60 protein-coding genes, 1 tRNA gene and 2 pseudogenes (1 of these 63 running past the window's edge) are annotated in these 56,004 nt (G+C 66.5%); 38 read left to right on the top strand and 25 right to left on the bottom strand.

Going from position 1 to position 56,004, the window contains the following annotated elements; all coding sequences use genetic code 11:
* The first annotated feature begins 82 nt into the window (after positions 1-82).
* From QXH22_RS26560 to QXH22_RS26520, 9 genes are all read left to right on the top strand, one after another.
* Complete coding sequence (locus QXH22_RS26560) at positions 83-1,531, top strand: catalase (RefSeq protein WP_306277479.1); 1,449 nt, start codon at positions 83-85, stop codon at positions 1,529-1,531.
* A gap of 28 nt (positions 1,532-1,559) precedes the next feature.
* The gene (locus QXH22_RS26555; protein WP_306247019.1) at positions 1,560-1,988 is read left to right on the top strand and encodes an organic hydroperoxide resistance protein; all 429 of its coding nucleotides are present in this window, start codon (positions 1,560-1,562) and stop codon (positions 1,986-1,988) included.
* Between the two features lie 6 nt (positions 1,989-1,994).
* Positions 1,995-2,633 carry a sensor domain-containing protein gene (locus QXH22_RS26550; protein ID WP_306247021.1) on the top strand — a complete coding sequence of 213 codons (639 nt, stop codon included), beginning with the start codon at positions 1,995-1,997 and terminating at the stop codon, positions 2,631-2,633.
* A 129-nt stretch (positions 2,634-2,762) separates the two neighbouring features.
* The gene (gene egtA, locus QXH22_RS26545; RefSeq protein WP_306247023.1) at positions 2,763-4,058 is read left to right on the top strand and encodes an ergothioneine biosynthesis glutamate--cysteine ligase EgtA; all 1,296 of its coding nucleotides are present in this window, start codon (positions 2,763-2,765) and stop codon (positions 4,056-4,058) included.
* Positions 4,055-5,326 carry an ergothioneine biosynthesis protein EgtB gene (egtB, locus tag QXH22_RS26540; RefSeq protein WP_306277478.1) on the top strand — a complete coding sequence of 424 codons (1,272 nt, stop codon included), beginning with the start codon at positions 4,055-4,057 and terminating at the stop codon, positions 5,324-5,326. The genes egtA and egtB overlap by 4 nt, the downstream gene beginning before the upstream one ends.
* Positions 5,326-6,036 (top strand): ergothioneine biosynthesis protein EgtC, encoded by a 711-nt coding sequence (gene egtC / locus QXH22_RS26535; protein ID WP_306247026.1) that lies wholly within the window; start codon positions 5,326-5,328, stop codon positions 6,034-6,036. The genes egtB and egtC overlap by 1 nt, the downstream gene beginning before the upstream one ends.
* Entirely contained in the window at positions 6,033-6,998 is a 966-nt protein-coding gene (egtD, locus tag QXH22_RS26530) for an L-histidine N(alpha)-methyltransferase (RefSeq protein ID WP_306277477.1), read from the top strand. Before egtC ends, egtD begins: the two co-directional genes overlap by 4 nt.
* A complete protein-coding gene (egtE, locus tag QXH22_RS26525; protein WP_306247031.1) occupies positions 6,995-8,104 on the top strand; it encodes an ergothioneine biosynthesis PLP-dependent enzyme EgtE in 1,110 nt (369 codons plus the stop codon). Before egtD ends, egtE begins: the two co-directional genes overlap by 4 nt.
* A gap of 181 nt (positions 8,105-8,285) precedes the next feature.
* Positions 8,286-11,849 (top strand): PPE family protein, encoded by a 3,564-nt coding sequence (locus QXH22_RS26520; protein ID WP_306277476.1) that lies wholly within the window; start codon positions 8,286-8,288, stop codon positions 11,847-11,849.
* Here the strand turns inward: QXH22_RS26520 and QXH22_RS26515 are convergent.
* On the bottom strand, positions 11,843-12,532 hold the full coding sequence (locus QXH22_RS26515; protein ID WP_306277475.1) for a class I SAM-dependent methyltransferase: 690 nt from the start codon (positions 12,530-12,532) through the stop codon (positions 11,843-11,845). The two genes, QXH22_RS26520 and QXH22_RS26515, sit on opposite strands and share 7 nt — an antisense overlap.
* A 35-nt stretch (positions 12,533-12,567) precedes the next feature.
* Between QXH22_RS26515 and QXH22_RS26510 the strand changes: the two genes are divergently transcribed.
* Together QXH22_RS26510 and QXH22_RS26505 are read left to right on the top strand one after the other, a co-directional pair.
* Positions 12,568-13,020 (top strand): helix-turn-helix transcriptional regulator, encoded by a 453-nt coding sequence (locus QXH22_RS26510; protein WP_306247038.1) that lies wholly within the window; start codon positions 12,568-12,570, stop codon positions 13,018-13,020.
* A gap of 10 nt (positions 13,021-13,030) precedes the next feature.
* On the top strand, positions 13,031-13,450 hold the full coding sequence (locus QXH22_RS26505; RefSeq protein WP_306247040.1) for a VOC family protein: 420 nt from the start codon (positions 13,031-13,033) through the stop codon (positions 13,448-13,450).
* On the opposite strand, the gene QXH22_RS26500 is transcribed toward QXH22_RS26505, so the two are convergent.
* Positions 13,447-14,931 (bottom strand): glutamate-cysteine ligase family protein, encoded by a 1,485-nt coding sequence (locus tag QXH22_RS26500; protein WP_306277612.1) that lies wholly within the window; start codon positions 14,929-14,931, stop codon positions 13,447-13,449. The genes QXH22_RS26505 and QXH22_RS26500 overlap by 4 nt on opposite strands.
* A gap of 100 nt (positions 14,932-15,031) precedes the next feature.
* Here QXH22_RS26500 and glpK point away from each other — a divergent pair, with 100 nt between their 5' ends.
* Positions 15,032-16,558, top strand: coding sequence for a glycerol kinase GlpK (glpK, locus tag QXH22_RS26495; RefSeq protein WP_371934320.1), 1,527 nt, complete (start codon positions 15,032-15,034; stop codon positions 16,556-16,558).
* A gap of 22 nt (positions 16,559-16,580) precedes the next feature.
* Here the strand turns inward: glpK and QXH22_RS26490 are convergent, their stop codons facing one another.
* Positions 16,581-17,264 carry a PadR family transcriptional regulator gene (locus QXH22_RS26490; RefSeq protein ID WP_306277474.1) on the bottom strand — a complete coding sequence of 228 codons (684 nt, stop codon included), beginning with the start codon at positions 17,262-17,264 and terminating at the stop codon, positions 16,581-16,583.
* Between the two features lie 189 nt (positions 17,265-17,453).
* Here QXH22_RS26490 and QXH22_RS26485 point away from each other — a divergent pair, with 189 nt between their 5' ends.
* Positions 17,454-17,807, top strand: coding sequence for a hypothetical protein (locus QXH22_RS26485; protein ID WP_371934335.1), 354 nt, complete (start codon positions 17,454-17,456; stop codon positions 17,805-17,807).
* On the opposite strand, the gene QXH22_RS26480 is transcribed toward QXH22_RS26485, so the two are convergent.
* On the bottom strand, positions 17,804-18,781 hold the full coding sequence (locus QXH22_RS26480) for an RDD family protein (RefSeq protein ID WP_306277473.1): 978 nt from the start codon (positions 18,779-18,781) through the stop codon (positions 17,804-17,806). The two genes, QXH22_RS26485 and QXH22_RS26480, sit on opposite strands and share 4 nt — an antisense overlap.
* A gap of 35 nt (positions 18,782-18,816) precedes the next feature.
* On the opposite strand from QXH22_RS26480, the gene QXH22_RS26475 reads away from it, so the two are divergent.
* Entirely contained in the window at positions 18,817-19,809 is a 993-nt protein-coding gene (locus QXH22_RS26475; protein WP_306247047.1) for a stage II sporulation protein M, read from the top strand.
* Between the two features lie 83 nt (positions 19,810-19,892).
* On the opposite strand, the gene QXH22_RS26470 is transcribed toward QXH22_RS26475, so the two are convergent.
* From QXH22_RS26470 to QXH22_RS26450, 5 genes are read right to left on the bottom strand one after another with little or no spacing between them, the layout of a single operon-like run.
* Positions 19,893-21,215, bottom strand: coding sequence for a DUF58 domain-containing protein (locus QXH22_RS26470; protein ID WP_306247049.1), 1,323 nt, complete (start codon positions 21,213-21,215; stop codon positions 19,893-19,895).
* On the bottom strand, positions 21,215-22,168 hold the full coding sequence (locus tag QXH22_RS26465) for a MoxR family ATPase (protein WP_306247051.1): 954 nt from the start codon (positions 22,166-22,168) through the stop codon (positions 21,215-21,217). Before QXH22_RS26465 ends, QXH22_RS26470 begins: the two co-directional genes overlap by 1 nt.
* Positions 22,165-23,322: a DUF4350 domain-containing protein gene (locus tag QXH22_RS26460; protein ID WP_306277471.1), complete on the bottom strand. Its 1,158-nt coding sequence runs from the start codon at positions 23,320-23,322 to the stop codon at positions 22,165-22,167. Before QXH22_RS26460 ends, QXH22_RS26465 begins: the two co-directional genes overlap by 4 nt.
* Positions 23,304-23,954, bottom strand: coding sequence for a DUF4129 domain-containing protein (locus QXH22_RS26455; protein WP_306277470.1), 651 nt, complete (start codon positions 23,952-23,954; stop codon positions 23,304-23,306). Before QXH22_RS26455 ends, QXH22_RS26460 begins: the two co-directional genes overlap by 19 nt.
* Before the next feature lie 8 nt (positions 23,955-23,962).
* The gene (locus tag QXH22_RS26450) at positions 23,963-25,402 is read right to left on the bottom strand and encodes a hypothetical protein (RefSeq protein ID WP_371934334.1); all 1,440 of its coding nucleotides are present in this window, start codon (positions 25,400-25,402) and stop codon (positions 23,963-23,965) included.
* On the opposite strand from QXH22_RS26450, the gene QXH22_RS26445 reads away from it, so the two are divergent.
* The 8 genes and pseudogenes from QXH22_RS26445 to QXH22_RS26410 all read left to right on the top strand — a co-directional run bounded on the left by QXH22_RS26445 (position 25,401) and on the right by QXH22_RS26410 (position 32,449).
* A complete protein-coding gene (locus QXH22_RS26445) occupies positions 25,401-25,865 on the top strand; it encodes a GatB/YqeY domain-containing protein (RefSeq protein WP_306247059.1) in 465 nt (154 codons plus the stop codon). The two genes, QXH22_RS26450 and QXH22_RS26445, sit on opposite strands and share 2 nt — an antisense overlap.
* A gap of 146 nt (positions 25,866-26,011) precedes the next feature.
* Positions 26,012-27,507, top strand: a pseudogene (locus tag QXH22_RS26440) (HNH endonuclease signature motif containing protein).
* A 142-nt stretch (positions 27,508-27,649) separates the two neighbouring features.
* Positions 27,650-28,636 carry an LLM class F420-dependent oxidoreductase gene (locus tag QXH22_RS26435; protein ID WP_306277468.1) on the top strand — a complete coding sequence of 329 codons (987 nt, stop codon included), beginning with the start codon at positions 27,650-27,652 and terminating at the stop codon, positions 28,634-28,636.
* A 132-nt stretch (positions 28,637-28,768) separates the two neighbouring features.
* The gene (locus tag QXH22_RS26430) at positions 28,769-29,704 is read left to right on the top strand and encodes an SRPBCC family protein (protein ID WP_306277467.1); all 936 of its coding nucleotides are present in this window, start codon (positions 28,769-28,771) and stop codon (positions 29,702-29,704) included.
* Complete coding sequence (locus QXH22_RS26425; RefSeq protein WP_306247064.1) at positions 29,701-30,870, top strand: zinc-dependent alcohol dehydrogenase; 1,170 nt, start codon at positions 29,701-29,703, stop codon at positions 30,868-30,870. The genes QXH22_RS26430 and QXH22_RS26425 overlap by 4 nt, the downstream gene beginning before the upstream one ends.
* An 8-nt stretch (positions 30,871-30,878) precedes the next feature.
* Positions 30,879-31,440 (top strand): annotated as a pseudogene (locus tag QXH22_RS26420) (type 1 glutamine amidotransferase domain-containing protein).
* 104 nt (positions 31,441-31,544) lie between these two features.
* Entirely contained in the window at positions 31,545-32,237 is a 693-nt protein-coding gene (locus QXH22_RS26415) for a HemK2/MTQ2 family protein methyltransferase (RefSeq protein ID WP_306247068.1), read from the top strand.
* Positions 32,234-32,449, top strand: coding sequence for a CDGSH iron-sulfur domain-containing protein (locus QXH22_RS26410; protein WP_306247070.1), 216 nt, complete (start codon positions 32,234-32,236; stop codon positions 32,447-32,449). Before QXH22_RS26415 ends, QXH22_RS26410 begins: the two co-directional genes overlap by 4 nt.
* Positions 32,450-32,454: 5 nt before the next feature.
* Here QXH22_RS26410 and QXH22_RS26405 read toward each other — a convergent pair whose 3' ends face one another.
* The 6 genes from QXH22_RS26405 to QXH22_RS26380 are packed head-to-tail and all read right to left on the bottom strand — an operon-like array spanning position 32,455 to position 38,007.
* On the bottom strand, positions 32,455-33,471 hold the full coding sequence (locus tag QXH22_RS26405; RefSeq protein WP_306247072.1) for an iron-containing redox enzyme family protein: 1,017 nt from the start codon (positions 33,469-33,471) through the stop codon (positions 32,455-32,457).
* 17 nt (positions 33,472-33,488) lie between these two features.
* Positions 33,489-35,696 carry a SpoIIE family protein phosphatase gene (locus QXH22_RS26400; protein ID WP_306277466.1) on the bottom strand — a complete coding sequence of 736 codons (2,208 nt, stop codon included), beginning with the start codon at positions 35,694-35,696 and terminating at the stop codon, positions 33,489-33,491.
* Positions 35,693-36,292, bottom strand: a complete 600-nt coding sequence (locus QXH22_RS26395) for a SpoIIE family protein phosphatase (protein ID WP_306277611.1) — start codon at positions 36,290-36,292, stop codon at positions 35,693-35,695. Before QXH22_RS26395 ends, QXH22_RS26400 begins: the two co-directional genes overlap by 4 nt.
* Positions 36,293-36,323: 31 nt before the next feature.
* A complete protein-coding gene (locus QXH22_RS26390; protein ID WP_306247968.1) occupies positions 36,324-36,734 on the bottom strand; it encodes an anti-sigma regulatory factor in 411 nt (136 codons plus the stop codon).
* Positions 36,724-37,113, bottom strand: coding sequence for an STAS domain-containing protein (locus QXH22_RS26385; RefSeq protein WP_065132435.1), 390 nt, complete (start codon positions 37,111-37,113; stop codon positions 36,724-36,726). Before QXH22_RS26385 ends, QXH22_RS26390 begins: the two co-directional genes overlap by 11 nt.
* A 15-nt stretch (positions 37,114-37,128) precedes the next feature.
* The gene (locus tag QXH22_RS26380; protein ID WP_065048101.1) at positions 37,129-38,007 is read right to left on the bottom strand and encodes an STAS domain-containing protein; all 879 of its coding nucleotides are present in this window, start codon (positions 38,005-38,007) and stop codon (positions 37,129-37,131) included.
* 159 nt (positions 38,008-38,166) lie between these two features.
* Between QXH22_RS26380 and QXH22_RS26375 the strand changes: the two genes are divergently transcribed.
* The 4 genes from QXH22_RS26375 (at position 38,167) to QXH22_RS26360 (ending at position 41,188) form a co-directional block, all read left to right on the top strand.
* Complete coding sequence (locus tag QXH22_RS26375; protein WP_306247078.1) at positions 38,167-38,535, top strand: STAS domain-containing protein; 369 nt, start codon at positions 38,167-38,169, stop codon at positions 38,533-38,535.
* A 284-nt stretch (positions 38,536-38,819) separates the two neighbouring features.
* The gene (locus QXH22_RS26370) at positions 38,820-39,218 is read left to right on the top strand and encodes a heme-binding protein (RefSeq protein ID WP_306277465.1); all 399 of its coding nucleotides are present in this window, start codon (positions 38,820-38,822) and stop codon (positions 39,216-39,218) included.
* 176 nt (positions 39,219-39,394) lie between these two features.
* Positions 39,395-40,453, top strand: coding sequence for a DNA topoisomerase IB (locus QXH22_RS26365; protein WP_306277464.1), 1,059 nt, complete (start codon positions 39,395-39,397; stop codon positions 40,451-40,453).
* 141 nt (positions 40,454-40,594) lie between these two features.
* The gene (locus QXH22_RS26360; protein ID WP_306247084.1) at positions 40,595-41,188 is read left to right on the top strand and encodes a PAS and ANTAR domain-containing protein; all 594 of its coding nucleotides are present in this window, start codon (positions 40,595-40,597) and stop codon (positions 41,186-41,188) included.
* Positions 41,189-41,193: 5 nt separating this feature from the next.
* On the opposite strand, the gene QXH22_RS26355 is transcribed toward QXH22_RS26360, so the two are convergent.
* From QXH22_RS26355 to QXH22_RS26345, 3 genes are all read right to left on the bottom strand, one after another.
* Positions 41,194-42,189 carry a helix-turn-helix transcriptional regulator gene (locus QXH22_RS26355; RefSeq protein WP_306277463.1) on the bottom strand — a complete coding sequence of 332 codons (996 nt, stop codon included), beginning with the start codon at positions 42,187-42,189 and terminating at the stop codon, positions 41,194-41,196.
* Between the two features lie 12 nt (positions 42,190-42,201).
* Positions 42,202-43,380, bottom strand: coding sequence for a glycosyltransferase (locus QXH22_RS26350; RefSeq protein WP_306277462.1), 1,179 nt, complete (start codon positions 43,378-43,380; stop codon positions 42,202-42,204).
* 187 nt (positions 43,381-43,567) lie between these two features.
* On the bottom strand, positions 43,568-44,329 hold the full coding sequence (locus QXH22_RS26345) for an STAS domain-containing protein (RefSeq protein WP_306277461.1): 762 nt from the start codon (positions 44,327-44,329) through the stop codon (positions 43,568-43,570).
* Between the two features lie 361 nt (positions 44,330-44,690).
* On the opposite strand from QXH22_RS26345, the gene QXH22_RS26340 reads away from it, so the two are divergent.
* On the top strand, positions 44,691-44,948 hold the full coding sequence (locus QXH22_RS26340) for a Rho termination factor (RefSeq protein ID WP_306247091.1): 258 nt from the start codon (positions 44,691-44,693) through the stop codon (positions 44,946-44,948).
* Here the strand turns inward: QXH22_RS26340 and QXH22_RS26335 are convergent, their stop codons facing one another.
* Together QXH22_RS26335 and QXH22_RS26330 are read right to left on the bottom strand one after the other, a co-directional pair.
* Entirely contained in the window at positions 44,949-45,119 is a 171-nt protein-coding gene (locus QXH22_RS26335; RefSeq protein ID WP_306277460.1) for a hypothetical protein, read from the bottom strand.
* Between the two features lie 38 nt (positions 45,120-45,157).
* Positions 45,158-45,712, bottom strand: a complete 555-nt coding sequence (locus QXH22_RS26330; RefSeq protein WP_306277459.1) for a nucleotidyltransferase family protein — start codon at positions 45,710-45,712, stop codon at positions 45,158-45,160.
* A gap of 103 nt (positions 45,713-45,815) precedes the next feature.
* Here QXH22_RS26330 and QXH22_RS26325 point away from each other — a divergent pair, with 103 nt between their 5' ends.
* From QXH22_RS26325 to QXH22_RS26305, 5 genes are read left to right on the top strand one after another with little or no spacing between them, the layout of a single operon-like run.
* Entirely contained in the window at positions 45,816-46,532 is a 717-nt protein-coding gene (locus QXH22_RS26325) for a glycosyltransferase family 2 protein (protein ID WP_306277458.1), read from the top strand.
* Positions 46,529-47,476, top strand: coding sequence for an acyl-CoA dehydrogenase (locus tag QXH22_RS26320; protein WP_306247099.1), 948 nt, complete (start codon positions 46,529-46,531; stop codon positions 47,474-47,476). The genes QXH22_RS26325 and QXH22_RS26320 overlap by 4 nt, the downstream gene beginning before the upstream one ends.
* Positions 47,473-48,222, top strand: coding sequence for a PIG-L deacetylase family protein (locus tag QXH22_RS26315; protein WP_306277457.1), 750 nt, complete (start codon positions 47,473-47,475; stop codon positions 48,220-48,222). Before QXH22_RS26320 ends, QXH22_RS26315 begins: the two co-directional genes overlap by 4 nt.
* Positions 48,219-48,860 (top strand): SAM-dependent methyltransferase, encoded by a 642-nt coding sequence (locus tag QXH22_RS26310; RefSeq protein ID WP_306277456.1) that lies wholly within the window; start codon positions 48,219-48,221, stop codon positions 48,858-48,860. The genes QXH22_RS26315 and QXH22_RS26310 overlap by 4 nt, the downstream gene beginning before the upstream one ends.
* Complete coding sequence (locus QXH22_RS26305) at positions 48,851-49,612, top strand: endonuclease/exonuclease/phosphatase family protein (protein ID WP_306277455.1); 762 nt, start codon at positions 48,851-48,853, stop codon at positions 49,610-49,612. Before QXH22_RS26310 ends, QXH22_RS26305 begins: the two co-directional genes overlap by 10 nt.
* A gap of 34 nt (positions 49,613-49,646) precedes the next feature.
* Here QXH22_RS26305 and QXH22_RS26300 read toward each other — a convergent pair whose 3' ends face one another.
* Both QXH22_RS26300 and QXH22_RS26295 read right to left on the bottom strand, forming a co-directional pair.
* Positions 49,647-49,814: a hypothetical protein gene (locus QXH22_RS26300; RefSeq protein ID WP_306247108.1), complete on the bottom strand. Its 168-nt coding sequence runs from the start codon at positions 49,812-49,814 to the stop codon at positions 49,647-49,649.
* A 44-nt stretch (positions 49,815-49,858) separates the two neighbouring features.
* Positions 49,859-50,398, bottom strand: coding sequence for a cysteine hydrolase family protein (locus QXH22_RS26295; protein ID WP_306247110.1), 540 nt, complete (start codon positions 50,396-50,398; stop codon positions 49,859-49,861).
* 112 nt (positions 50,399-50,510) lie between these two features.
* Between QXH22_RS26295 and QXH22_RS26290 the strand changes: the two genes are divergently transcribed.
* The 6 genes from QXH22_RS26290 to QXH22_RS26265 all read left to right on the top strand — a co-directional run bounded on the left by QXH22_RS26290 (position 50,511) and on the right by QXH22_RS26265 (position 54,543).
* Entirely contained in the window at positions 50,511-50,858 is a 348-nt protein-coding gene (locus QXH22_RS26290; protein WP_306277454.1) for a hypothetical protein, read from the top strand.
* A 136-nt stretch (positions 50,859-50,994) separates the two neighbouring features.
* Positions 50,995-51,294, top strand: coding sequence for a DUF4193 domain-containing protein (locus tag QXH22_RS26285; RefSeq protein WP_306277453.1), 300 nt, complete (start codon positions 50,995-50,997; stop codon positions 51,292-51,294).
* Between the two features lie 28 nt (positions 51,295-51,322).
* On the top strand, positions 51,323-52,645 hold the full coding sequence (locus QXH22_RS26280; protein ID WP_371934319.1) for a cytochrome P450: 1,323 nt from the start codon (positions 51,323-51,325) through the stop codon (positions 52,643-52,645).
* Between the two features lie 33 nt (positions 52,646-52,678).
* Positions 52,679-52,927, top strand: coding sequence for a hypothetical protein (locus QXH22_RS26275; RefSeq protein WP_306277452.1), 249 nt, complete (start codon positions 52,679-52,681; stop codon positions 52,925-52,927).
* A 95-nt stretch (positions 52,928-53,022) separates the two neighbouring features.
* On the top strand, positions 53,023-53,178 hold the full coding sequence (locus QXH22_RS26270; protein ID WP_120794271.1) for a hypothetical protein: 156 nt from the start codon (positions 53,023-53,025) through the stop codon (positions 53,176-53,178).
* A 174-nt stretch (positions 53,179-53,352) separates the two neighbouring features.
* Complete coding sequence (locus QXH22_RS26265; protein WP_306277451.1) at positions 53,353-54,543, top strand: IS481 family transposase; 1,191 nt, start codon at positions 53,353-53,355, stop codon at positions 54,541-54,543.
* A gap of 43 nt (positions 54,544-54,586) precedes the next feature.
* On the opposite strand, the gene QXH22_RS26260 is transcribed toward QXH22_RS26265, so the two are convergent.
* The 3 genes from QXH22_RS26260 to QXH22_RS26250 all read right to left on the bottom strand — a co-directional run.
* Positions 54,587-54,660: transfer RNA gene (locus QXH22_RS26260), tRNA-Pro, on the bottom strand.
* Between the two features lie 61 nt (positions 54,661-54,721).
* A complete protein-coding gene (locus QXH22_RS26255; protein ID WP_306277450.1) occupies positions 54,722-55,825 on the bottom strand; it encodes a PLP-dependent cysteine synthase family protein in 1,104 nt (367 codons plus the stop codon).
* Positions 55,822-56,004: the 3' portion of a metallophosphoesterase gene (locus QXH22_RS26250; protein WP_306247122.1), read on the bottom strand. The gene runs 777 nt beyond the window's last position; 183 of the gene's 960 nt are visible here — the last part of the coding sequence; the start codon falls outside the window, past its right edge — the gene reads right to left on this strand; the stop codon is at positions 55,822-55,824. The genes QXH22_RS26255 and QXH22_RS26250 overlap by 4 nt, the downstream gene beginning before the upstream one ends.

Below are 56,004 nucleotides of genomic sequence, written 5' to 3'. Positions count from 1 at the left end.
CTCGGGGTATCAACGGGGAGAGAATCCCGAATTTCCCGTGTGCGCTTAATTTTCCGATTGTTCAGGTAGAGGAGATAGCGAAATGACGGAACGCTACACGACAACGGATGGCGGCAGCCCCGCCCCGAGCGACGAGCAGTCGTTGACCCTCGGTCCCGACGGCCCGATCCTGCTTCAGGACCACTACCTGATCGAGCAGATGGCGCAGTTCAACCGGGAACGCATCCCCGAGCGCCAACCGCATGCCAAGGGCGGCGGCGCCTTCGGCCACTTTGAGGTGACCCACGACGTCAGCCGCTATACCAGGGCGGCGGTGTTCCAGCCCGGCACCAAGACCGACACCCTGATCAGGTTCTCCACCGTGGCGGGGGAGCGGGGCAGCCCAGACACCTGGCGCGACCCACGCGGCTTCGCGCTGAAGTTCTACACGTCCGAAGGCAACTTCGACATGGTCGGCAACAACACGCCGGTCTTCTTCATCCGCGACCCCATGAAGTTCCAGCACTTCATCCGGTCCCAAAAGCGAATGCAGGCAACCAATCTGCGTGACCACACCATGCAGTGGGACTTCTGGACGCTGGTGCCCGAGTCGGCGCATCAGGTGACCTGGCTGATGGGAGATCGCGGCATCCCCAAGACCTGGCGTCACATGAACGGCTACAGCAGTCACACCTACAGCTGGATCAACGCGCAGGGCGAGACCTTCTGGGTGAAGTACCACTTCATCAGCGACCAGGGCATCGATTACCTGACTCAGGAGGACGCCGATCGACTCGCCGGTGAGGACGGTGACTATCACCAGCGCGACCTCTACGAAACCATCGAGAGTGGCGACTTCCCGAGTTGGACGCTCAAGATGCAGGTCATGCCGTTCGAAGAGGCAAAGACTTACCGCTACAACCCCTTTGACCTCACGAAGGTGTGGCCGCACGGCGATTACCCGCTGATCGACGTCGGCAAGCTGACCTTGAACCGCAACGTCACCGACTATCACACCGAGATCGAGCAGGCCGCCTTCGAGCCGAACAACATCGTTCCGGGGACCGGGCTGAGCCCGGATAAGATGCTGCTTGCCCGGGGCTTCTCCTACTCGGACGCGCACCGGGCCCGGCTCGGGACGAATTACAAACAGATTCCGGTCAATACGCCGAAGGTCGAGGTCAACAGCTACTCGAAAGACGGCGCTATGCGCGTCAAGAACGTCTCGGATCCGGTTTACGCGCCCAACTCATTCGGCGGCCCGCACGCCGATCCGGCACGCGCAGCCGAGGTGCGCTGGCAGGCCGACGGGGAGATGATCCGGGCCGCCTACACGCTGCGCCCCGACGACGACGACTGGGGCCAGGCCGGCACGCTGGTCCGCGAGGTGCTTGATGACGACGCACGGGATCGGTTGGCGCACAACATCATCGGTCATGTCTCCAAGGGAGTGAAGGAGCCGGTGCTGTCCCGGGTGTTCGAGTACTGGCGAAACGTCGACCCCGATCTCGGCAAGAAGGTCGAAGAGGGAGTCCGGGCGAACCTGGGCTGATGATGCCGGGGCTGGCATGATCGAGCCCATGAGCATCGAAGTCGTGTACACCACCGCAGCCACGGCGACGGGCGGCGGCCGCGATGGCCACGTGAAGTCAGACGACGGTCGCCTCGACCTGGACACCCGTCCCCCCAAGGCGATGGGCGGAAACGGCGAGGGCACCAACCCCGAGCAATTGTTCGCCGCCGGTTACGCGGCCTGCTTCCTGGGCGCGTTGCGGTTGGTCGCGGGCAAGGCAAAGGTCAAACTCGACGACGCCACCGACGTCACGGTCGACATCGGGTTCGGCAAGGACTCCGACGGCGGTTTCGGACTCACCGGCAAGATCGTCGGCTACCTGCCCGGGCTCGAGCAGAGCACGGCCGACGACCTGGTCCACCAGGCTCACCAGGTATGCCCGTACTCCAAGGCCACCAAGGGCAACATCGACGTCGCCGTCTCGGCCAAGGTCTAGCCCGGCATGCGCCTTGCCGTGGCGGCGCTGGGCGTGTATCTGGCCGTCGGGGGAGCGGCCACCGCAACGGCCCACCCGTCGGAGCCGGGAGTGGTGTCTTACGCCGTGCTCGGCAAGGGCTCGGTGGGCAACATCGTCGGCGCGCCGATGGGATGGGAAGCGGTCTTCACCGAACCTTTCCAGGCGTACGCGGTGGAACTGGCGGTATGCAACAACTGGGCGGAGATCGGGTTGCCCGAGGTGTACAACGACCCCGACCTGGCCGCCTTCAACGGAGCCACCGCCCAGACGTCGGCCAACGACCAGAATCACCTCGTCAAGCAGGCAGTCGGTGTCTTCGCCACCAACGACGCCGCCGACCGCGCCTACCACCGGGTCGTCGACCGCACAGTGGGCTGCTCGGGTCAGACGACGGCAATGCATCTGGACAACGGCACCACCCAGGTGTGGTCGTTCTCCGGCCCACCGGCCGGCGCTGCCGACGCGAATTGGACCAAGCAGGAAGCTGGAACCGATCGCCGCTGTTTCGTTCAAACCCGACTGCGTGAAAACGTGTTGCTTCAGGCCAAGGTCTGCCAGTCTGGCAACGCCGGGCCCGCGGTGAACGTGTTGGCCGGGGCGATGCAGAACGCGCTGGGTCAGTAGCCGGGGTGAGAATTGGGTACCCATCTCCCTCGTGCAGCTGAAAAGGTCGGGAATATGTCGGTGCTCTCTGGAAGATGAAGTGATGGTGGTCGAAAGCTTCGTATCCAGCTGCCCCGGAGGGACCGTGAAATGACGCGCATCGCCGCCGGCGCGGGCTCGCAGCTGGACGACCTCGACCTGGCCAATGCCGAGCTGACCAGTTCAGCCGCCGTCGCCCAGCACATCGCCGACGGGTGCCTGGTCGACGGACCACTGGGACGGGTCGGCCTCGAAATCGAGGCCCACTGCTTCGACCCGGCCGACCCCGGTCGGCGGCCGACCTGGGACGAGATCAGCCGCCTGCTGGAGTGGATCAGCCCGCTCCCCGGCGGCAGCGCGATCACCGTGGAGCCTGGTGGCGCCATCGAACTCTCCGGCCCACCCGCTGACGGCGTGCTGCCCGCGATCGAAGCCATGGCCCGTGACCAGGCGGTGCTGGGAGCTGCCGTGGCCGACGCCGGTCTCGGGCTGGTTTTTCTGGGGGCAGATCCGTTGCGCTCGCCCAGGCGGATCAACCCGGGCGCCCGTTACCGTGCCATGGAGCAGTTCTTCGCCGCCAGTCACAGCGGTGCGGCAGGCGCGGCCATGATGACCTCGACGGCCTCGATCCAGGTGAACCTCGACGCCGGACCGCAGGGCGGCTGGGCCGACCGGGTGCGGCTGGCCCACGCGCTGGGGCCGACGATGATCGCGATCGCGGCCAACTCCCCGATGCTGGCCGGTGAGTTCTCCGGCTGGCAGTCCACCCGGCAGTGGGTCTGGGGCCAGATGGACTCGGCACGCTGCGGACCGGTGCTGGGCGTCAGCGGTGACGATCCGGGCACCGACTGGGCCCGGTATGCGCTGAAGGCGCCGGTGATGATGGTGCACGCCCCGGACGCGGTGGCAGTCACGCACTACGTGCCGTTCACCGACTGGGTGGAGGGCCGGACGCTGCTCGGCGATCGCCGGCCCACCATCGCGGACCTCGAATACCACCTGACCACGCTGTTCCCGCCGGTACGGCCACGGCAGTGGCTGGAGATCCGCTATCTCGACAGTGTGCCCGACGCGGTCTGGCCGGCTCTGGTGTTCACACTCACCACCCTGCTCGACGATCCGGCCGCGGCCGATCTGGCCGCCGCGGCTGTCGAACCGGTCGCCACCGCCTGGGACACCGCCGCTCGGCTCGGGCTGCGGGACCGGCGGCTCTACGCGGCGGCCAATCGTTGTCTGTCCATCGCCGCCGAGCGCGTGCCGGCCGAGCTCGCCGACGCGATGCAGCAACTGATGCTCAACGTCGAAACCGGGCGATGTCCGGCCGACGACTTCTCCGACCGCGTCATCGAACATGGAATTGCCGCCACGGTCGCCGAAGCTGCGCGTGCGGTGCAAGGGGAGCAGTGACAGCACGAGAACAGCTGGCCTGCGACCTCGAGCGGGCGCGCACCAGAACGTTGTGGCTGGTCGACTTCGACGACGACGAACTGCGCCGTCAGTACAACCCGCTGATGAGCCCCCTGGTGTGGGACCTGGCGCACATCGGTCAGCAGGAAGAACTGTGGCTGCTGCGCGACGGCAACCCGGAGCGTCCGGGCATGCTGCCCCGCGAGATCGAAGGCCTCTACGACGCCTTCGTGCACTCCCGGGCGAGCCGGGTGGACCTGCCGCTGCTGTCTCCCGCGCAGGCGAGGTCGTTCTGCCGCACGGTCCGCGACGCGGCGCTGGACACGCTGGACCGGCTCCCCGAGGACGCGGAAGACTTCCAGTTCGGGCTGGTCATCAGCCACGAGAACCAGCATGGCGAGACCATGCTGCAGGCGCTGAACCTGCGTAGCGGGGCGCCGCTACTGCGCGAGACATCGGTGGTCCCCGCCGGCCGGCCCGAATTGGCCGGCACGTCGGTGCCGGTGCCCGGCGGGCCCTTCGTCCTCGGCGTCGACGCCGCCACCGAGCCCTACTCGTTGGACAACGAACGGCCCGCCCACACCGTGGACGTGCCGAGTTTCCGGATCGGACGGGTTCCGGTCACCAACGGCGAATGGCGCGATTTCATCGACGACGGGGGTTACGCACAGCCGCGGTGGTGGTCCGAACGCGGATGGCAGCACCGTCAGCAGGCAGGCCTGTCCGCTCCGCAGTTCTGGAATGCCGACACCCGCACCCGGTTCGGCTACCTCGAGGAAATTCCCGCCGACGAGCCGGTGCAGCATGTCTCCTACTTCGAGGCCGAGGCCTACGCGAACTGGGCCGGCGCCCGGCTGCCCACCGAAGTCGAGTGGGAGAAGGCATGTGCCTGGGATCCGGCGACCATGGCGCGTCGGCGCTACCCGTGGGGCGACCAGCCGCCCACGGCCGATCGCGCGAACCTGGGCGGCAGCGCGCTGCGCCCCGCACCCGTGGGCGCCTACCCGGCGGGAGCGTCAGCGTACGGCGCCGAACAGATGCTGGGCGACGTCTGGGAATGGACCAGTTCGCCGCTGCGCCCGTGGCCCGGCTTCGTGCCGATGATCTACGAGCGCTACTCCCAGCCATTCTTCGACGGCGATTATCGGGTGCTGCGCGGTGGCTCGTGGGCGGTCGAACAGTCCATCCTGCGTCCCAGCTTCCGCAATTGGGACCACCCCTACCGCCGGCAGATCTTCTCAGGCGTCCGGTTGGCCTGGGACGCCTGATGTGTCGGCATCTGGGATGGCTGGGCGCACCGGTCACCGTCTCCTCGCTGGTCCTCGAGCCGCCGCACGGTCTGCGTGTGCAGTCGTACGCGCCGCGCCGGCAGAAGCACGGCTTGATGAACGCCGACGGTTGGGGTGTGGGCTTTTTCGCGGATCTGCCGGACCCCACGCCGCGACGGTGGCGCAGCCCGGCACCGCTGTGGGGTGACACGTCGTTCGACTCCGTCGCTCCGGTGCTGCGCAGTCATTGCGTGGTGGCCGCGGTCCGGTCCGCGACCGTCGGCATGCCTCTCGAAGCGAGCGCCACGGCTCCCTTCACCGATGGGCAATGGTTGTTGTCGCACAACGGAGTTGTCGACCGCTCGGTGTTGCCGCTCTCGCCGACCGCCGAATCAGTATGCGACAGTGCGGTTCTGGCTGCCACCATCTTCGCCCGCGGCCTCGATGCCCTGGGTGACACCATCGCCGAAGTAGGCACCGCCGACCCGCTGGCCCGGCTGAACATCATGGCGGCCAACGGTTCTCGGCTGATAGCCACGGCATGGGGAGACACCCTGTCGATACTGCGCCGCGCCGACGGCGTGGTGCTGGCCAGCGAACCCTACGATGACGACCCGGACTGGGAAGACGTACCCGACCGGCATCTGGTGGAAGTCACCGGCGACGGCGTCGAGTTGACTGCGTTGAACCGCTCGAAAGGATCCCGATGACGCTCACGCTGTCCAACCATCTGGCCGAGGACTCGGCGCTGCACGCGTTGCGGCGCGACGTGTTCGTCGGTCTGCAGCAGCAGCCGAAGTCGTTGCCGCCCAAGTGGTTCTATGACGCGGCGGGCAGCGACCTGTTCGATCAGATCACCAGGCTGCCGGAGTACTACCCGACGCGCGCCGAAGCCGCGATCCTGCGTGCCCGTTCCGCCGAGATCGCCTCGGCCAGCGAGGCCGACACGCTGGTCGAACTGGGCAGCGGCACATCGGAGAAGACCCGGCTGTTACTCAGTGCGTTGCGCGACCGCGGGTCGCTGCGCAGCTTCGTCCCGTTCGACGTCGACGCGAGCGTGCTGTCGGCGGCCGCGCGCGCGATCCAGGACGAATACCCGGGCGTTGCCATCAACGCGGTCTGCGGCGACTTCGAGGAACACCTCGCCGAAATACCCGGCGGCGGAAGGCGCTTGTTCGTGTTCCTGGGCTCGACGATCGGCAACCTGACGCCGGAGCCGCGCGCCGATTTCCTGGCGGCGCTGTCCGCGGTGATGCAGCCCGGGGACAGTCTGCTGCTGGGCACCGACCTAGTGAAGGACGCCGGCCGGCTGGTGCGGGCCTACGACGACGCGGCAGGAGTGACGGCGCGCTTCAACCTCAATGTGCTCGCGGTGATCAACCGGCAGCTCGACGCGGATTTCGACGTCGACTCTTTCGAACACGTCGCCCGGTGGAACAGCGACGAGGAGCGCATCGAGATGTGGCTGCGCTCCACGCGCCGCCAACAGGTACGCGTCGATGCGCTGGATCTGACCGTCGACTTCGCCGCGGGCGAGGAGATGATCACCGAGGTTTCGTGCAAGTTCCGTCCGGACGCGGTGCGTGATGAGCTGACTGCCGCGGGATTGCGCCGGGTCCGGTGGTGGACCGACGACGCAGGTGACTTTGGTCTGTCACTGGCCGCCAAGTGAGTAACGGCCAGGCGCTGTCCGAGCAGTGGCGCGCCGCCCGGCCTCCCGCGGCGGGGTTGCACCTGGACAGCGCGGCGTGCTCGCGCCAGAGTCTGGCGGCACTCGACGCGGCGGCGCGTCATGCGCTGCACGAATCCGAGGTCGGCGGGTACGTCGCGGCGGAGGCGGCGTCGACGGTGCTGGACGCGGGGCGCGCCGCGGTCGCGAGGCTTTGCGGTCTGGTCGATCCGGAGGTGGTCTACACGACCGGTTCCCTGAATGCCCTGGAGCTGCTGTTGCGCAGTTGGCCCCGCGACCGCCGCACGTTGGCCTGTCTGCCCGGTGAGTACGGACCAAACCTGGCGGTGATGGAGGCCCACGGATTCGAGATACGCCAGCTCCCCACCCTCGACGATGGCCGGCTGGCCATCGACGACGCGGCATACCAGTTGGAGGAGAACCCGCCAGACCTGGTCCACCTGACGCCGGTGGCCAGCCACCGCGGCACGGTGCAGCCGTTGGCGATGACGGCCAGGTTGTGTCGCGAGTTGGGCGTGCCGTTGGTGGTGGACGCCGCGCAGGCGTTGGGCCAGGTCGACTGCGCGGTGGGAGCCGACGTCACGTACTCGTCGTCGCGGAAATGGTTGGCGGGACCGCGCGGGGTGGGGGTGCTGGCGATGCGGCCCGAGTTGATGGAGCGTTTGAGGCCACCGGTGCCCTTCGGCTTCGGAGAAGCGAATGTCGCTGCGCGGGTGGGATTTTCGGTGGCGGTGGGCGAGCATCTCGCGTGCGGTCCGGAGCTGGTGCGGTCCCGGCTCGCCGAACTGGGCGGCATCGCCCGCAGGCTGCTGACCGACGTCGCCGGCTGGGCGGTGGTCGAGGAAGTCGAGGAGCCAAGCGCGATAACGACTTTGGCGCCTACCGACGGTTCCGACCCGCAAGCGGTGCGAGAGTGGTTGCTGGCCGAGCGCCGGATCCTGACCACCTATGCCGGGGTGCAGCGCGCCCCGATGGAGCTGACGGCGCCGGTGCTGCGTATCTCCCCGCACCTTGACACCTCGACCGAAGACTTGGAAGCTTTCGTCGAGGCGCTGATCGAAGCGACGGCGGTTACCGCCGCGGGCTAGATTCAAACCGGAGACCTTGCTCCGCCTGTGCCGCAAAAATTCTCGTACGAAAATCGTGCATATTGCGCGTGTGTGGAGTAACTTCTGCTTCGAACGCCGACGGGTTGTTAAGGGTGGGCACCTGACACTTGCGCGATTCGCCGCGTTGGCGATCGATCCAGTGACGAAGGGTCCTCTTTCGATGAGTTTTGCTGTACTACCGCCTGAGATCAACTCGCTTCGGCTCTTCACGGGCGCAGGGCCGGGCCCGTTGCTTGAGGCGGCCACTGCCTGGGATGGTCTGGCGGCTGAGTTGAGTTCGGCCGCACAATCTTTCAGCTCAGTCACGGCCGGGTTGACCGGTCAGGCGTGGCAGGGACCGGCGGCCGCGGCGATGTCGACGGCGGCGCTGCCCTATGCCGGGTGGCTGAGTGCTGCGGCCGCGCAGGCCTCGGGTGCGGCGGCTCAGGCGAAGGCCGTTGTCAGCGTCTTCGAGTCGGCCGTGGCAGCGACCGTTCATCCAATAGCCGTATCGGCGAACCGTAATGGCTTCGTGCAGCTGGTGCTGTCGAACCTGTTCGGCCAGAACGCACCGGCTATCGCCGCCGCCGAGGCCGCGTACGAGGAGATGTGGGCCCAGGACGTGGCCGCGATGGTCGGCTACTACAGCGGTGCCTCTGCCGCAGCTGCTGCGCTCGCCCCGTTCACCGCGCCGCTGAAAGCCCTTGCCGGTCTGCCGGCTCAGCTGGCCGCCGGGTCTGCGGCTGCCGCCGGACTTCCGAGCGCCGCCGGGGAGACGCTGCAACTCACGCTTGGGTGGGCGAATGTCGGGGCAAGCAACTTCGGCTTCGGCAACGTCGGCAGTGGCAACATCGGCAGTGGCAACTTCGGCATCTCCAACCTGGGCGATGCGAACATCGGCAATTTCAGCATCGGCTTCGGCAACCTGGGAACGTCCAACATCGGTCTCGGGAACTTCGGCATCGGTAATAAGGGCCTTGCCAACAGCGGTAACTTCAACATTGGTTTCGGCAATACCGGCAATAACAACATCGGCATCGGGCTGACCGGCGACAACCAGTTCGGGATCAACCTGAATTCCGGCAGCGGCAACTTCGGGTTGTTCAACTCCGGCACCGGAAACATCGGCTTCTTTAACTCGGGCAACGGAAACTACGGACTCTTCAACTCGGGCAGCTTCAACACCGGCATCGGCAACTCGGGTACCGTCAACACCGGGTTATTCAACCCGGGCACCTTCAATACCGGAGCCTTCAACGCGGGATTCGCCAATACGGGCACCTATAACGTCGGCAGCTTCAACACGGGCGACGTCAACCCCGGTTCGTACAACACCGGCGGCTTCAACATCGGCAATACCAATACCGGTTATTCCAACTGGGGCAACTTCAACACCGGTGCCCTCAACACCGGCAACATGAACAACGGCATCGGCTGGACAGGTGACCAGCAGGGTGGCGTCGTCGTCGCCATCACCACCCCGGACATCCAGCTGCCACCCGTCGACATCTCGCAGATTCTGGTCGGCGCCTTCAACACCCCGCAGATCAGTATCCCGCCCATCACCATCCCGCCGTTCACGACACCGGCGAACATCACGATCCTCCCGTTCGACCTGCCGACGATCGACATCCCGCCGATCAGCATCGGGCCGTTCACGTCGCCCGCAGATGTCCTGGTTTCGGCGTTCAACCTGCCGCAGATCACCGTCCCGCCGATCAACATCGGTGGCTTCCTGTCACCGATCGCGTCGCTGAGCGCGTTTGAGACGCCGGCGATCGGTATCCCGCCGATCACCATTCCGGCGTACACGACGCCGTCGACCATCACGATCGGCAGCTTCGCCCTGCCGCAGATCGGCATCCCGGCGATCACCATTCCGGCGTACACGACGCCGGCGAATATCAATATCGGTAGTTTTGGTTTGCCGGAGATTGGCATTCCGGCGATCACTATTCCGGCGTACACGACGCCGGCGAATATCAATATCGGTAGTTTCTCACTGCCGCAGATCGGCATTCCGGCGATCACTATTCCGGCGTACACGACGCCGGCGAATATCAATATCGGTAGTTTCGGTCTGCCGGAGATTGGTATTCCGGCGATCACTATTCCGGCGTACACGACGCCGGCGAATATCAATATCGGTAGCTTTGGTCTGCCCCAGATCGGTATACCCGCGATAACGGTTCCGGCTTACCAGTCGCCAGCGCTTACGGTGGGAGGGTTTAACCTGCCGTCCGTCACTACGCCGCCTATAGCGGTACCACCGATAAATCTACCGCAGGTAATCATTCCGCCCTTCCAGACACCGACCGTAACTGTCACGGGCTGGAACCTGCCTTCGGTCACCGTTCCGCAGATCAATATCCCGCGTATACAGTTCCCGAACATCTCCGTCCCGGGCGGAAACCAGACGCTCATCACCCTGGACACGAGCTTCATTGCGGCCCCCACCTACCGAATTGACCTCGGTACCTTCAACATCAACGCGATTTCGCTGGGCTTCACTACGCAGGGCTACATCGAGCAATTCAGCTTCCCCAGCATCCAGATCGGTGCGATGACCCTGCCGACTCTCAACATCAGCAATGCAGGTGGCAACTACATCATTCCGTCGATCGGGCTGTCCGGTTTCAACATCCCGTCCATCACTTTCAACCCAGTGCAGTTCAGCGGCTTCACGCTGCCGCAGATCGGTTGGCCGCAGTTCTCGACGCCGGCCCTGACGATCCCGCCGATTCAGCTCGGGGACTTCGATCTGCCGCAGGTGGGTTGGCCGCAGTTCTCGACGCCGGCCCTGACGATCCCGTCGATAAATCTCGGCTCCTTCGATCTGCCGCAGGTGGGTTGGCCGCAGTTCTCGACGCCGGCCCTGACGATCCCGCCGATTCAGCTCGGGGACTTCGATCTGCCGCAGGTGGGTTGGCCGCAGTTCTCGACGCCGGCGTTGACCATTCCGTCGATAAATCTCGGCTCCTTCGATCTGCCGCAGGTCGGCTGGCCGGAATTCACCACCCCGCCGCTGACCATTCCGCCGATCGATCTCGGCGAGATCGTGCTGCCGCCGATCAGCTGGCCCGAGTTCTCCACTCCGGCGTTGACGATCCCGCCGATCTCCATTGGCGACTTCCTGCTGCCGCAACTCACGTCGGGGCCGTTCTCGCTGCCCGAGATCGGGATTCCGCCGATCGCGCTGGGGGCGTTCAACCTGCCCCAGGTCATTGCCTCCGCGTTCGACCTGCCGTCGATCGGGATTCCCAACATCGCCATCGGCGAGTTCATCCTGCCGCAGATCGACTTCCCGGGCTTCGTCACGCCGCCGCTGGTCATTCCGCCGCTGGGTATCGGCGCCTTCAACCTGCCGGAGATCTACATTCCGAGCATCCACCTGCCGAGCCAGAAGCTGTTCGAGTTCCAGATTCCGCCGACGCCGGGCTACGGCAACACCACCGACAACATCTTCACGACGTCGGGCTTCTTCAACACCGGTGGTGGCAACAGCTCGGGATTCTTCAACAACGGCAGCGGGGTGTCCGGCTTCTTCAGCGGAAACCCGTTGGGACTCATCGGCGCTTCGGGCTACAACGTGTTCGGCGAAGGGTCCTCGGGTCTTTCGGTCCTGGGCAGCGGCGTGTCAGGTCTCGGCAACATCGGTACGCTGCCGGCAAACGTCAGCAGCTTCGTGTCCGGCCTGCAGAGCATCGGGTCGAACCTGGCCGGGATCTTCTTGCAGAACTACTGATCCGCCTTGTGCGCCGTCAGCAGGTAAGCGGGCATCATCACGCGGCCCTTGTCGTCGACGGGATACGGAGGCGCTGGCATGTCCGCAACCTCGGGCATGTCCGGGACCTGGGGCATGTTCCCGTGGATCGCCGCGGGCCGGACGTCGTCGATCTCCCAGTATTCGCCGACGGCCGAACGTAGTTCCTGCTCGTCGACCTCGTTGGGCCGGTAGGGGGCGTCGGCCGGGAAGGCGCCCTTGGCGAATGCCAGGACGTAGTAGCTTGCACCCGGCGCCGCAGCACGGTGCACCGCTTGCAGATAGTTGGCGCGGTGCTCGACGGGCAGCGAGTGGAAAAGCGTGCTGTCGATGACGGTATTGAAGCGGCCGTCATACCCCGAGAATCGGGTGATGTCGTCCACCACGAAGGTGGCCGTGGTGAGCCCGCGCTGCTGTGCGGTGCTGGTCGCCTCGGCAATGGCCGTGGGCGAATTGTCGATTCCGACAACGGAGTAACCGGCGGCCGCCAGCGCGAGTGACAACTCAGCGACCCCGCATCCGGCGTCCAGCACCTCGCCGCGGACCTGGCCGGCGGCGACGAGTGCCGCCAGATCGGGTTGCGGTTCGCCGATATTCCAGGGCGGCGGCGCTTGGAAAACCTTTTCCTGATACGCGTCATCCCAGTCCATCACCTGATCCGTCATGGCTCCCAACGTACGCCCGCCGCATACTGGGACATATGTCGCAGCCGCCGCCGGCCCGCTACCTGCTCCGCGCGAAGGACTTCGCCGACGCCCGCTACGCCGAGCCGATCACGGTCGATGACATGGCCGCGGCCGCGGGTCTGTCGCGGGCCCACTTCAGCCGGATGTTCACCCGCACGTTCGGTGAATCGCCGCGCGCGTACCTGCAGACGCGCCGGCTGGAGCGAGCGGCGGCGTTGCTGCGCTACACCGAACGATCCGTCGCGGATATCGCCGTCATGGTCGGACTGCGCAGCGTCGGTTCGTTCACAACGAGTTTCGCCCGCGTGTACGGGATGCCGCCGGCCGCCTATCGGGCCGGCCTTCCACCAGCGTCGGTGCACGCGCGGGTACCGAGTTGCATCCTCGCCCGCGACACCCGCCCACCCGCCGACAGCCGCGTCAAGACAGCACACGGGGAGAAGACGGACAGCAGGGCCGGGCCGTAGCGTGGTGCCCATGCTCAAGATTGCCAGCGCCCACCTCTGGGTGCACGACCAGGAAGTCGCTCTGAAGTACTGGACCGAGAAGGTGGGTATGGAAGTGCGGCAGGATGTTTCACTGCCAGACCTCGGTTTCCGGTGGCTCACGGTCGGCCCTCCGGGCCAGGACGACGTGTCCATCGTGTTGATGGCGATTCCGGGGGAGCCGGTCATGGACGCGGTGACACAGCAGCAGGTTGCCGAAGTGATGGCGAAGGGTTTTGCCGGCACGGTGTTCCTCACCACCGAGGACTGCGCCGCCGCCTACGCCGAAATGCGTTCCCGTGGAGTGGAATTCACTGAAGAGCCACACGAGATGCCGTATGGCATCGACTGCGGATTCCGCGACCCGTCCGGCAACAGCGTGCGGTTGACTCAGCTGGCCGAAATCGGTTAGCCGCCCCGGACGGGCCAGGTATGCACGGGCTCATTGGCGTGCATGTGCTCGCAGTACCGCCGCAGCATCTCGGCCAGGGCCCGGGGCCGGGTCATGCCGGCATCCTCGAGTGCGGTGACCGTGGACACCTGCCAGCTGGCGCCGTTGCGTCCGGTCCTGGCCCGCCCCTCGATGACCCCGAGGAAGCGGTCGCGGACTTCGACGTCGACACCCCAGCGCTGCAGACCCTCGTGGGCCATCGGTAGCAGCTTGTCCAACAACAGTTTTCGCGTACTCACCTCGCCCACCCCCGGCCAGTGCAGTTGCGCCTCGATTCCTCGTTGAGCGGCCTCCAGGAAATTCCGGTGTGCCACCGGGAAACTCATCTGCGACCACACCGGCTGTTCGGCTTCGGACATAGTCCGCAGCATGCCGTAGTAAAAGGCCGAATTCGCAAGCATGTCAACGACACTGGGTCCCGCCGGTAGTACCCGGTTTTCCAGGCGTAACTGAGGTCGGCCCTCGTAGACGTCGTACACCGGCCGGTTCCACCGATACACCGTGCCGTTGTGCAGGCGCAGCTCCGCGAGCCGCGGTGTGCGTCCCGCCGTCAGCTCCGCGACCGGATCCTCATCGGACAGTTCCGGCGGCAGCGACGGGAAATAGCGGATGTTCTCCTTGAACAGGTCGACGGCCGAGGAGATCCACCGCTCGCCGAACCAGACCCGCGGCCGCACCCCCTGAGTCTTCAGTTCTTCGGGGCGGGTGTCGGTGGACTGGGCGAACAATTCGATGCGGGTTTCCGCCCAAAGGTGGTGGCCGAAGAAATACGGCGAGTTGGCGGCCAGCGCCAGTTGGGGGCCGGCCAGTGCCTGCGCCGCGTTCCAATTGGCGGCGAAGTCCTCCGGGGCCACCTGCAGGTGCAATTGCATGCTGGTGCAAGCGGATTCGGGTGCGATGGAAGCGGCCTGCCAGCTCAGCGGTTCGGGGCCGGCGATATTGATGGGGATATCCTCGCCGCGGGCCTCGAAGATCGACTCGTTAAGGGCCGCGTAGCGGTTCGACTCGCTCATCCAGCCTTCGGCGGACAGATGTTTGGGCATCAGGGTCGGCAGGATGCCGATCATCACGATGTGCGAACCGCTGCCATTGGCTTTGAGTTCGGCGTCGTTGAGGCTGGCCCGGACGTCTTTCTCCAGGTCCAGGGTGGCGTGTCCGGGTAATGGACGAGGTGGCACATTGAATTCGATGTTGTAGGCGCCCAATTCGGTCTGATAGGCGGGATCTGCGATGGCGTCCAGCACGAATCGGTTGGACATGGCCGGCTGATATTCGGCGTCGACGAGGTTGCACTCGATCTCCATGCCGGTGAGCGGGTGCTCCGAATCGAAGCTGGTACGCGACAGCATCGTCTCGAATACGTCGAGACACACCCGCACTTTGCGCCGGTATTCCCGCCGATGTGCGCGGTCATACGTGGTGCGCTTGACCTCTTCGCCCACCTGACCGATGGAACAGGTTTCCCGGGCCGCGCGCAACCCGGCCCGCCGCTGCGCGATCATGTACCTGCAGTGTCCAACGTCACCCTAGGAGAGGCCGGAGTTGGCCGAGTCGCCGGAATTCGTAGCAGCCATCGACCAGGGCACCACGAGTACCCGCTGCATGATCTTCGATCATGACGGTGCCGAGGTGGCTCGTCATCAACTCGAGCACGACCAGATCCTGCCCCGGGCCGGCTGGGTGGAACATAACCCGGTGGAGATCTGGGAGCGCACCGCGTCCGTGCTGATGTCCGTGCTCAACTCCAGCAATATATCCGCGAAAAGTATTGCGGCACTGGGCATCACCAACCAGCGCGAGACCACCCTGGTGTGGAACCGCAAAACCGGCCGGCCCTATTACAACGCGATCGTCTGGCAGGACACCCGGACCGATCGCATCGCGTCGGCGCTCGACCGGGATGGTCGCGGCGACGTGATACGGCGCAAGGCGGGTCTGCCGCCGGCGACCTACTTCTCCGGCGGCAAGTTGCAATGGATCCTCGAGAACGTCGACGGGGTTCGCGCCGCGGCGGAAAAGGGTGAGGCCCTGTTCGGCACCGCGGACACCTGGGTGCTGTGGAACCTGACCGGCGGACCGCGCGGCGGCGTGCACGTCACCGATGTGACCAACGCCAGCCGGACCATGCTGATGAACCTGGAGACGCTGGACTGGGACGACGAATTACTCTCGTTCTTCTCGATTCCCCGGGAGATGCTGCCCAAGATCGAGCCGTCGTCGCCGCTGGAACCCTACGGTGTCACGTCCGAAACCGGCCCCATCGGCGGCGAGGTGCCGATCACGGGTGTGCTGGGTGATCAGCATGCCGCGATGGTCGGGCAGGTGTGCCTGGACGCCGGAGAGGCCAAGAACACCTACGGCACCGGCAATTTCCTGCTGCTGAACACCGGCGAGACGATCGTGCGCTCTCAGAACGGGCTGCTCACCACCGTGTGTTACCAATTCGGGGACGCCAAACCGGTGTACGCGCTCGAGGGTTCGATCGCGGTGACGGGCTCGGCGGTGCAGTGGCTGCGCGATCAGCTGGGCATCATCAGTGGCGCCTCGCAGAGTGAGTCGCTGGCCCGGCAGGTCGCCGACAACGGCGGGGTGTATTTCGTGCCGGCGTTCTCCGGCTTGTTCGCGCCCTACTGGCGTTCCGACGCCCGCGGGGCCATCGTCGGGCTGTCCCGGTTCAACACCAACGCTCACCTGGCTCGCGCGACCTTGGAGGCGATCTGCTACCAGAGCCGCGACGTCGTCGACGCCATGGAGGCCGACTCCGGCGTCCGCCTCGAGATTCTGAAGGTCGACGGCGGAATCACCGGCAACGACCTGTGCATGCAGATCCAGGCCGACGTGCTGGGTGTGGACGTGGTGCGGCCCGTGGTGGCCGAGACCACCGCCCTGGGCGCCGCCTACGCCGCCGGCCTTGCGGTCGGCTTCTGGGAAGGTCCCGGCGAGCTGCGCGCCAATTGGCGTGAGGACAAGCGCTGGACGCCGAACTGGGACGACGAACAGCGGGCCGAAGGGTACGCAGGCTGGCGGAAGGCGGTGCAGCGGACCCTGGACTGGGTGGACGTGTCCTGATCCAGGGTCCGCTCGCGGGATCTCAGTCCTCGCCGAGGATGCCGTAGATCTCGCGGCGTGCATTGTTGAGCACGTCGACGATGCGTTGCTGCTGCTCAGCGCTCGCCGCATGGGCCGACTGGCCGACGGCGCCGAACAGCTGACGGGCGGCGGTCCGGAGATTGATGTGTCCCGGGTCTACGCCTTCGGCGATCTCGTCCCACGGCGGGGTCTCCACCTTCGCCGCTGCGGCGCGACCGTCTTCGGTCAGCTCGAACAGCTTCTTGCTGCCGTCGGTTTCGCTGGCCGTAATCAGGCCCTCGTCGTCGAGCAGTTGCAGCGTCGGGTACACCGAGCCGGGGCTCGGCTTCCAGATTCCGTTGCTGCGGTCGGCGATCTGCTGGATCATCTCGTAGCCGTGCATCGGCCGCTCGTTGAGCAGCGCCAGGATGGCGGCCCGCACGTCGCCGCGCCGGCCCCGCCCGCCCCGGCGTCCGCCGCGGCCACCGGGCCCGAACCCGAAGCCTGGGCCGAAGCCGGCCCCGAATCCCGGTCCGAAGCCCGGTCCGAAGCCCGGTCCGAAGCCCATCGGGCCGTCGTGGCTGCCGGCCTGCTCGCGCATGTTCTCGAAGAATTCCCGGCGGGCTTGCCGCCGGGCGCCCGGGCCGAAGCCGAATCCGGGCCGTGGGCCGAACGGCCCGGTAGGGGGAGTGAAAAGGGTGTTCATCGTTGTAGTCCTTCTGGTCTAGTGGGGCGTCGCTCACCGACGCTCCGGTGTATCACTACGTATCACGATATATCGCTAAGTATCGGAAGGCAACCGCCTGGGGTCCTGCGGGCCCGAACCTCGACCGTTTGCGCACCCCGAACGCCGGGTAGCACCTGACGGGTGAACGGCAATAACCGCTACCGGACCATGACCGGACCCGGCAGCGCCACCGATCCGGCGGGCGACGACGGCGACAGGGCTCGTTCGCGGGTCAACTGGGTGTTGGCCCTGTTGACAGTCCCCGCGGCCGCGATCGTGATGCTTTTTGCGCTCGGGGCGGTGATGAGTACCGACTCGTGTACCCAGAACCAGTGCCCGAACCTCGGCGGCGGGATCAGTTTCGACGTCTTCTTCTACGGTCCCCCGCTGGTGGCGGTGTTGGTGATCATCACCTCGGTCTTCACCGCCAAACGGCACTGGGGCATCGCGGTCCCGCTGATCGGTCTGGGGTTGCTGGTGACCGACGTCGCCATCTTGGCGGCCTCCGTCGCCCAGTACTAAGTCGGTAGGGAGAAGCCGCCGGCCTCGGTGATTTCCGGGGTTTGTGCCGGGGCGGCAGTGGTCGCCCCGCCCTGCGGCGGCTCCGGGACGGGTGACGGACCGGGGGGCTGACCCGGGGGCTGACCGGGCGGCGGCACCCATCCCTGCGGTTGCGGCCATCCCTGCGGTTGCGGCCATCCCTGCGGTTGCGGCCAGCCTGGTGATGGCGCCGGCTGAGGCCACCCGGATGCCGATGGCGGGCGCAGCCGGGCCAGTTCCCGCCGGTGTCGTTCGGCCAGTACCGCGGCCAGGATCAGCTGCGGTGGGACGCCCGGCGGGGGCGGCGGCGCGATGCGCGACACCACGTCGCTGGCGATCCGGTACGCCATCTGATTACGCAGCGCCGGATCCAATTGATGCGCCCGCGAGAGGAATTGCCGGGCCACCTCGGCCTGGCCGGTGGACAGACCGGAGAGCTGCAGCGACGCCGCCCACCCCGCCAGTGCCGGCGGCATGACCGGCGGTGGGCCGAGGCGGGGTCCGCGCTCGCTCACCACGACGGTGCCGGCGAACATGTCGCCGACGCGCTTGGCCTTCGGAGAGAGCACGCTGCAGATCACCGCGGGGCTGCCGAGCAGCATCCAGATCTCGATCACGGCGGCCAGTGCGCGGAACAGCGCCTGGCGGAATCGTTCCGGTCCGCCGTCGTCGGAGACGACCCGCAGACCCATCACCATCTTGCCCACCGAGCGGCCCCGGGTTGCGGTCTCGATCACCACCGGATAGCCGACCATCGCCAGCACCGTGAAGATGATCAGAAATGCGACGGTCAGTGCCTCGTCGAACTGGGCGAGCGAGGCCGCCCACAACGTCACTCCGAGGATGTAGGCGATGAAGACGACGATGATGTCGATGATCGCGCTGATTGCGCGCACCGGTAGCTGGGCTATCTGGACGTCGAGCACTACGGCGTCCCCGGTCACCACCTCCGACATACCTCGAAACGCTACAGGCTGGGTAGGCTGCCCAAGTGGACGTCGATGCGTTCCTGCTCACCCATCGGGGCACCTGGGACCGGCTCGACCAGTTGATCAAGAAGCGCCGTTCGCTGACCGGTGCCGAGATCGATGAACTCGTCGAGCTCTATCAGCGGGTGTCCACCCACCTGTCGATCCTGCGGTCGGTGTCGTCGGACTCGCTGATCACCGGCCGGTTATCCAGCCTGGTGGCCCGGGCCCGATCTGCGGTCACCGGCGCGCATGCCCCGCTGAGCAGCACGTTCGTCCGCTTCTGGACCGTGTCGTTCCCGGTGGTGGCCTACCGGTCTTGGCGGTGGTGGCTGGCGACGGCCCTCGCGTTCTTCGCCGTGGTGGTGGTCATGGCGTTCTGGGTGGCCGGCAGTCCCGAAGTACAGTCCGCCATCGGGACCCCGGCCGATATCGACCAATTGATCAACCACGACGTCGAGTCCTATTACAGCGAGCACCCCGCCGCGGCCTTCGCCCTGCAGGTGTGGGTGAACAACTCGTGGGTGGCCGCCAAATGCATCGCGATGGCGGTGCTGCTCGGCGCGCCGATTCCGTTTGTGCTGTTCCAGAACGCCGCCAACGTGGGCGTCATCGCTGGTCTGATGTTCCCGGCGGGCAAGGGCGGCTTGCTGCTGGGTTTGCTGCTGCCGCACGGGCTGCTCGAGCTGACGGCGGTGTTCCTGGCCGGCGCGGTGGGCATGCGGCTGGGGTGGTCGGTGATCTCCCCCGGCGATCGCCCACGTGGTCAGGTCCTGGCCGAGGAGGGGCGCGGCGTGGTCTCGGTCGCCGTGGGGCTGGTCGGCGTGCTACTGGTCTCGGGGCTGATTGAAGCGATGGTGACGCCGTCGCCGCTGCCGACGTTCGCCCGTATCACCATCGGCGTCCTCGCCGAGGCGGCGTTCCTGTCCTACATCATTTACTTCGGACGACGGGGCGTGGCCGCCGGCGAGACCGGCGATATCGAGGACGCCCCGGATTACGTCCCCACCTCCTAGGCCCGTTTTCCCTGGCCGAGTGTGAATTGCACGACGCGACACCCCGCCGACGCGTCGTGCAATTCACACTGGGCGCCTGAGATCTAGAGCTGTCCGGTCGCTTTCATCGCCAGATAGCGGTCGGCGAGGCCGGGTGCGATGTCGGTGGGTGGCGCGTCGACGACTTCCACCCCGCTGCGCCGCAACCGGGAGGCGATGGCACGGCGTTCGTTGCGGGAGCGCTCGGCTGCCGCGGCGTCATAGACCGCCGCCGCGTCGCTGCGGCCGGCCGCGAGCTCGTCGACCCGCGGGTCGGCCACCGCGGCAACCAGCACATGGTGTTTGGCCGACAACTGCGGCAGCATCGGCAGCAGTCCCTCGTCCAGCGCGGTCGAGTTCAAGTCGGTGAGCAACACCACCAGCGACCGCCGCCGGGTCCGTCGCAGAATTGCGGCAACCATTGCCCGCCAGTCGGATTCGACGAGCGCCGGTTGCAGGGGGGCCATCGCGTCGACCAGCTGGGCGAGCAGTTCGGTGCGCGACGCACCGAAGACGGCGGCCCGGCTCAACCGGTCGTGCGCGAGGAAGTCGACGTGGTCACCGGCGCGAGAGGCCAACGCCGCCAACAAGAGCGCGGCGTCCATCGCCCAGTCCAGCCGCGGCCAGCCGGCGGGGTCGGCGGCCGTCGGGTCGATGCCGACGCGCCCCGCCGCCATCCGTCCGGTGTCCAGCACGATCACTACACGGCGGTCCCGCTCAGGCCGCCAGGTGCGCACCATAACGTCGCTGCGCCGCGCGCTGGCTCGCCAGTCGATCGAGCGGACGTCGTCGCCGACGACATACTCACGTAGCGAATCGAATTCGGTGCCCTGCCCGCGGATCAGCGTCGGCAGCAGGCCGTCGATCTCCCGCAGCTTCGCCAGCCGCGACGGCAAGTGTTTGCGGGACAGGAACGGCGGCAGCACGCGCACCTGGCCGGGTACCGGCTGCGAACTCTGCCGGCCCGCGAAACCCAGTGGCCCGATCGAGCGCGCCGTCACCACCGCGGCCCGCTGGTCGCCGCGGCGGACCGGCCGAAGCTGCGTGTGCAGTTGCTGGCTCTGCCCCGGCGCGATGACCAACCGGTGGGTTCGGGGCTCACCGCGGGCGCTGGGCGGCCACGCGTCGCGAACCTGACCACGGAAACGGCGCCGTCCGTCGTTGTGGACCAACAGGCCGGCATCCACCGGCTGACCCAATCGGGCCGAACCGTTCGGCGATCGGACGAAGCGCAGCCGGCGAGTACTGGCAGCGAGCGCCACGTCGATGCTCACGATCGCTGCCAATACTGCCAGCAGGATCACGAAAGCCTTTGCCGGCCAGGGTGATACCGCGATCGGCAGGACGCAGACGAGCGCGAACAGTCCGGTGCGGCCGGTGAGGATCACTAGCGGGGCACCGGGACCGAGGCCAGGATGCCGTCCAGAACACCGTCGGGGGTGGCTCCCTCGAGTTCGGCTTCCGGGCGAAGCATGATCCGGTGCCGCAGCGTCGGACGGGCCATGGCCTTGACGTCGTCGGGCGTCACGTAGTTGCGGCCGGACAGCCACGCCCAGGACCGGGCGGTATTGAGCAGCGCGGTCGCCCCGCGCGGTGAGACCCCCAGCTGCAGGGCGGGGGAGGAGCGGGTGGCCCCGACGATGTCGACGATGTAGCCCAGCACCTCGTCGGCGATCAGCACCTGACGCACCGCCTCGCGTCCGGCGGCCAGCTCCGCCGGACCCGCCACCGGCTTGATCGCAGACAAGTCGCGCGGATCGAATCCGTGCGCGTGCCGGCCGAGAATCGCGATCTCGGCGTCGCGCGGCGGCAGCGTGACGTTCAGCTTGAGCAGGAAGCGGTCGAGCTGGGCCTCGGGCAGCTGGTAGGTGCCCTCATACTCGATCGGGTTCTGGGTGGCGGCGACGATGAACGGGTCCGGCAGCGGCTTGGGTTCGCCGTCCACGCTGACCTGGCGCTCTTCCATCGCCTCGAGCAGCGCCGCCTGTGTCTTGGGTGGCGTGCGGTTGATCTCGTCGGCCAGCAACAGATTGGTGAACACCGGGCCCGGCCGGAAGGCGAACTCCGCGGTGTGGGTGTCATAGACCAGTGAGCCGGTGACGTCACCGGGCATCAGGTCGGGCGTGAACTGGACCCGCTTGAATTCGAGTTGCAGCGCTGCGGCCAGGGCACGGACCATCAGCGTCTTGGCCACCCCCGGAACGCCTTCGAGCAGGACGTGGCCGCGGCACAACAACGCGATCACCAGGCCGCTGACCACGCCCTCCTGCCCGACGACGGCTTTGCCGATTTCGGCTCGCAATCCCAGCAACGCCTCGCGGGCGGAATCCGGTTCTGTCACGAGTGGGTGACCTGCCTTTCGATGTCGTCGAGTGCACGGGCTAGCTGGAGTAGATCGGAGTCGTTGGCCGGTGGGGGTCCGAAAAGGTGGTACTGGACGAAATCCGGGTCGGCGCCACAGCGCCGGGCCACCGTCATCACCACCGCGGGCGGCGATGCGTTGGGGCCCAGGCCCAGCCGGGGCATCAGTCGTTGCAGTGTGGCTGTGCGCAGCGCCTCGGCGGCTCGGTCGCGCGCTCGCCGCGACCGGTAGAGGCGGCCACGGCCTTCCACTGTCTCCGAGGCGCGCACCACGACGGGCAGGTCTTCGGCGACCAGTGGGCCGACCCGCCGGCCTTTCCACAGCGCAACGAGGATTACCACCAGCCAGAGCTGCCAGACCATCCAGGTCACGTTCTCCGGGATCAGATCCATCAGTGATGCTGGCTCCGAGGTGTGCCCCTCCGCGCGCTGCGGGGCGTACCAGATGAGCCGGGACCGGGCGCCGGCCAGATTCATCGCCAGTGCGGCGTTGCCCTCTTCCAGCAGGCCGTCGTTCTGCATGAAGTGGCTGGTGCCGACCACGGTGACGGTACGGCTTCCGTCGCGGTAGCTGACCAGCGCCCCGCCGTAGCAGCTGACGAGATCGAGGTCGCCTTTGGCCCGGTAGGCGTCACTCGGTCCGAGATTTACGGTGCCGGCCCGATTGGCTTGGCGGAGATCGCAATTCGGCTCGTTGTCCAGGTTGCTGGCGGCCCCGACGCGCAGCCGCGGCGTCAGAGCGGCGCGGATCCGCGACGTCGGATCCACCAGCAGCAGATCACCGGGTGCGTTGGACAGCTTGTCCAGCAACGAATTGTCGGTCAGGTACTGGGACTGCGCCACCAGGAGCAACGTGTCCGGCCGGGCGGCGCGCTGGACCTCGGCGACGGTGTTGGCGACCACCACCTCGACGCCGGCGTCGCTCAGCAGTGTCACCAGAGCGTGCGCGCCGGAGGGGCTGGTGGCCTCCGGGTCCATGGTGCCGCCGGGTCGCGGCGCGGTCAGGTATGTGGTGATCGACGCGACGATGACCAGTGCGGCAAGCGTGAGCAGCACCCCACGCCACGGGCGTCGTTGTTGCGTGGTGCCAGGCGGCACTCCGGCGCGGGTGAGCGTCACCGGACCTTCGCCCATGACTCCGGTGCGGCGGGTTGTGCCACCGCCGGCGACGCGGCGGACCGCGAACGTAGATGGTCGTCGAGGTCGGCGATCATCTGATAGGCGGCTTGTGTCCCTGGCCGTTCGCCGTAGGTCACGTCATTGAAAGCCGTTGCCGCCTGGGACATCTCCGCAGCCAGGTGGGGCAGTGCCTCGCCGGCGTCATGGGCCAGCTCGTTGGCGGTACGTCCGGGAACCTGAGTGAGCACCCCGGTCTCCTCCAGCTCACGGGCCACCGCGCGCAGCCGATGCCGGATGGCAGCCGCCCAATTGCCCTCGGCGGCGTAGGATTCCGCGGTCGCCCGATGCTGTGCGGCGGTCAGTTGTCCGGCATCGAACAGTTCGTAGTCACCGCCGCGGTTGGTGCGGATGGTGCGGCGTGCGATCCGGATGGCGAAGAAGACGGCGATGGCCAGCAAGATCAGCAGCACGGTGACCGTGAACCATCCACCCGACACGTGCGACGCCTTCAACATCAGTTTGAGCAGGAATTCGTTGATCTTGTCGAAGATTTCGTCGGTCAACGACGGCCTGGGATAGATCGGCTTGTTCAACTCGCTTTGCGCAGCATCGTGCGCGGCATCGCGGTCGATGTCGATGGCGGGCACTGTGCTCCTCAGTAAGGCCGGGTGAGCCAGAGGTTGTCGGTGGATTCCACGGCTGCCATGCCGCCGGCCGCACCTGTCTGCAGCACCAGATCGAATGCCTCGGCGCGGATGCGCCTGTCGGTGTACAGCAGCACCACGACGCCGGCAACGAACGGGGTGGTGACGATCTGACTGATACCGCCGCCGATGGACGACAGCGCGGTGCCGACCAACAGCGTTGTGGTGCTCGACGCTCCCATCAACAAAATCTGACCGACGATGCTGAACGGTGCCGAGATCGCCCCGCCGACGATGCCGACCACCATGGCCGCCAGTACGCGGATGCCCAGTACCCGCCAGAAGCCGTTGCGCACCAACCGGAATGACCTGGTGATGGCGTCGAAGACCGGCAGCCGTTCCAGCACGATCAGCACCGGCGCGAACATCAGCACCGTGTACGCATAGGCGATTAATGCGGCCACCAGCAACAACAACGGGAACCCGACCAGCACCGCGGCGCCGGCATTGGCGGCCACTCCGACGCCGATCAGGATCACCACCACCAGCCCGATGATCACGGCCAGGCCGACGGCTTCCAGCAGTGCCAGGCCGAGCAGCGCCAGGAGGCGGCCCCGGACCTTGGCCCACGCCTCGCCGATGGTGATCGGCGAGCCGAACACCGCGCGCCCGACGATGACGGTGAGCATGCCGCTGAGCAGCATGCTGCCGAGCCAGCTGACCAGGGCGCTGCCGCCCAGCGACGCCGTCCATGCGCCGACGGCGCCCAGGCTGGGCTCGGACTTGTTGGTCTGCAGTGAGTTCGCGGCGGCGAGTGGACCGATGGTCGCCAGCAGCGAGATCACCTGCATGACGACCACGACCATGGCCGTCAGGCCCAGAGTCGGCTTCGGGTTGGCCCGGATGTAGCCCACGGCACCGTTGAAGATGTCGCTCAGGGTGAGCGGTCTCAGCGGAATGATGCCGGGCTTGACGGCGCCCGGGATCAATGGCGGACCGTAGTCCGGCGGGGTTTGGCCGTAGCCCGGCGGGGGCCCGTAGCCCGGCGGGGGCCCGTAGCCCGCGGGCGGGCCGTAGCCCGGTGGGGGCCCGTAGCCCGAGGGCGGGCCGTAGCCGGAAGGCTGTTGGCCGTAGCCCGGCGGGTGGCCATAGCCCGCGGGCGGACCGTAACCCGGAGGTGGCCCGTAACCGGCGGACGGACCGTACCCGCCTGTCGCGGCATAAGCGGGAGGCGGGCCGTATGCGGGAGGTGGTCCGTATGCCGGAGGCGGCTCGTAGGCCGGGGGCGGCTCTTGACCGGCGGATCCCGGCGAAGTGTCACCCGGGTATTCAGGCGGCAGCGTGCTCACCGTAGGCAGCGGCTGTCGTCGTTTGTCATGGGGTCCATCCTGTCGGCGGTTGGTGCATTTCTCAATGTAGGTCCCCGGGTCAGCGCGTAGCGTCTGTGCAATGGCGGAACTCAAATCCCGGCTGCGGGCGGACCTGACCGACTCGATGAAGGCGCAGGACAAGTTGCGGACTGCGACACTGCGCATGTTGTTGGCGGCGATTCAGACTGAAGAGGTCTCGGGGAAAGAGGCCAAGGAGCTCACCGATGACGAGGTGCTCAAGGTGTTGGCCAGGGAGTCTCGCAAGCGGGGTGAGGCCGCCGAGATCTACACACAGAATGGTCGCGGCGAGCTCGCAGCCAACGAGCATGCCGAGGCGCGGATCATCGACGAATACCTGCCGACGCCGCTGACCGATGCCGAGGTGGTCGACGTCGTTGAGACCGCGATCGCCCAGGTTGCCGAGACGTTGGGGCACGCGCCTTCCAGGAAAGAGATGGGTCTCGTCATGAAGGTGGCGACCGGGATCGCTGAGGGGAAGGCAGACGGCTCGAGGCTGTCGGCGGCGGTGAAAGACCGGCTCTGACCTGGGCGTGAGTCCGGCGCGGGGTGTTGTCGGCGGGCCCGAGTAGTATCGCACACATGTTCGAACCGATGCCCGCTTCGTCGTGGGAGGGGAAACCGTTCAGCGAGCTGACCGCGGCCGAGCGGATGGCGCGCTTCGATGCGCTGATGGGGCAAATGTTCGAACACCGCGAGGGTTTGTTGGGTAAAACCGCGGAGTCGTCGGGGTGGGTGGCGCGGATCGGCGGGGCGGCGCGGCTGGTCAATCAGGCCACGGCCGCGGAGTTGGTGGCAATCGGGGAGTTGTTCGCCTACCGGTTGGCCCGGGGTGGGGAGACCGAGGACTGGGCGATCGACACGATGAAGGCCGTGGCCGGGGAGGTGGCCGCGGGGCTGAAGATCAGTCAGGGCCGCGCGGAGACCAAGCTGCGCTATGCCCGGGCGATGCGCGAGCGGCTGCCGCAGGTGGCCGCGGTGTTGTGTGCCGGGGACATCGACCTGGAAGCGTTTTCCACGATCGTGTTCCGCACCGATCTGATCGAGGACCCGCAGGTGCTGGCGGTCGTGGACGCCAAGGTCGCCGCGCGGGTGACACGGTGGCCCTCGCTAAGCCGGTGGCGACTGTCGCAGAAAGTCGATGCGATCGTCGTTAACGCAGATGCCGATGCGGTGCGCCGCCGCAAAGAGGCGCAGACGGATCGGGAGGTGTGGATCGGCGGCGAGTCCGACGGGCTGTCGCAGATCGACGGCCGGTTGCGCAGTACCGACGCCCAGGCCCTCGATGCGCGACTGACAGCGTTGGCGGCCACGGTGTGCCCGAACGATCCGCGTACCGCCGCCCAGCGCCGCGCTGACGCGCTGGGGGCGCTGGCTGCTGACGCGACCCGGCTGGGCTGTGAATGCGGCCGCTCCGATTGCGCCGCCGGCGCGAGAAAGCCCGCCTCGCCGGTGGTGATCCATGTGGTCGCCGAAGCCGCCACCCTTAACGGGCACTCCGACAGCCCAGGGTGCGTGCTGGGTGCTGAGGACCTCATCACCGCTGAGGTGTTGGCCGAGGTGGCCCGGACCGCCAAACAGGTGCCGTTGATCCAACCCGGCTACGCCGCCCCCGAACCCCACTACACCCCCTCGCAGTGGCTGGCCGATTTCGTGCGGGCCCGGGATCTGACGTGCCGCTGGCCCGGCTGCGAGGTACCGGCCACCGGCTGCGATCTGGATACACCATCCCCTATGCCCAGGGTGGGCCCACCCATGCCGGCAACCTCAAGTGCTACTGCCGCACGCATCATTTGATGAAAACGTTCTGGGGCTGGAGCGAGCAGCAACTCGCCGACGGCACCCTGATCCTGACCTCCCCGGGTGGGGACACCCACGTCACCACCCCCGGCTCCGCGCTGCTGTTTCCCAGCCTGTGCCACGCCGTGGGCGGCATGCCCGCCCCCGAAGCCCAAACCACCCCACCGGCCGACTACTGCGCCGAACGCACCGCGATGATGCCCACCCGCCGCCGCACCCGCACCCAAGACCGCGCCGCCCGCGTCACCGCCGAACGCCGCGCCAACCACAACGCCCGCACCGCCACCGACTCCACCACCGCCGACCACTTCGCCTACGCCGACAACCACCCACCACCACACCCCAACGACGACCCGCCACCCTTCTGAGGGACCGGTCGACACCTCACGCTGAGGCGACGGCGAAAAGGCGCCACTCACCGGCACTCCTTTGAGTTGGTGCGCCGCAGGCGGAGGCTTGTGCTGAAAACCCAACGCCGTTTGCATCGCCGGTCGCAGGGTACCCCCAGGTATGCCCCGGTTTGGATATACCCTGATGACAGAGCAAGCTGGTCCCAAAGAGCTTGTGCGCGATGCTGTTTCGGCCGAACAACGGGGATTCGACTTCGAGGTCTGCAGCGATCACTTTTCGCCGTGGCTGACTTCCCAGGGTCACGCCCCCAATGCATGGGCTGTGCTCGGCGCGGTGGCGCACGCCACCGAACGCGTCGATCTCTACTCCTACGTGACGTGCCCCACCATGCGGTACCACCCCGCGATCGTCGCTCAGCAGGCCGCCACCGTGCAGATTCTTTCCGACGGACGCTTCACGCTGGGCCTGGGTAGTGGCGAGAATCTCAACGAACACGTGGTCGGCAAAGGCTGGCCGACCGTCGAGCGCCGCCAGGACATGTTGCGCGAAGCCATCAAGATCATCCGCGAACTCTTCGGCGGCGAACTGGTGGACTGGCGCGGCGAATACTTCCAGGTGGACTCCGCCCGCTTGTGGGACGCACCGGACGTGCCGCCCGGCATCGGAGTGGCGATGGCGGGCGCCAGGGGCGTCGAGAAGTTCGGCAAACTGGCCGACCACCTCATCGCGGTGGAACCCGACCAGGAACTGGTCGACGCCTGGCGCACGGCCCGCCAGAGCGGCGGCTGGCCCGGCGCCGGCCGGGTCGTCGGGCAGCTGCCGGTGTGCTGGGATCCCGACCGCGACGCGGCGGTCGCCCGGGCACACGATCAGTTCCGCTGGTTTGCCGGCGGCTGGACAGTCAACGCGGACCTGCCGACGCCCGCCGGATTCGCCGGCGCAACACAGTTCGTGCGGCCCGAGGATGTAGCGGAGAGCATCCCCTGCGGTCCGGACCTGGATGCGATCGTCGAGGTCGCGAAGTCCTACTGGGAAGCCGGTTTCACAGATATCGCGCTCGTTCAGATCGGTGGCGACACTCAACAGCAATTCCTGAAGGAAGCCGCCGAGCCATTGCTCGATGCGCTGCGCAGCGCCTCGAGCTGACTGAACGCCACGTTTGGGTGGCCGTTGCACGGGTATCGCTGCCGTTGGCGATGGCGCAATCGCGGGTCGGATCCGCTGAACAGTACGCAATGACGAACGCCGGATTATCCGGCGACGCAAGGAGTTCGACCAATGAACGATTCCGCGGCAAGTAAGACGGCGGTTCTGGTCAAAGCACTGGGTGCGGCAAGTCTCGGCCTCGGGCTGTCCGAAATCGTGGCACCGGGGAGAATCGCAGCGCTTGCCGGCGTAGACGAAACGAGGCGATCCCGCGCGATTATCCGTGCCTTGGGTATGCGTGAATGTGGGCACGGCGCAGCGTTGTTGGCGGGCCCGGACAAACTCGTCTGGACTCGCGTCGCTGGCGACGTGCTCGACGTCGCGTTCCTGGGGGCAGGCGTCATGCGCCGTGGGCCCGGCCGGCGCCGGCGCGGCCTGATTACCGCTGCCGCGCTCACTACGATAGGCGGGGCGGACCTCTATGCAGCGCTGCGCACCACGCATGGTGACACCGCCCGCCACGCGGGTGGTCAGTCGCCCCGGACGTTGCGCGCCGCCGTCACCGTTGTGCGCACTCCGGAATACGTGTACGGCTTCTGGCGTAACCTGGAAAACCTGCCGACGTTCATGCACCACCTGCAATCGGTGACCACCGCACAGGACGGATGCTCGCACTGGGTCGCCAATTCGCCTGTCGGGCAACCTGTTCAGTGGGACGCGCAGATAACCGAGGACCTGCCCGGCAAGCGGATCGCATGGCAATCGCTGCCGGGCTCGGGAATCGAGAACAGCGGGTGCGTCGACTTCACCCCCGATCCCACGGGCAAAAGCACCGAGGTACGGGTCACGATGGCCTACCAGATGCCCGGCGGTGCGCTCGGTAAGGCAGCGGCCACCCTCCTGGGGGAGTCTCCCGATCAGCAGGTCAATGACGATCTCCGCCGCTTCAAACAGATCCTGGAGACCGGTCAGGTGTTGCGGTCAGACGGATCGCCGGACGGCACTGTCGCACGCCGGCAGCTGCATCAGCAGCCGGCCCAGCCCTCAGGCAAGGTGGTGTCGCGATGAAGGCCACAGTCTGGGCGGGGCGCAATAACGTTGAGGTGCAATCGGTTCCGGATCCCAAGATTCTCAACGACCGAGACGCCATCGTGCGGGTCACGTCGACCGCGATCTGCGGTTCGGATCTGCACATCTACAACGGCTACATCCCCACCGTCAAAGACGGCGACATCCTCGGACACGAATTCATGGGTGAGGTGGTGGAAGTCGGCAAGGGCGTCGACAATCTCCAGGTTGGCGACCGGGTGGTGGTGCCGTTCCCGATCGCCTGCGGAGCTTGCTCGGCGTGCGACCGTGACCTCTACTCACTCTGCGAAAACTCGAACCCCAACGCGGGAATCGCCGAGAAGCTGATGGGGCATTCCCCCGCCGGCCTCTTCGGCTATTCGCACATGCTCGGCGGATTCGCCGGTGGGCAAGCCGAATACGCACGCGTCCCGTTCGCCGACGTCGGTCCGCTGAAGGTCGACGACGACCTCACCGATGACCAGGCGCTGTTCCTCTCCGACATCCTCCCGACCGGCTACATGGGTGCCGAAATGTGCGACATCACACCCGGCGACGTCGTCGCGGTGTGGGGTGCCGGTCCGGTCGGCCTGTTCGCGGCGGTGAGCGCCCGGCTGCTCGGCGCGGCACAGGTGATCGTGATCGACCGGGTGCCTTACCGATTGGAGCTGGCGGAGCGGTTGGGGGCCACCCCGCTGAACTTCGCTGAAACGTCGGTGCTCGGAGAGTTGCAGGAGATCACCGCCGGCCGGGGGCCCGACCACTGCATCGACGCGGTCGGTATGGAGGCCCGCAACAGTTCCAAGGTGGTCGACGCCTATGACCGGGTCAAGCAGGCCACGCGGCTGGAAACCGAACGGCCACACGCGATTCGGGAAGCCGCGATGAGCTGTCGTAACGGCGGCACGATTTCGATCGTCGGTGTCTACGGCGGAATGATGGACAAATTCCCGATCGGGGCGGTGCTGAACCGCTCGCTGACCATCAAGACCGGACAGTGCCACGTCCACCGCTACATGCGTCCGCTGCTAGAACGGATCCGCAACGGTGAGATCGATCCGACGGCAATCATCAGTCACCATTTACCGTTGAACCAGGCGCCGAAGGGCTACGAAATCTTCAAACACAAGCAGGACAACTGCACAAAAGTGGTTCTGAATCCCTAAAAGGAGCATTGTCGATGACATTGGACGGCAAAAGAATTGCCATCTTAGCCGCCGACGGCGTAGAGAAAATCGAACTCGAGCAACCCCGTGAGGCGCTGCGGGAAGCGGGTGCGAATCGACATCGTGTCGCTGAAAACCGGTGAAATCCAAGCCCGCAATCACGATCTCGAACCCGCTGGGACGATCACGGTGGACCGTGCTGTGGAAGACTCGTCCGCCGCGGACTATGACGGTCTGATTCTGCCGGGTGGCACCGTCAACCCGGACAAACTGCGTGCCGATGAAGCCGCGGTTTCATTCGTCCGCGATTTCGTGGAGTCCGGAAAGCCCGTCGCGGCAATATGTCACGGCCCTTGGACGCTGGTCGAAGCCGGCGTGGTGGCCGGCCGCACCCTGACTTCATACCCGAGCATCCGCACCGATCTCCGCAACGCCGGAGCACGCGTCGTCGACGAAGAAGTAGTGGTCGACGGGAATCTGATCACCAGTCGGTCACCAAGAGATTTGTCGGCCTTTTGTTCAACGATTTTGCGGCAATTCGCCGAGGTGCCCGCCGCTTCGTCCGAATAACGACAAACTCCTGAAATCGGTTTTAACACCCAAATTTGGGGGCATCAAAACGCCGAGCCGTGATCGCCACGGCAATTCCTCCGACGGGTCGAGAAAGGCTTGCCGTGACGACCACCTACCCAGCGCCAGTCGAATCTCTGATTGCCGAAAGGGTTTATCAACCTCAGTACGACTCCTACCTGCTGGTCGACACGATGCGGCGGTCAGGTCTGATTCCGCAACGCCGAGTGCTCGACCTCTGCACCGGTTCAGGATTCGTCGCCATCTCGGCAGCCGAAATGGGTTGCGCAAGTGTGACCGCCTACGACATCTGCCCCTCGGCCGTTATGTACTCGCGGGGCAACGCGGCCGGCGCCGGGGTGGATGTCGATGTGCGGCAGGGATCTTGGGTCAAGGCGCTGGATCATGGCCCGTATGACGTCGTCGTCTCCAACCCGCCCTATGTGCCGACCCCGCCATTGGATGACACGGGCACTATCGCGTCCATCGCCGGCCCGTCCCGGGCTTACAACGCGGGTCCGGACGGGCGGTTAGTCCTGGATCCGCTGTGCGGGTCAGCGTCGAAGTTGCTGGCAGACGGTGGATCGCTGTTGCTGGTGCACTCGGCCCTCGCCGGTGTCGAGCAGACTGTGCAATCCCTGCGTGACACCGGCCTGAAGGCCGATGTCGTTGCATCACAGCTCATCCCGTTCGGACCGGTGTTGACGGCGCGAGCACAATGGCTGGAGGAGACCGGCCGCATCGGGCGCGGTTGCCGGAAGGAGCAGATTGTGGTGATCCGGGCGGACAAGCCGTGAGCACGACTCGCGTGCAGGTAATACCCAACGGGCCGGTGCTGGTTTCCGGCCCGGCGCGGATCGAGACGCCAGGCGGTGACGTAGTGGAGTCCGATCGGTTCATGGTCGCCGTGTGCACGTGCCGGCGCAGCCAGGATTACCCGCTGTGCGACACCAGTCACCGGCGGTGCCGCGGCCCCAAGGTCGAGCGAATGCTCAACGCCGAACGCTGACTCACTCAGGGCAACCGCCGCAAGGACGACCGCCCCTGCTGCCAGGCGCTCATCAGCGCGTCGGCCAACCGGTCTTCGACGGCGGCGTGCGCACGGATTCCGAAGACGATATCGCTGTCCAGGTGCGGTTCGCGGGCCAGTAGATCGCCGACCACGTCGTTGCGCACCACATGCTCGTGCACCGCGTCGGCCTCCACATGCTCCTGGTAGAAAGCCACGCATTCGGCGGGCGCCTGCATCCGCCGCAGCGCGTCGACCATGCGCCGAGACCCCGGCGGTGAGGTGATCTCGGTGGATGCGAAATGCCCGACCGCGGCGCCACGCCACCGCCGGTGCAACCCGAACAGAGACATCAGGTTCACCGCCGCAAGGGCCTCCGCCGGCACCGCGTCCAGGTAAGCCAGGTAAGTCGAATCGAGGCCCGCCGCGTTCAACAAGTCGGCGAAAAGCTGTTGGTGCATCTTCGGGCCCGAGCCGGCACCGTACTCGTCGAACTCGATCGCGACGAACGCCGCCTTGGCGGTTCCGGTCAGACGGGGGATAGCGAACGCGTGCGGATCGCCCTCCTTGAGGTGGTAGAGGGATCGGTGCACGAAATATTCGCGCATCTGCTCCCAGGTCCCGCTGTCCCGCAGATACCAGGACGGACCGGTGCCTTGACGGGGTTCGATGGTCAGCGACTCCATTTCCGCGGCGGCGGTGTGGCCGGCATCGATGGGCCCGACGTCGCGACGTACGCCAGCCAGGAAGACGCGCTCCAGTTCCGCGCGTAAGCCCAGCAGCGCGGGGTTCCATTCCCATCCCGGATCCACCGACGCAAAGCCGCGGTAGTGCAGTTCGTAGCACATGTACAGCGCCAGCTGCAGGTCCAGGCCGTAGGGATCGGAGTCGCGCACCGACGCTCCGATGCCGCTCGACGGCTCGCGGGACACCGGTGCGGAAAGAATGCGGCGTACAGCCGTCGACAAGGGACCGTGGGCCGCCGGCAGGGCGGGTTCAACGGTGATCGACGTGTGGGTCACCACGATGTTCTACCCCGCTATCCGGCAGGCAAACGAAAAACGATGTCGACGGTGGTGCCGTCGGGGCGGTGGTCTATCTCCATCGACTCGCTCATCACCCTCATCAGCGGCAGGCCCCGGCCGCCGTTTCCGGGATCGGCGGCCGGCGGCTTCCACGATCCCGAATCGACGATCCGCGCGTGGATCTCTCCGTCGGAGGCCTCCACATCGAGCCGCATGGTGCCGACCTCGTGTCCTTCGTAGGCATGCTCGACGCAGTTGGTGCATGCCTCGCTGATCACCAGCACGATGTCGGAGGCCTGCAGCTCGAGGACGCCGGCGGCCTGCAGCCAGGGAGTCAGCGCCCGCCGGATGGGTGCCAGATTCTCCGCGGTCGCCGGCGTTTCGAGGCGCAGCGGAGCCAACCGGTGCCGGTACAGAACCATCGCGACGTCGTCGTCGTAGCCGTCCGCCGGTGCCAGCTGGTCGAGCACCGCATCGGCAACTGCATCGATCGGCAGCCCCGCATTGTCTGACAGGACATCGGCGACGCGGGCAAGTCCTTCGTCGATGGACTCGCGCCGGCGCTCCACCAGGCCGTCGGTGAACCAGATCAGCGTCGACCCCGGCGGCAGCAGCTCGGCCGCCTGCGGTCGAGTTTCGTTGCGGCGCACCGCCAGTGGTACCGAACTGGCCTCGGTGAGCAGCGTCGTGCCCGCCTCGGGCCGGACGAGGACAGCGGGCATGTGCCCGGCGTTGCTGTACTCGAGTACGCCGGATTCGGTGTCGATGATCGCCAGGAACACCGTCGTGCAGTACGCGTCCGGAATGAGCGACGCCGCGGCGTCGAGTTGCTCCAGCAACAGCGCCGGTTTGGCGCCGGTGAGCAGCAGGGCGCGCGCGGAACTGCGCAGTTGGCCCATGATCGCGGCGGCAGGCAACCCACGCCCCACACAGTCGCCGACGACGATGCCGATGCGGGTCTCGTCGATCGGAAGGACGTCGTACCAGTCACCGCCGATCTCCAGCGGCGGCACCGCGGGCTCGTACCGCACCGCGAAACCGGGTGGCGGCGTCATCGGCGGCAGCATCGCCCGTTGCAGGGTCAGCGACGTCACCCGTGCGGCCTCGAACTGCCTGACGTGCTGAATGGCCAGACTCAGATGACCGATGAGCATCGTCACCAGCAGCTTGTCCTCGGCACTTACCCAGCGCGGTGCAGCGAGTTCCAGCCACAGGGCCACGTCCCCGGCGCCGGAAAGCATCGCGACCAAACCGCGCGCCTTGCCGGGGGCGTCCGGCCACTCGACCGTCTTCGCGGTCAGCGGCAATTGGTGGCGGGCTTCCTGGAAGATCTTCCGTAGTCCGGAATCCATGGTGCGCCAATTCGATTCCTGCGGATCGCCCGCGCCGATCACCTGCGGTTCGGCCTCGCCGGACGGCCACATCACCGCGACCACCCGGCGCACGTCGACCGTGGCACGGCTCTCGCCCAGCGTGATCTCCAGCACCTCTGCGACGCTCTTGGCCACGCTCACCGAGGTGGCTAAGCGCATGACCGCGCTCTCGCGGGCGGCGAAGGCCCGCCGGGCGGTGACGTCGCGGACGGTCCCGACGTACACGTCCGGCCCGCCGTCGGGACCGCGAACGGCGTTGATACTCACCGCCACCCACGCCGGATGCCCGTCGCGGTGACGTACCGGGATCTCGTACTCGGCGCTGCCCAGTTCCCGGACCCGCTGCTGCTCGGCGTAGGTGCCGTCCCGGTCCACCAGCCACGGTTGTGGCCACGAATACGGCAGACCGTCGGCGCCGTATCCGAGAATCTCGGCGAAGGCACTGTTGATTTCGACCACCGCGCCGTGCTCGTCGGCGACGAAGAAACCCTCCTGCAGCGAGTTCACCAACGCGGTGCGGAACCTGTCCCGGTCGGCAAGGTCTTCGGCGCGGGCCCGTTCCTGCGCGTACCGCCTTGTGCCGTCGATGAATCCGCGGGTCGCGACGTCCAGCGGGGCCAGGGTCTGCAACACGAACTCCAGCGCGGTGCCTCGATCCACCTGCTCGGTCTGCGAGAGTTCGTCAAGGAGCCAGAACGTGTTCTCGATGATGTCGAGCATGCTGATCTGTTCCTGCAGCGCCCGGCGCCCGAGTTCGTGCCCCACCGCCAGGCTGTCCTCGTTGCGCGTTTGCAGATAGGTCCGCAGCGCAGCGCGGTAGTGATCGTGAAATTCGTCGGTGTAGGTCATGTCGTGATACCCCGGTGACGTGCGGCCAGCACCATGGCGTCGTCGGTTTCCTTGGCGTGTTTGGCCAAGGCCTGCTCGGCGATGTCGGCAGCGGAAGCCGCGAAGTCGATGTGGTCGAGGTAGTTCTCGGAGATGCCGTCGCTGGTGATCATCAGCAGATCGCCGGTTCGTATCGAAACCACTTGTGCAGGGCGGGTTTCCGGAATCCGGTAACCGACGATGCCGCCGGCCAGCCGGGCGCTGGAACGGACTTGCACGCCGCCGACGCTCTTGGCCACCAGGTTCGCGCGGACATTGCCGATACCGGTCCAGGTCAGCTTGCTGGTCTGAAAATCGATGCGGGCCAGCGACATTGCGGCACCCCTGGTGCCCGTCAGCACCCGGTGGCAGAGCGCGACCAGAACCTCCAGCCGCTCCCCGCGGGCATTTGCGAGCGCCTCGACTCCCGCGAGCGCGGCGCCGGCAGCGGCCGGTCCGTGGCCCAGCCCGTCCAGCACGCCGAACAGCGCTGCCTCGCCGTCCACCTCCACCGCAATGGCCTGGTCGCCGCAGAGTTGCTCGCCCGGGCGGGGGCGACCCGCCGTCGCCCACTCGATCGGACCGAACCGACCCGCCGACCGGGCTCGGTCAGGCACGGGCCGGAACCCATTTCCACATCTCGATGACCGTTCCGCGCCCCAGCGAGGACTCCACGATCAGGCGATCCATCAGGCGCCGGGCACCCGGGAGTCCCATGCCCAGCCCGCGACCGGTGGTGTATCCGTCCTCCATCGCCCGGTCGATGTCGGCGATGCCGGGACCTTCGTCTTCGGCGCGCACAATAAGCGCCCTGCGTCCCTCCCGGTCGGCCACGCCGACCCGAACCTCCCCGTGCCCGGCATAGCTGGTGATGTTGCGGGCGATCTCGGAGATCGCGGTGGCGATCATCGTGACGTCGGTCAGGGAAAATCCCAGATCGAGGGCGAGCTGATGGCCGGCTTTGCGGGCAGCGACGATGTCGTCGGAGGTGTTGATGGCGACCACGACCTCACCCGCCACCATCGCGCCCGATCATCGATTTACCCAGCCCCAGTTGCTTGTTCAGCAGCGCGATGCCCTCTTCCAGGTCGAGCGCGGTGCTCATGTCGTCGAAAGCCAGTCCGAGCTGCACCATGGCGAACGCGACCTCCGGTTGCAGGCCCACGATCACCGTGGTGGCCCCCCGTAGCCGGGTCATGTGCGCGATGGTGCGCAATGACCGGGCCGCGAACGAATCCATCACGTCGATGGCGGTCACGTCGACGACGATCCCCTGCGCGCGGAACCTGCTGACCCGCTCCATCAGGTCCTCGCGCAACCGCTCGGTGTCGGAGTCGGTGAGCGCGGCCTGAACGGTGGCGATCAGGATCGCGCCCTGCTTCAGAATCGGTACGGGCATGGACGGGTCGCCGACCTATTCGCCGGTGCGGGTGACTTCGTAACCCAGCAGGCGCTCGGCTTCTTCGATGCCGCCCTGCAGGTCGCCGACGGCATTCATCTTCGACAGGTCCAGCCCGATGGTCACCAGGGTCAGTGCGATTTCGGACGACAGGCCGGTGATGATGACGCTCGCGCCCATCAGTCCCGACGCGTCGACCGTCTGCACCAGGTGATTGGCCACCGTGGAGTCGATGGTGGGGACACCGGTGATGTCGATGACGACCACCTTGGCGCGGTTGGCGCGGATGGCGCGCAGCAGTTGCTCGGTGACCTGCCGGGCGCGCTGGCTGTCGAGCACGCCGATGATCGGCAGAATCAGCAGCTGCTCGCGGACCTGCAACACCGGGGTCGACAGCTCGCGGATTGCCTCCTGCTGCTGACGGATGATGCGCTCGCGCTCCTGCACGAAGCTGACGCCCACCGTGTTGGCGATGCGGTTCGCCGCCGGCTCGTAGGCGTCCAGCACGCGGTTGAGCATGTCGAATTCGGCCTGGTACTTCTCGAACAACGAGCGCGCGAGGACGTCACGCAGCAACAGCACTATGCCGAGAACCTCGTCGGTCTCCACGCCCCGGGGAATGATGCGTTCGGAAAGGTCGCGCGCGTAATCCTGCAGCGCCTCGACGCTGCCGGTCTCGAGCACTTCCACGTAATTGTCGTAGACGGCGGTCGCCTCGGAGAAGATTTCTTCGGGGGTCATCGCGGTGAGAAGTTCCGCCTCGGTGATCCGGCGGGCCCATTCTTCGCGCAGCGCGGTCCGATTTCGCCGCAGGTGCTGCACCAGCTGTGGTAGCAAACCTTCGGAGGAGACGCTGTTACCGGTGCTGCTGGATTCTGACGGCGAATCTGACATGTGCCCCTCCAAGCCGCTCCTAGCCCACCGCAGGCCCCTAAGGGGAGACTAGCTTGAGCTGTGGCGACGGACGTGTTGAGGTCTTCTACTTCTTGGGATAAGCACGGCAGGTTAGGCTTGCAGCACACTCGCCACCCGCCCGGACTGAAGGATCGCCAGTTGTCTGCTCCTGATTCGATCACCGCCGCGGTCGCAGACCATGACGGCATCGTCGTACTCAGTATCGGCGGCGAGATTGACCTGGTGACCGCGCCGGCCCTGGAAGAAGCCATCGGCGGTGTGGTGGTGGACAATCCGGAAGCGCTGATCATCGACCTGTCCGCGGTGGAGTTCCTCGGCTCGGTGGGCCTGAAGATCCTGGCGGCGACATACGAGAAGCTCGGCGATTCTGCGCAGTTCGGTGTGGTGGCGCGCGGGCCGGCGACCAGAAGGCCGATTCACCTGACCGGTCTGGACAAGACCTTTCCGTTGTATCCGACGCTCGACGATGCCCTGACCGGAGTGCGGGAAGCCAAGCTCAACGGTTGATCCAGTCCCCGCGGATAACGTTTACGTCACGAACCCGGATCACGATCGTCTAAGAAATCGCGCCACTTTCTAAGAATTCTCATTTTTCGGCGACTTTGTTGGCTTGTTTGCTTAGCTAATTATGCCACCTGAGTTCCTTGCGTCACATGTTTACCAAGCCCGGCAGCGGGCACCCATTCATGGTGCGCGAACGTCGGCCGAAGATCGGTTTTGGTTCCGCTACTTTGGATTTCAGGGGATCGGGCCCCCAGCTAACGGTTCACTCATTCGGAGGAACAAACATTATGAAATTCAGCAGCATCGCCGCCCGCCGCCGCGTTGCCGGCATCAGCGCCGGGTGTCTGCTCGGGGGAATCGTCGTCGGTATCGCCGGCGCGCCAGTGGCCGTGGCAGCACCCGACTGCACCCCCGACGGCGTCAGCTCCACCGTCATGTCCGCGCGGGGTGCGGCGGAGCAGTACCTCGCCGGCCACCCGGGCGCCAGCCAGGTGGTCACCGCGGCGTACGGGCAGCCGCGTGGGGAGGCAGCCGCCAACCTTCGGGGCTACTTCACCGCGCATCCCAACGAGTACTACGACCTGCGGGGAATTCTGGCGCCGATCGGCGACACCGAACGGCAGTGCAACGTTTCTGCGCTGCCGCCGAACCTGGAATCGGCATATCAGGAATTCATGGCCGGCTGATTCGCCGGCCACGACGCAACGACCCGCCACAACGAAGTGGCGGGTCGTTCCGTATCCGCCGGGTGGTCGTTTCGTACCGTTGCTGCTACGAACCCGCGGCCGGCAGGTGTGAGCCCCTGCGGAGCGGGTTATCCACCGTGCAGCCGACGTGACGTCGGGGACAGCGGAGGACTTCGATGCGGCTGCGCCGCAGTGTTTTAACCAAGCCCGGTATCACGCGGAAACGGCGGGGCAAGGGCTTCGCGTACTACGGGCCCGACGGCGAGCGGCTGACCGACGCCGAGGCGTTGCAGCGGATCAAGGATCTGGTGATCCCGCCGGCGTGGAAGAAGGTCTGGATCGCGCCGTACGGCAACGGGCATATCCAAGCGGTGGGGACTGACGCAGCGGGCCGTCGCCAGTACCTCTACCACCAGAGGTGGCAGCAGGAGCGGGCGGAAGAGAAGTTCGACCGGGTGCTGGAGATGTCCAAAGAGCTGCCGGCCTGGCGCGAGCGGATCGCCAGCGACCTGGCGGGACGGGGCCTGACCCGCGACCGGGTCCTTGCCCTCGGGCTGCATCTGCTCGACTTGGGATACTTCCGTGCCGGCGGCGAACAGTACGCCGAGGAGAACGAGTCCTACGGCCTGGCCACCCTGCTGTGTGAACATGTGACACTGCGCCGCGACGCGGTGGCCTTCGATTACCCCGCTAAGAGCGGCGTGCAGCGCCAGTACGAGATCGAGAATGCCGAGGTGGTGCGGGCGGTGCGGGCGCTGCTGCGCAGGACCGACTGCAGCAGCGGGCGATTCTTGGTGTGGCGCAACGCCGCCGAATGGGTCGACGTGCACAGCGACGACCTCAACGCCCGGTTCAAGGAGCTGGTCGGCTCGGATTACAGCGTGAAGGATCTGCGGACGTGGCACGGCACCGTCCTCGCCGCGGTGGCTTTCGCCGATGCGGACCCGGCGGTATCGCAGCGGGTCGCCAAACGGGTCGAGGCTGCGGTGATGCGGGAGGTCTCCGAGGAGTTGGGGAACACGCCGGCCGTCGCCCGCAGTTCCTATGTGGATCCGCGGGTGGTCGGTGGTTACCGCGACGGCATCACCATCGCTGCGGCGGTGCGGCGGGCCGCCCGTTCTGATCGGCCGGATGGCGCGCAAGGTGTGCTGGAGAAAGCCACTCGGGAGATGATCCGCCGAATAGCCAAGGGCGACAAGAAGACCCGGCCCTCGGAGCTGGCCAAAACGGCTTGAGCCGACATCGTTCGCTTTCCGTACTTTGTCCGGAATGCGAATGCAGCAGACACCGAAGTTCAGCCGGGCGGGGCCCGTCGGAATATCATGAGTCTGGTGTGCGCAGATTCGCGGCGAAAGAGGGGTCGCCGGTGGCCACCGGTGGGGAGATTTCGCTACCTGGCCCGTGAGGACCGCTGGGAGTGGTCGGACGAGGTGGCACGGATGCACGGCTACGAGCCGGGTACCGTGCAGCCGACGACCCAGTTGTTGATCAAACACAAGCATCCGGACGAGAAGCCGACAGTTCCAGAGCTGATCGAGCAGGTGCGCCGGCACGGTGCCGCCTTCAGCAGCAGGCATCGAATCGTCGACACCCGCGGCGAAACGCATGTGGTGGTCGTGGTGGGGGACCGGTTCGGTGGGCCGGACGGCCGGTTGCTCGGTATCGGCGGCTTCTACATCGACGTCACCGATCAATTCGACGCTGACCTGCAGAAGCACCTGAGTGAGGCGCTGCTGGCAGTCGACTCGCGACGCGCGGTGATCAACCAGGCGATGGGAATCCTGATGCTGCGGTACGGCGTCAATGCCGAGTCGGCCTTCGATCTGCTGGTCAAGCTCTCGCAGGAGTCCAACGTCAAGCTGCGCGATATCGCCGAGCGGGTAGTCGACGAGATCACCGCACAGGACGTCTTGAACGACAACGCGGCCGACCGGGTCGATCGGCTGCTGCGCACCCGCGAAGGGTTATAGCGCCGTCACTGTTGCAGGGTGGCGTGCGGGCTCTGACCGTAGGTCTTGCGGTACAGGGCCGCGAACCGCCCGGTGTGGGCGAAGCTCCACCGGTGGGCCACTTCGCTGACGGTGGTGGTGGACCGGTCGCTGTTGACCAATTCCTGATGCGCGCGGTGTAGTCGCACACGCCGCAGGTACTCGGTGGGTGTGGTCTCGAGATGTTGCCGAAAGAGATACTGGACCGCGCGGGAGGTCATGCGCAGCGCGTCGGCGACATCGTTGACCCCGATGCCATCTCCGGCGTGGCGATGGATGAACGAGATCGCGCCTTTGAGGGTCGGTGGCACCGACGGGTTGCGCAGCAGGTCCTGGCCGTCGCTCATGTTGGACGGGAAGCATTCGAGCAGAGCGGCACCGAGCAGGTGGCCGGCCGCGCCGACGACCAGCGGTTGTTGTGCGGTTTCCGCGTGCGAGAAGCCGGCGATGACGTAATCCAGTGCCTGGCTCCATGTCCGAGCCACGGCCGTGGAGCGGGGGCGGCAGCCGGCGAAGCGGATCTGTTGGGGCAGCGGCCCGTTTCGGTCCGCGGCGACCTGGGTGAGGTGCCGCAGATCCAGCTGGACGACATGAAATCGCGCCGTGTTCGCTTGGATGGCGCACGGCAGATCGTCGGCGGCGATGACCGGGGTGTCCATCCTGGTGCCGGGGTCACCGGCCAGTGTCAGCGAGCCCGCACGGGGGTGTATCACCACCGCGGCATCGGTGGCCCGGATTTCGCAGCCCACCCGGCCTTCGATCAGCAACTCGTCGACGGTGACCGCTTCGGACACGAAGCGATGATGGGTGACCGACGAGCCGCCGGCCAGGCTGCTGATCCGCCAGCCCGGGTGGTAGGCCTGGGCGAAGAATCGCTGGGCGGCCTCGGAGTCGCTGGTATGAAACTTTTCGTACCGGACTGCGTCCGGCGCGCGTGTCTCCGGCGACCGGTCGGTTTCCTGAGGATAAGGCGCGGTTGTCATAGTCTCTTTGTCCTAAGCCGTGGCAACGGTTTTCAGGTGGCTCACCTGGTCGTAGATGCTCAGCGCGTCTTGGGCGATCCGGTCCCAGGTGAAACGCGACATCGCCCGGGAGCGGCCGGCCGAACCCATGCTCTGGCACTGGAACCGTTGACTCTGCATGGTTTTCAGTGCCCTGGCCAGTTCGTGCGGCTTGGTGGGGGACACCAGCAGGCCGGTGACGTTGCCGACGACGGTGTCCGTCAGAGCGCCCACGGCCGTCCCGACCACGGCTCGCCCGCTGGCCATCGCCTGCAGTGCTGAGCCGGCGCGAGGTGCCAGCCGCGGTGTGCTGGCGACCACATCGGCGGACCACAGCAGCGGAGGAATATCCTCGGGCGCAACGTAACCCGCGAAGTGGACACGTTTGCCGACGCCCAGTCCGCTGGCCATGCGCTTGAGCTTGGCCCGCTCTCTTCTGTTGCGGGCGTCATCGGTGGAGCTCTGCGCGATCACCAGCTCGCTGTCCGGCACGTGCGGCAAGACCCGAATTGTCCTGTCAAATCCGTTGCACGGCTGTAGATTCGGCGCAATTTGCACTATCCGGTGGGTGTCGTGGTTCGCCCAGGTGGGGTCAGTGCACGCGTAGCGGTCGACGTCGACTCCGGCTGAAAGGACCGACGTGCGTGCCCGATTGCGGCGCAATCTGGTCAGCACCCCGAGTTCTTCGCTGCTGCCCCCGGTAACCCAGGTGGCACCGCGAGCCAGCAGAGGTTCGATCCGGGCACGTTCTGAATCGCTCGGCTGCCCAGCGCCCGGACCGCAACCCGTCGCAGCCAAGCCGTGAAAGCTCTGCACGGTGGTCAAGCGGCTGCGACGAGCCGCCAGCTGTGCCGCCAGTCCGCCCAGCCATCCGAAGCTGTGCACGACGTCGGGCGGTTCGCCGGCCCAGTGTCGGGATAGTTCAGCAGCCCAATCGCCGACAAAAGGCAGGACCTTCGCTGCCGGGACGGGTGCGGGCGGCCCGACATTCGCCGGCGTGGTCCGGTAGGACGAATCAGCACGCTCAGGGGGTCGGCGTGGCAACGCCGTCACGGTGTGGCCGTGGCCGGCCAGCGCCGCGCAAAGTTGTTGGCATTCGTCCTCCAGGCGGTTTCCGACGAGGTCCAGCTCGTCGCCAGAGAAGTCGTCGCCCCAGACAATGGCGATTCTCACGCAGCATTGCATTACCGCGCCCGGTGCCGGACAAACGGCGCGGAGCAAGTGATTCGCTTACTGGACAGCGCTGGATAGGGCCGGTGGGGGCCCATAAACAACGGATCACCGCGCGCAGCGGGAGAGGAGATGCAGGTCAGCCACGCCGGGACCGGTGCCGACCCTGGCATCGGCCCGCCGCACGCCGTCATCCCAGCTCGTTTTCCGCTCCTATCAAAGCCCACACCGTCTTGCCCGACGATGTCGGCGTGCTACCCCAGAAACGGCATAAGACGGCGACGATCGCCAGGCCGGAAACGATGTCAACGCCGAAGCCTGCCGCTTCGAGGCGGCTGGCGGGCTGCCGGCTGCGATCTTCGACGGCGACCGCCACGGCGTCTCCGCGGCTCTCCATAATGAGCAGCGGCGCGCTGTCCGTGTGCTCCAATACGTTTTCGATGAAGACGGTCGCGATCGTGTTGGCGACCGGTATCAGGCGCTCGGCCGACCAGGCGGTGAGCCACCCTCCGATCATGGTGCGCGCAAGACGGATGCTGACTCGGCTTCTCGGCAGCTCCGCGCGCCCTCGGCGGCGACTGGGCGAGGGGAGTTCGGCGGCCGCGACCAGGGCGGACTCACAGGTGGAGTGAACCGGTAGATATCCCGCCACGTCGCAGTGCTCGATGGCGCGCCTTTGACGACTGTCGCTGCACACCAACATAATCGGCACGCCTGGCCAGGTGTTAACGTGCCAGCGCGCGCTGGTGAACACTGACCACGCGGACGGGGACGGCACGGCCAGACGGTCCACGTCCACGATCACCGCTCGGGGTTCGTCCAATGCCGCCCTGATGACGCTGTCGCGCAACCCCCGGTAGGTGGAACCGTCCAGTACGCCACGGGTGCGCAGAACAACGAAGTCGTTCAGGCATTCCCTCGTCGTCGCCACGGCGGGTTTGGGTTTCGTCATCTGCGTCACCGAGTCGTTCAGCCCCGGTAGTGAACGAGTTACTGGTTGGACTTCTGCCGCTCTTCGGCGGCTTCGGCGACACCCTCGGCGCCTGATTCGGGTCCACTGTCCTTCTCGCTCATGTAATTTCCCATCTTTTTGCAGCTGTCGCGACCGGTAGCCGCGGTAACGCGTGGTCGGGTTCCCGGTCCGGATCGGCTCAAACAGATCACGGGGTCGGCACAGAAGTTTCACGGCCAAAGCGAATTTCATCTGAATCAAAAGTCCGGCCCAGCAGAAGATTTCACTCCGGGGCATGGGGGTTAGTGCGGCCCGGATGCGGGCATCCTTCGCTGCGGGAACGTTGTAGGAGGTGGCTGCTGTGCCGAATTCGTCAATCAAGAACGAAAAGCTCTACGAAGACTTGCGTCAGAAGGGTGAGTCGAAGGAGAAGGCCGCGCGGATCTCGAATGCTGCCGCCGCGCAGGGTAAGTCCAAGGTCGCACGCAAGGGCGGCAAGTCCGGTTCCTACGCGGACTGGACCGTGCCGGAACTGAAGAAGCGGGCCAAAGAGTTGGGCATGTCCGGGTATTCGAGCCTGACGAAGGACAAACTGGTCCAGAAGCTGCGCAACCACTGATCAGTCCGGCGGCTCGTCCTCCGACCCTTGGACCGGTGCCTGCTCGCGCTCGGTCGCGTTGCCGGGCACGTCCTTGTCGCGGCGTTCGTCGGTCACGTTCTGCTGTAGTTCGACGACCACGTCTTCCAGGTCCTGGTCACGTCGAAGTCCACGACTCGGTTGCGGGTCCATGGTGCAGCTAAGTACCCGTAATCGCGGGTTTTATCCCGTCAGCTCCGTAGACCCAGACGGTCGACCAGCGCCAGGAATGCGACCGCGAAATCGTTGTCCGCTGTCTCCGCGGCCATGCGGTCCCAGTCCAACTGTTCCCTGATCGCCCGCGCGGGGGGAATCAACTTCGCAAAGTCGCAGTAGTGCTCGGTGAGAGCGCGCAGTTTCTGAATGAACACGATGGTTGGTGGCAGTACCGGGATCGATACCGCCAGCACCACGCGCTGCTCGGCGCAGTCCAATGCATCCGCAGTCACCGTCACCCCGTTGACCCGGTGCAGGACGTCGACCACCGTCTCGCCGAAGTGGGCCTTGAAGAGCCAGTCCTCCGGAGGACGTTCGATTCGGAATCCGGCTTTGCCGAGCGTGGTGGCGGCCGCCGGCACGTCGGCTTCGGCCAGCATGAAGTCGACGTCGTGGGTCGGCTCGGGTGCGCCATAGGCCCACAGCGCGTAGCTGCCCGCCAATGCGAACGCCGGGCCGTGCTCTTTGAGCGCCGATGCCGCACAGCGCAACGCTTCACGAAGTTCGCGAGGCTCGGGGGAGGGAGTCATGGTCGGTAGGGCATACCCGGCCTTCAATCACGGCAACCTGCCGGCCGGGTTGTGCTGTTGCTCAACCGTTTAGTTGGAATCTAAACGGGAACTTAGATTCATTGTGTCAGCCGCAGCGTCGCGCACTTACGACCATATTGCGGTCGTCATTCCGGCCCATAACGAGCAGGACAGTCTTCCCGACTGTCTGTCGGCGGTAGTGACCGCGGCCCTGTGCGTCCCTTTGCCGGTCGTCATCGTCGTGGTGCTCGATGCCAGCGAAGACGAGAGTGCCCAGCTGGCCGGCGATTACGGAACCGATGTTCACTTCGTCCGGGTGGAATCCCGCAACGTGGGTGCGGCGCGGGCAGCCGGATTCGACTATGCGCGGGATTGGGGCGGGACGGACACCAACTCTTGGTATGCCACCACCGACGCCGACAGCACCGTGAATCCCGACTGGTTGGTGCGGCAACTCGATTGCGGCGCGGACATGTTCCTGGGCCTGGTGAGGGTCACGGACTGGGAACAACATCGCAGCGAAGTGGTGGACAAGTACGAGCACGACTACGACGCGCGAGTGGACGACGAACATGACCATATTCATGGCGCCAACATGGCTTTCAGCTCATCGGCCTACTGGCGCGTCGGTGGCTTTCGGGCCCTGACGTCCGGTGAGGATGTTGACTTGGTAGCGCGGTTCGAGCATGCTGGCTACCGAATTTGCCGAGATACCGCACGATCGGTTGTCACTTCGGCGCGAATCCAGGCTCGGGCGCCACGCGGATTTGCTGATCACTTGAGCACGCTCTCAGAAAGCGCGACGGGGGATGTCGCATGACCGCCGGATTAGTTCAACACTGGCTGGAATCGGGACGACTGGAATTGCCGTTGCCGGCGGCGGGATACACCGCAGACCGCCTGCAGCAGCTGACGCGTTTGGCCCAGGACGACATCGCGGCGGCGCGCATCGCCGAAGCCCACGTCGATGCGGTCGCCATCCTGCATGAGCTGGGGGGTAAGCCGCCCGAGCCCAATCAGCTGTGGGGGGTGTGGGCGGCCGAGGCATCCGACGCGAAGCTGACCGCCACCAGCGTCTCCGGAGATGAGTTCCAGCTCAATGGCATCAAGGTTTGGTGCTCGGGCGCCGGGTTCTGCACGAACGCGTTGGTCACCGCGCACATGGAAGGCGGCGAGCGTGGCCTGTTTGCCGTCACCCTTACCGACGCCGGGGTGAAGCCGCTGCCGAGTACCTGGTGGAACCCCGGGATGGCAGGCAGTGACACCCGGTCGGTGCAATTCAGCAACGTGCACGCGATCCTGGTCGGTGAGCCCGGGGACTACCTGAGCCGTGCCGGGTTCTGGCACGGGGCGATCGGCGTCGCCGCCTGCTGGCTCGGCGGTGCCCGCCGGGTGGCCGACCCGCTGTACCGCTGCGCCCGCAGCGAGTCGGCAGACGCCTACGCTCTGGCACACCTGGGCGCGGTCGACGCCGCGCTGGCCGCCGGCGATGCGATGCTGGCCGCGGCCGCCGCGCAGATCGACGCAGATCCGTTCGACCGGGCGCGCGCCGCGCAACTGCTGGCCCGACGCGTCCGCGCGGTCGTGGAACACGCGGTCGACGAAGCGATCACCCGCACCGGACGCGCACTTGGGCCCGGCCCGCTCTGCCAGGACGGCCGGCACGCCCAGCGGGTGGCCGACCTGACTATCTACATACGGCAGAGTCACGCCGAGCGCGACCTGGCCGAACTCGGCCGCTTGGCCGGCCGGCCCAGCCGTTGAGGGTCACGCCGCCCACCAACGGGCCGCGATTCGCCGCCAGACCTTTAACAGGTGGCGGCACCCCCGCGCAGGACTGGCTTTCCGCGCTTCGTCCACCGACGCTGGCGCTGACCTGCACATCTCTGGTCGTGGTGGCGGCGCATCCGGACGACGAGACCCTGGGCATGGGCGCGACGATGGCGCAGCTGGTTGCTTCCGGCGTGCCCGTCCGGGTCGTGTCGGTCAGTGACGGCGGGGCCGCGCGCCCGGATTCGTCGCTGGCTGAGCGGGTTCGACTCGAGGACGCGCGCCGTGCCGAGCTTCGCGCTGCCGCGGCTGTTCTCGGTGTGGGGCCGCCGCTGTCGCTCGGATTGCCCGACGGGCAGCTGGCCGAGCACGAGGATCATCTGGCGGGTCAGCTCAGTGGACTTTTGGACGCGTGCCCGCCCGGGTCCTGGTGCGCGGCGACCTGGCGGGGTGACGGTCACCCCGACCATGAGGCAGTGGGCCGGGCGGCTGCGACGGCCTGTGCACGCGCTGGTGTGACCCTGGTCGAGTATCCGCTGTGGATGTGGCACTGGGCCACCCCGGATGATCCGGACGTGCCCTGGGATCGAGCCCGCGGAATTTCCCTGTCGCGCTGGGCGGTGGAGCGCAAAAGTCAAGCCGCACAATGCTTTCGAAGCCAATTCGAGCCCCCGGCGGCGGTGTTGCCGCCGTTTGTGCTCGAGCGGCTACTTGCCGTGGGGGAGATGGTTTTCCGGTGACCACGCGACTGCCCGACGCGTACTTCGACCGGATCTACGCCGGCGCGGACGACCCATGGAAGTTGTCGACGCGCTGGTATGAGGAGCGCAAGTACGCCATCACGCTGGCACTGCTGCCCAGACCGAGGTATCGGCACGCGTTCGAGCCGGGCTGCTCGATCGGGACGTTGACCGGGCAGTTGGCGGCGCGCTGTGACCACGTCACCGCCGTCGACGTGGCCGACGCGGCCATTCGCACCGCCGACGCCCGGCTGCGGGACGCCGGCTGCCGCGACCGCGTGACGCTCTCGCGTGGATCCCTGGACGAGCCGTGGGCGGGCGGCCCGTTCGACCTGTTGGTGCTCAGCGAGATCGCCTACTACCTCGCGGCGGAAACCCTCGCGGAGGTACTGCGACGGGAGTGTCCGCGATTGGTGCGCGGCGCGACTGTCGTCGCCGCCCACTGGCGGCACCCGGTGGACGATTATCTGCTCACCGGCGATGCGGCGCACGCCGTCATTGCGGCCACGCCCGGGCTGACACCACTGGGGCGATATTGCGACGACGACGTCGTGATCGATGTCTTCGACACCGCCGACGGTCGCTCGGTGGCGGCGCGGGAGAACGTTCCCGGCGCGCGGGAGCGGACATGCGGATAGCGACCTTCAACATCCTGCACGGCCGCACCGTCGGCGACGGCGTCGACCCGCAACGGCTACGGGACTGCGTGCGGCGTCTCGATCCGGACGTGCTCGCCCTGCAGGAAGTCGACTTCGACCAGCCGCGGTCCGGCCGGGCCGATCTGACCGCGGCCGCGGCCGAGGCGATGGGTGCCGTGGAGCACCGGTTCGTCGCCGCCATCTCGGGAACGCCGGGGGCGACCTGGATGGCGGCTACCGGACGCGAACAACCGGGGACCGCGGCATACGGGATCGCGTTGCTGTCCCGCTTCCCGGTGACCAGCTGGCAGGTGGTGCGGTTACCCCGGATTCCGATGCGCTTCCCGATGTATCTGCCGGGCCCCAACAAGGTGATGATCGTCGACGAGGAGCCGCGGGCTGCCGTGATCGCGCGACTGCAGACGCCGCTGGGGCTGATGACGGTGGCCAACACCCACCTGTCCTTCGTGCCGGCGTGGAATGTGCGTCAGCTGCGGCGCCTGATGCGGGACCTGCGGGGACTGCCGGGGCCGCGGCTGCTGGTCGGCGACCTCAACCTCCCGCCCGCTCCCGTCCACCGCTGGACCGGGATGCGGCCACTGGCATCGGCGGCGACGTTTCCGGCCGACGCGCCGACCCGGCAGCTCGATCACATCGTGACCGACGACAGGGAACTGCGTGCCGGCGCGACGGTCGCGGAGCTGATGCCGATTTCAGATCACCGCCCGCTGGTGGCGGACCTGCACCGCTGAGTCACTCCTGCCCGCTGAGTCACCGCCCGCTGCGTCACTCCTGCTGGCTGCGCGCCTCCGCGCCGGTCATACCGGCGTCGAAATCGTCGTCGGCGGCCGTGCGTCCCACGTAGTCGCCGTCCTGGTCGCGTCCCTCGCGTGAGTTGGCGACGTGCTCGTCGCCCTGTACGTCTTCTTCGCTCTTCTCTTTGCCACCGGTCATCGCGACCTCCTTCAGGTCTTGGGTGTGTGGGGTCTGGGCTCGCGCTAGGACAGGCAGTGCGCAGCGTCCACCAGCTCCGCGCTCATGTTGCGCTCCATCATCTTCAGCGCGGCCGAACCGAGTTCCTCGTCGATGTGGGCCACCGCATCAGGCGGCACCACCACCTCGTAGTGGCGCAGATAGCCGTCCAGTGCGCTGTAGAGGATGCACTGTTCGGTGACCTGGCCGGCTAGCACCAGACGCCGGCTCTTCAAGCGGTCCAGCAGGTAATCCAGCGCCGTCGAGTAGAAGACGCTGTGGCGGACCTTGGTGATGACGTAGGTGTCCTCCGGCGGCACCAGCGGTTTGACCAGTTCGGGCCGCTTGCCGTCGAGCGCGGCGGAGATGATCGAGCGGCGGTCGGCAGTGAAGTTGCCGTGGTTGTCGTTGACGTAGATGAGGTCGACGCCGTCGTTGTCGCGAGCGTCGTTCACCAGCCCGACCAGGGGATCCATGATGCCGGCAACGTTGTCGGCCAGTTGTTCGGCATCGGGGTGGTCGTAGTCGTTGAACATATCGATGATCAGCACCGCGGTATCACTCACAGTCGACTTGTACCCGCTCTCCGGGAACTCAACAGGATGATGCGTAATCCTGGGGAGCCGCCACCAAAATTGGCGAGTGCGGCAACTGTATCCCTGGGATATAGTAACCGTAATGAGGTTTCCTACGTCTCTGGGAGTGAGCATGGTTTACATCGGGACAGACCCGCTCGTCCACGGGCCGGCCACGACCAGCGACTCGGGTGAGCGCGCCGTGAGCGTGCCCGGTTTGGTAGCTGCAGCCACCTGGGCGGTCGGTCTGGTCATCGGGCTGGTCGCAATGGCATCGGGACACGAGTTGCTGGCCGGAGTGGCACTTGTACTGGCCATCATGTCGCCCTGGCTCGGCCTGGCCTGGGTGGCGCGCACCCAGCGTGCCGACATGCGTCGTCAACGCGCGCTTGCCAAGCAGGCCGTGCTGTACCCGGGCAGTTGGCCGACGTTGCAACTCACCGCTCGCTGACACCCGCGGGCGCGCGATAGCACATCTGAGATTTCCTCCCGCCGAAGGGGTGTGGGCGGCTGCGGAATGGGGTACTGCCTGTGCCAACGGGCGACCATGTGGTGGCCGGCCCGGCCCTCCGCAGGAAGGAACTGCCATGACTACCGTCAGCGACTATGACGCCCGCCGCGTGACCGATGCCGACGCCGCGGATCGATCCACACTGCGTGAGCTGGGACCCGTGCCGAAGCTGACCACGACTGTGGTCGACGACGACCCGAACGAGTCGCTCTTCTTCGAGTTGCCGGGTGCGGACCTCTCCAGCGAAGAACTCTCGGTCGTGGTGATCCCGCAGCGCGCCGACGAATTCACCTGCTCGAGTTGCTTCCTGGTGCAGCACCGCAACCGATTGCGCGACACCAGTGGCGGACGGCAGATCTGCGCCGACTGCGCGTGACTCCCGCGTAGGAGGACAATCCCTGCGTGTGAGCCCTCCACCCGGACTGCCCGCTCCGCGCGGGTTCCGTAGCGCCTTCGCCGCGGCGTACGCACTGGCCTACCTGATCGGCGGCGAACGCCGGATGATGCGGCTGATCCGCCGGTACGGCCCCATCATGACCATGCCGATCCTCAGCCTGGGTGACGTTGCGATCGTGTCCAATGCGGCGCTGGCCAAAGAAGTTTTCACCGCGCCGACGGATGTGCTGCTGGGGGGCGAAGGGGTGGGACCTGCGGCGGCCATCTACGGATCCGGGTCCATGTTCGTCCAGGAGGAACCGGAGCACCTGCGGCGGCGCCGGATGTTGACACCACCGCTGCACGGCGCCGCGCTCAACTCCTACGTGCCGGTGATCGAAGCGTCGACACGGGGGGCCATGCGCGCGTGGCCCGTCGACCGCCCTTTCGAGATGCTGCAGGCCGCGCGGGCGCTGATGCTCGATGTGATCGTCCGAATCATCTTCGGCGTCGAGGAGCCGGAAGAAGTCCGGCGGCTGGGGCGGCCCTTCGAACACCTGCTGAACCTCGGGGTATCAGAGCAGTTGACCGTGCGCTACGCGCTGCGCGGGCTCGGCACGTTGCGGGTGTGGCCGGCGCGGGCGCGGGCCAATCGCGAGATCGACGACGTGGTCATGCGGCTCATCGCCGAGCGCCGCAACGACCCCGGGCTGGCCACCCGCCGCGACATCCTGTCGTTGTTGATGTGCGCTCAATCCGACGACGGGCTGTCGGACAGCGAGATTCGAGATGACCTGATTACCTTGATGCTGGCCGGCCACGAAACCACCGCAACCACCCTGGCATGGGTGTTCGACCTGTTGCTGCATCATCCCGATGCCCTGCGGCGGGTGCGGGACGAGGCGACGGCCGGCGGCGAGGAGTACACGACGGCGGTGATCGATGAGGCGCTGCGGGTACGCCCGCCCGCCCCGCTGACCTCCCGGGTGGCGGCGCAACCCTTTCGGTTGGGCGGCTACGAGGTCGCGGCGGGGACCCGGATCGTCGTCCACATCGTCGCGATCAACAGGGATCCGGCCGTCTACGAGTCGCCACGGGAATTCCGGCCGGAGCGGTTCCTGGGTGTCCGGCCTCAGACGTATGCCTGGCTGCCGTTCGGTGGCGGGGTGAAACGCTGCCTGGGCGCCGCATTCTCGATGCGGGAGCTGATTACGGTGCTGCACGTATTGCTGCGTGAAGGTGAATTCATTTCCGTGGATTCCCGGCCCGAGCAGGCGGTGCGCCGGTCCATCATGCTCGCGCCGCGCCGCGGCACGAGCGTGCGATTCCGGCCGCTCCAAGAATTCGTTTAGAACCCGTCCAGGGCCGGGTGCCATGGTGCTGCCATGACGACCAACTTTTCGAGGAAGGCGGTTGTGGGTGCGGCGCCGGAACCGGCCACCAGCGGTTACGCCTCGGCGGCCTTGGTATTCAGCATCGTCGGAGCGGTGCTGCTGGGTGTCTTCTGCGCGATCGCGGCGTTGTTGCAGCCTGAAACCCTCCCACAGGGCAGGCGCGAGGCTATCGCGGCGCTGGTGATATCGGCGACCTGGGTGGTAGTGGCAGTGGCGGCGCTGCACGGATCTTCGATGTAGATCTGTGACAGAGCGATGTGATTGGACCCACAATTCGCGGGGTACACGGAGGTTGGATCTGCCAATTAGACAGCGTTCAACAGAAGGGGCGCGACGTGATTATCCTGGGAATTATTTTGCTGCTGATCGGCTATTTCGCCGGCATCCCAATTCTCTACACAATCGGCGGCATTCTCGTGCTCGTCGGTGTGATTCTGTGGATTCTGGGTGCGGTTGGGCGCCCGGTCGGAGGCCGAAGAGTCTGGTTCTAGCGCACTCGCCTGCGCCCTGAGCTAGTTGCGTCGGACCGGAACTGCGGAAACGCGGTTTCGGTCCGACGCATTTTTGGTCGGTAGAACAGAGTCGGGGTGGCGGTGTGTGATCCCAGGACATGCGCATAGCGTGTCTCAAGACATAGGCATAGGTCTTGGGGCGACGTTTCGTGAGTGTCGAAAGCCCGATTGGTCATCACTGCCGTTGTCATCGAGGGCCGCAGCCAATCCGAGGTCGCTCGGACCTACGGGGTCTCCCAATCCTGGATCTCGCGGCTGATCAAGCGCTATCAGCTCGAAGGCGCCGCAGCCTTCCAGGCGCGCTCGCGGCGCCCACACACCAGCCCCACCCGGTTACCGCAGTCCACCGTCGAATTGATCGTCGAGCTGCGTGAGAAACTGACCAGCAAAGGACTCGACAACGGTCCGCACACCATCGCCTGGCATCTGACCCATCACCACGGCCTGCACGTATCGGTCAACTCCATCCACCGCCACCTACGCACAGCCGGCCTCATCACTCCCGCACCCCACAAACGGCCCAAGTCCTCCTACATCCGCTTCGCCGCCGAACAACCCAATGAACGCTGGCAGGCCGACTTCACCCACTGGTGGCTCGCCGACACCACCCACACCGAAATCCTGTGCTTCATCGACGACCACTCCCGCTACGCGCTCTCGGTCACCGCCCACCACCGCATCACCGGACCCATCGTCCTGGACGCCTTCCGCAAAGCCTATGCAGCCCATGGCATTCCAACCTCCACACTGACTGACAACGGCATGGTCTTCACCACCCGACTGGCCGGCGGAAAAGGCGGACGCAACCACCTCGAACACGAACTGCACCGACTGGGCGTCATCCAAATCAACTCCACCCCCAACCACCCGACCACCTGCGGAAAAGTCGAACGATTCCACCAAACCCTCAAAAAGTGGCTCACCAGCCAACCCCGCGCCACCACCATCACCGCCCTACAAACCCAACTCGACACCTTCACCGAGATCTACAACCAACACCGCCCCCACCGCTCCCTACCCCAACACGCCACCCCCGCCACCAGCTACACCGCCCGACCCAAAGCCACCCCAGGGCAACGCCAAGACCCCCACAACCGCGTCCGCACCGACCGCATCGACAACTACGGAAAACTCACCCTGCGCCACGCCGGCCGCCTCCACCACATCGGTATCGGCCGAACCCACGCCCACACCCGCGTCCTAGTCCTCGTCCACAACCTCGAGATCCGCATCATCAACGCCGCCACCGGCGAACTCCTGCGCCAGCTAACCCTCGACCCCACCAGGGACTACCAACCCCGCGGCACCCCAACCGGACGCCCAAAGAAAAAGCCCGAACCCTAAAAGAGGGTTCGGACCTATGCGCATGTCCTGAGACATCACAGAGTCGGGGTGGCGGGATTCGAACCCACGGCCTCTTCGTCCCGAACGAAGCGCGCTACCAAGCTGCGCCACACCCCGCTTGAAGCCTCGACAGCCTATCGCACCGGACCAGTCACCTCCCAAACGGCAGGTCGGCGGGTCAGTCCCAGCGGCAGGAGCGTTCAAATTCGGCCAGCGCCCGGGCGGCACCACGGGGGTCCAGCCCCTGGGCGGCCACCCATTCGTCGTCGAAATAGGTGTCGGCATAGCGATCGCCGCTGTCGGCCAGCAGTGTCACCACCGAACCCTGGCGGCCCTCGGCGACCATCTCGGCCAGCAGGCCGAAAGCACCCCAGAGGTTGGTGCCCGTCGACGGGCCCACCCGTCGGCCCAGGACCGCGCTGACGTGGCGGGCGGCCGCGATCGAAGCCGCATCGGGCACCGAGACCATCCTGTCCACCAAGGACGGCAGAAATGACGGTTCCACCCGCGGCCGGCCGATGCCCTCGATCCGCGAGGACGCGCCGGTCACCACGTCGGCCCGGTTGTCGACGTAGGCCGGGAAGAACGCGGAATGCTCCGGGTCGACGACGCACAACTGTGTCGCGTGCCGCCGATAGCGGATGTAGCGGCCGATCGTTGCGCTGGTGCCACCGGTGCCGGCCCCCACCACGATCCAGGCGGGTATCGGGTGGGACTCCAGGGTCATCTGCAGGTAGATCGACTCGGCGATGTTGTTGTTGCCGCGCCAGTCGGTGGCACGCTCGGCGTTGGTGAACTGGTCCAGATAGTGGCCGCCGGTCTCCGCGGCGACCCGAGCGGCCTCGGCGTAGACCTCGCTCGACTTCTCCACGAAATGGCAACGGCCGCCTTGTGATTCGATCAATGCGATCTTGCTCGCGCTGGTCGCCGCCGGCATCACCGCGACGAACGGCAAACCCAGCATCGCCGCGAAATAGGCCTCCGACACCGCGGTGGAACCCGAGGACGCCTCCACCACCGTCGTGCCCTCATCGATCCAGCCGTTGCACAGCGCGTAGAGAAAGAGGGAGCGCGCGAGCCGGTGTTTGAGGCTTCCGGTGATATGGGTCGTCTCGTCCTTGAGGTAGAGCTCGACGCCGGCCCCGGAACCCCATTCGGCCGGCAGCGGGTACCGCAGCAGATGGGTGTCGGCGCTGCGCCGGGCGTCCGCCTCGATTAGCCGGATCGCATTGTCGGTCCAGGTCCGGGAGAGACTTCGGGCCGCGATGCGGGTCTGTGTCAACGCACGGACACGGTTGGCTGTGAGCGCCCCAGGTTGCTGGTCGAATCCCGGCCGCCCATCGGGGTGGCGATCAGCGTCAGCAGGGTCGCCTCGGGCCGGCAGCAGAACCGCACCGGCGCGAAGGGTGAGGTGCCGATACCCGCGGAGACGTGCAGCCGGGTGTGAGAGCCCCACTGGGA

It is taken from the genome of Mycobacterium sp. TY814 (assembly GCF_030755175.1).
GTDB lineage: Bacteria > Actinomycetota > Actinomycetes > Mycobacteriales > Mycobacteriaceae > Mycobacterium.
This window is presented reverse-complemented; position numbering and strand designations above follow the sequence as displayed.

Excerpts from the sequence above, each read along its gene's own strand:
- QXH22_RS26560 (WP_306277479.1), top strand. The coding sequence starts at position 83 with ATGACGGAACGCTACACGACAACGGATGGCGGCAGCCCCGCCCCGAGC.
- QXH22_RS26510 (WP_306247038.1), top strand. The coding sequence starts at position 12,568 with ATGTCGCAGCCGCCGCCGGCCCGCTACCTGCTCCGCGCGAAGGACTTC.
- QXH22_RS26400 (WP_306277466.1), bottom strand. The coding sequence starts at position 35,696 with ATGACCTACACCGACGAATTTCACGATCACTACCGCGCTGCGCTGCGG.
- QXH22_RS26520 (WP_306277476.1), top strand. The coding sequence starts at position 8,286 with ATGAGTTTTGCTGTACTACCGCCTGAGATCAACTCGCTTCGGCTCTTC.
- QXH22_RS26485 (WP_371934335.1), top strand. The coding sequence starts at position 17,454 with ATGACCGGACCCGGCAGCGCCACCGATCCGGCGGGCGACGACGGCGAC.
- QXH22_RS26330 (WP_306277459.1), bottom strand. The coding sequence starts at position 45,712 with ATGACTCCCTCCCCCGAGCCTCGCGAACTTCGTGAAGCGTTGCGCTGT.
- QXH22_RS26550 (WP_306247021.1), top strand. The coding sequence starts at position 1,995 with ATGCGCCTTGCCGTGGCGGCGCTGGGCGTGTATCTGGCCGTCGGGGGA.
- QXH22_RS26290 (WP_306277454.1), top strand. The coding sequence starts at position 50,511 with ATGAGGTTTCCTACGTCTCTGGGAGTGAGCATGGTTTACATCGGGACA.
- QXH22_RS26305 (WP_306277455.1), top strand. The coding sequence starts at position 48,851 with ATGCGGATAGCGACCTTCAACATCCTGCACGGCCGCACCGTCGGCGAC.
- QXH22_RS26355 (WP_306277463.1), bottom strand. The coding sequence starts at position 42,189 with ATGACAACCGCGCCTTATCCTCAGGAAACCGACCGGTCGCCGGAGACA.
- QXH22_RS26555 (WP_306247019.1), top strand. The coding sequence starts at position 1,560 with ATGAGCATCGAAGTCGTGTACACCACCGCAGCCACGGCGACGGGCGGC.
- QXH22_RS26275 (WP_306277452.1), top strand. The coding sequence starts at position 52,679 with ATGACGACCAACTTTTCGAGGAAGGCGGTTGTGGGTGCGGCGCCGGAA.
- QXH22_RS26345 (WP_306277461.1), bottom strand. The coding sequence starts at position 44,329 with ATGACGAAACCCAAACCCGCCGTGGCGACGACGAGGGAATGCCTGAAC.
- QXH22_RS26435 (WP_306277468.1), top strand. The coding sequence starts at position 27,650 with ATGCCCCGGTTTGGATATACCCTGATGACAGAGCAAGCTGGTCCCAAA.
- QXH22_RS26370 (WP_306277465.1), top strand. The coding sequence starts at position 38,820 with ATGAAATTCAGCAGCATCGCCGCCCGCCGCCGCGTTGCCGGCATCAGC.
- QXH22_RS26380 (WP_065048101.1), bottom strand. The coding sequence starts at position 38,007 with ATGTCAGATTCGCCGTCAGAATCCAGCAGCACCGGTAACAGCGTCTCC.
- QXH22_RS26515 (WP_306277475.1), bottom strand. The coding sequence starts at position 12,532 with ATGACGGATCAGGTGATGGACTGGGATGACGCGTATCAGGAAAAGGTT.
- QXH22_RS26300 (WP_306247108.1), bottom strand. The coding sequence starts at position 49,814 with ATGACCGGTGGCAAAGAGAAGAGCGAAGAAGACGTACAGGGCGACGAG.
- QXH22_RS26505 (WP_306247040.1), top strand. The coding sequence starts at position 13,031 with ATGCTCAAGATTGCCAGCGCCCACCTCTGGGTGCACGACCAGGAAGTC.
- QXH22_RS26430 (WP_306277467.1), top strand. The coding sequence starts at position 28,769 with ATGAACGATTCCGCGGCAAGTAAGACGGCGGTTCTGGTCAAAGCACTG.
- QXH22_RS26425 (WP_306247064.1), top strand. The coding sequence starts at position 29,701 with ATGAAGGCCACAGTCTGGGCGGGGCGCAATAACGTTGAGGTGCAATCG.
- QXH22_RS26460 (WP_306277471.1), bottom strand. The coding sequence starts at position 23,322 with ATGGGCGAAGGTCCGGTGACGCTCACCCGCGCCGGAGTGCCGCCTGGC.
- QXH22_RS26445 (WP_306247059.1), top strand. The coding sequence starts at position 25,401 with ATGGCGGAACTCAAATCCCGGCTGCGGGCGGACCTGACCGACTCGATG.
- egtD (WP_306277477.1), top strand. The coding sequence starts at position 6,033 with ATGACGCTCACGCTGTCCAACCATCTGGCCGAGGACTCGGCGCTGCAC.
- egtC (WP_306247026.1), top strand. The coding sequence starts at position 5,326 with ATGTGTCGGCATCTGGGATGGCTGGGCGCACCGGTCACCGTCTCCTCG.
- egtA (WP_306247023.1), top strand. The coding sequence starts at position 2,763 with ATGACGCGCATCGCCGCCGGCGCGGGCTCGCAGCTGGACGACCTCGAC.
- QXH22_RS26320 (WP_306247099.1), top strand. The coding sequence starts at position 46,529 with ATGACCGCCGGATTAGTTCAACACTGGCTGGAATCGGGACGACTGGAA.
- QXH22_RS26285 (WP_306277453.1), top strand. The coding sequence starts at position 50,995 with ATGACTACCGTCAGCGACTATGACGCCCGCCGCGTGACCGATGCCGAC.
- QXH22_RS26490 (WP_306277474.1), bottom strand. The coding sequence starts at position 17,264 with ATGAACACCCTTTTCACTCCCCCTACCGGGCCGTTCGGCCCACGGCCC.
- QXH22_RS26335 (WP_306277460.1), bottom strand. The coding sequence starts at position 45,119 with ATGGACCCGCAACCGAGTCGTGGACTTCGACGTGACCAGGACCTGGAA.
- QXH22_RS26365 (WP_306277464.1), top strand. The coding sequence starts at position 39,395 with ATGCGGCTGCGCCGCAGTGTTTTAACCAAGCCCGGTATCACGCGGAAA.
- QXH22_RS26480 (WP_306277473.1), bottom strand. The coding sequence starts at position 18,781 with ATGTCGGAGGTGGTGACCGGGGACGCCGTAGTGCTCGACGTCCAGATA.
- QXH22_RS26385 (WP_065132435.1), bottom strand. The coding sequence starts at position 37,113 with ATGCCCGTACCGATTCTGAAGCAGGGCGCGATCCTGATCGCCACCGTT.